This window comes from Terrabacter terrae, assembly GCF_039529575.1.
Classification (GTDB): domain Bacteria; phylum Actinomycetota; class Actinomycetes; order Actinomycetales; family Dermatophilaceae; genus Terrabacter; species Terrabacter terrae.
Window position 1 is genome coordinate 704,164 of record NZ_BAAANB010000021.1, and the last position, 41,665, is coordinate 745,828.

A 41,665-nucleotide genomic window follows, 5' to 3' on the forward strand; every position below is an offset into this window, starting at 1 on the left:
CCGCACCGGGTTGATGACCCTCCAGACGGGGCCCAGCAGCATCGAGGCGAACGCCAGGCCGACCCACAGCCACACGTAGACGACGTGTGGGACGGGGTTGCGCGCCGAGTCCGGGCCGAGGAAGAGCGCCGCGAGCGTCCACAGCGTGAGGACGCCTGCAAGGACGCGGGTGACGGTGCGCAGCCCGCGGGAGTCGAGCAGCGCCGCGAGCGGTCGGGGCAGGAGCACCCCGTCCGTGTCGCGCAGGCGCGGTTCCCGCCAGAGCGTGCCCAGTGCGACGAAGGAGATGACCAGCACGGCCACCGCGGCGACGACGAGTGCCGTGAAGGGCAGCGGGAGGTCACTGCGGCTGCCCACGCCATGGGCCGGGAGCGCCGCGGGCAGCACCGCGGGCAGGACTGCAGTCAGGGCGGCGGGCAGGAGTGCCATGGTCAGCGGACGGCGACCGTCAGCAGGGTCAACGCCGGGTCGTGGGTCTCGACCTCGTAGACTCCGGGCTCCTTGCCGGTCAGCCGCAGGGTCGTCGCCGTGCCGGCCTTGAGCTGAGCCTCGACGTCGAACCCGTGGGCGTGCAGCTCGTCGTCGTGGTCGCTGGTCACCGACAGCTCGAGCGTCGACCCGACAGGCAGGTCTACCTGGGCCGGTGCGGGCGTCACGGTCGTACCGGTGACCCGCACGGCGAGGCGCTTCACGCTGCTGGTGGCCGCGGTCCCGCCGTCTCCGACGGTCGAGGGCTGCGGGCTGCCCGAGGAGCACGCGGCCGCGCCGGCCAGCGCAAGGACGCACACGGCATACGGGACGGTACGAAACGCTCGCATGGCCCCGATCCTAGGCAGGGCCGTCTGGCAGAGTGTCACCATGTCCGACCGCCTGACCTCGCTCGACGCGTCGTTCCTCTACCTGGAGGAGTCCACCACGTCGATGCACGTCGGGTCGGTCATGGTCTTCCAGCCACCGCGCGAGGGCTTCGACTACGACCAGCTCGTGCGGATCATCGAGAGCCGCATCGGCGCGATCCCGCGCTTCCGGCAGAAGGTCCGGGACGTGCCGGGGCGGATCGCCAACCCCGTCTGGGTCGACGACGAGGCGTTCGACATGGGCTACCACGTGCGCCGCGCCGCGCTCCCTCGCCCGGGCAGCGACCGGCAGCTGCAGGACTTCGTCGCCCGCGTCCAGCCGCGCAAGCTCGACCGCACGCGCCCGCTGTGGGAGGTCTACCTCGTCGAGGGCCTCCACGACGGTCGCTTCGCCATCGTCAGCAAGACGCACCACGCGCTCATCGACGGGGTGAACGCGCTCGACATCGCGCACGTCATCGTCGACTCCGTCAAGGGCGGCGACCTCGACGAGGCGGTGCTGCCGTGGCAGCCGAGCCGGCCACCGTCCTCCGTGGAGCTCGTGGCGGGGGCCGTCGTCGACGCGGTGCGCCGGCCGACCCAGGTCGTCGACCTCGTGCGCGGGGGTCTCAACGACGCCGTCAACGTGGGGCTGCGGGCGGTGGAGTCCGCGGGTCAGGTCCTCTCGACGGTGGCGCGCACCGCGGCGCGACCGGCGCCCGACTCCCCGCTCAACGCGGCGATCGGCTCCTCCCGCCGGTGGGTGATGGTCGCGACCGACCTCGACGACTACCGGCTCGTGCGCAAGCGCCTGGCGCGCGGCGCCTACGCCGAGGACGTGACGATCAACGACGTCGTGCTCGCGACGATCGCGGGCGGGTTCCGGTCCTGGCTGCTGGGGCGCGGCGAGGCGGTCAGCCCGCACACCCGTGTCCGGGCCATGGTGCCGGTCAGCATCTACGGCGACGACCCCTCAGGGATGTACGCCAACCAGGTGATGGCCTGCGTCGTCAACCTCCCGGTGGGCGAGCCGGGCGCCTCGATGCGGCTGCACCAGATCGCCTTCGCCATGCGCCAGCAGATGGAGGGCGGCCAGGCGGTCGGGGCGACCTCGCTCGCCAACCTCGCCGGTTTCGCGCCGCCGACGCTGCACGCGCTCGGCGCACGTCTCGGTTCGGCGATGTCGCGGCGCCTCTACAACGTCATGATCACCAACGTGCCCGGGCCGCAGACGCCCCTCTACGCGGGTGAGGCGGAGATGCTGTCCACCTACCCGGTGACGCCGCTCGCCAAGGGCCAGGCCCTCTCGATCGGGATCACGTCCTACAACGGGGGCGTCTACTTCGGCCTCAACGCCGACCGGGACGCCATGCCCGACGTCGACGTGCTCGGCCAGTCCATCGTCGAGTCGCTGGCCGAGCTGACCAGCGGGAGGGAGTCCTGATGCCCGTCGTGCGCGTCTACGTGCCGCTGGGGCGTGCGGGCCTCGAGGAGCTCGCCGGCACGGGCGCGCTCGCCGCGGGTCCCGGCAGCCCACGGACCGCGTATGCCGTCACGTCCCGTCTCGAGCGGGTGGCGCCGGGTCTCGACGTCGAGGACCTCGAGTACGCCGCGTTCAGCGACGCCGTCGCCGCGGCCGCGCAGCTGCGCGGCACCCCGTCCGACCGCCGGGTCGTGGCCTCCGCCGACGCCGACGCGTCGTGGGTCGCGCCGCGCGAGGGCGCGCCCGTGTCGAAGGTGGCGCTGACCGCCCCCGTGCCGCTCGCCCGCGTCGCGTCGTTCCACGTCGACGACGAGGTGGCCGCCGGCGTCGAGGAGGAGGCGGACGAGCTGCTCTGGTACGACGTCACCGAGCTCGACGACGTGCGCTCCTTCTTCGGCTGAGGTGCGGCGCCGTGGCCGACGACGAGGAGGTCGCCCTCTACGCCCCGACGGGCGAGGTCGTCGGTGCGGCGCCCCGCTCCGTCGTCAGGGCCCGCAACCTGGGGCACGCGGCGTCCTCGGTGGTCGTCCGTGACCCGATGGGCCGGGTCTACCTGCACCGGCGCACGACGACGAAAGACGTCTACCCGGGGCTGCTCGACTTCGCCGCCGGCGGCGTCGTCCTCGCGGGGGAGGACCCCGCCGTCGGCGCGGTCCGCGAGGTCGAGGAGGAGCTCGGCGTGGCCGGCGTGCCGCTCGAGCCGCACGGGAGCACCCACTACGCCGACGAGCACACCGACTACGTGGCTGTGCAGTTCGTCACGACGTGGGACGGCCCGATCCGGTGGCAGCCGGAGGAGGTCTCCTGGGGCGAGTGGGTGACCGTCGAGGAGCTCGTGCGCCGCCTCGACGAGGAGCCTGCCACCGTGGTGCCCGACAGCTGCGCCGTCTGGTCGTCGACCGTGCGATCGTGGCACGCGGACCGGGTCCTCCTGGAGCAGGGCTGGGACAACATGACGACGCTCGTGGAGGGTCGCTGGGTCGACCGGGTGGGCAGGCGACCGGAGGCGGAGTCGGCCCTGCTCGCCGAGGTGCGCCTGCTGGCCGTTCTGGCCGACGGGCTGCCACTGGAGGTCCCGCGCCCCGTCGTGCTGGACCGGCACCCCGTGCGGGTCCGCCACACCCTCGTGGCGGGGACGGCCGTCGACCCGCCGTCGCTCACGGCCGCCGACGGCCGGCACTTCGCCCGCTTCCTGGTCGCGCTCCACGCGACGCGGCCGGCGCTCGCCGCCGAGGTCGGGTGTCCCGCTGCCGCGGACGACCACGCCCATCGCGCCGCCCGCGTGGCGCGCTTCCGGGACGTCGTCCTGCCCGCGCTGCCGGCTGCCGTGCGGCCCGCTGGGGAGTCGTTGTTGAAGCGGGTGGCCACCGTGCGCGAGCAGGCCCTGTGCCACGGCGACCTGGTGGCCGAGCACGTGCTGGGGCACGACGGGCACCTGAGCGGGGTCATCGACTGGGGCGACGCGCGCGTCACCGACCCGGCGCTCGACCTCGCGTGGGCGCTCAACGCCAGCTCCGAGCCGTTCGCGCAGGCCGTGGCCGACGGGGTCGGAGCCACCGCAAACCTGCGCGCGAGGTCCCGGGCCTGGTGGGCGCTGACGCCGTGGTTCGAGGTCGAGCACGGGCTCGAGCGCCGGCTGGAGAGACAGGGCCACGGCGACGCCGACGGACAGCAGCTCGACGGCGCCCTGCGAGTGCTCGTCGACCGGCTGCGGTGGTGGCAGGGCGGATGACCGTCGTCCCACGTGCTGGTCGGATGGGGCCGAGGCCGCACGATCCCTTGTTACCTTGCGGGAATGGACTTCACCGCCGACGAGTATGCGCGCCGCGACGCCGACCGCCTCCGCGAGATCCTCTCCGGTCCACCCGTCACCTGGGTCTTCCTCGGCGACAGCATCACCCAGGGGGTGACGCACACGCACGGGCACCGCAGCTACGTCGAGCACTTCGCCGAACGCGTACGCGGTGAGCTCGGTCGTCGTGGCGACGCCGTCGTGAACTCCGGTGTCTCCGGCGCCACCACCGAGGACCTGCTGCCCGAGTTCCACTGGCGCGCAGGCCGGTTCGCGCCTGACGTCGTCTTCGTGCTGTTCGGCACCAACGACATGGTGTCCGGTGAGGACGGATTGCGCGGCTTCCGCTACCGCCTCGACCAGATCGTCCAGCGCTCGAGGGACGTGGGCGCCACCGTGGTGCTGCAGACCCCGCCGCCGGTCCTCGACGAAGGAGAGCGAAACTCCCGACTGCTCGCGCTCTACGCGCAGGCGGTTCGGGAGGTCGCGGACGACCTCGGGGTCCTGGTCGTCGACCACGCCGCCGCTTGGGAGACCGCCGCTGCGGACCCCGCGGACGGCGGGACCGACGTCGCCCCGTCGGGCTGGCTCGACGACCCCTTCCACCCGGGCGCCCGTGGGCACCACGAGATGGCGCTCACGCTCCTGGCCACCCTCGGAGTCCTCGACCCGGCCAGCGCCGTCTGCTCGCTCGCCGTCGACGACGGCGTCGGCGCCCGCGCGTGAGCCCCGCTTGAGACACGGCCCCGTGGCACGGGTGCACTGACATCAGGGTCGGATCAGGGTCCGGTCAGGGCGCTCCCCAGCAGCGGATCGGCCGTCCGAAGCGCGAGGATGGAGGCATGACGCATCCCATCCCGAACCCGTACGGCCAGTCCCTCACCCCCACGGGCGAGGAGCGCACCTGGGCCATCCTCGGCCACCTCGCGGCGATCATCGCTGCCGTCATCTCGGCCGGCTGGCTCAGCTTCGTCGGCCCCCTCGTCATCTGGGCCATCTACAAGGACCGCAGCGCCTTCGTGCGCCGGGCGGCGGCCGGCTCCTTCAACTTCAACCTCGCCGTGTGGGCAGCCATCATCGTCGGTTGGATCATGTTCTTCACGGTGCTGCTGATCCCGCTCGCCATCATCGTCTGGATCGTCGCCGTGGTGGCGGGACTGTGGTTCCACATCCGGGCCGCGATGGCCGCCAACCGCGGAGAGTCGTTCCGCTACCCGTGGAGCATCCCGGTCCTGCACTGAACGACGGTCCCGACGGAGGCGACCGCCGCGACCCAGCCAAGGCGCGGAGGAACGGCGCTGCAGCCGGCATGGAACGATGGAGTGGTCCGCCCACGAGGCGGGCCGCCCCCGCCCCGGTCGGGCACCGACCGGGCCCGCCGACCGTGCCAACTGCAGGAGAACTTGATGGACGCCGTGACCCACGTGCCCGCACCGGCCAACGAGCCGGTGCTCGACTACGCGCCGGGCTCGCCCGAGCGAGCCGCGCTCGAGGCCGCCCTCACCGAGCTCGGCGCCTCCGCCCGCGAGCTGCCGCACACGATCGACGGCAAGCGGGTGACGGGCTCCGGCGCGGAGATCGCCGTGCGCCAGCCGCACGCGCACGCCAAGGTGCTCGGCACGCTGCGCAACGCGACCGTGGAGGAGGGCCAGGCCGCCGTCGACGCGGCGAAGGCCGCTGCGCCGATGTGGCGCGAGCTCTCCTTCGACGACCGAGCTGCCGTCCTGCTCAAGGCCGCGGAGCTGCTCTCCGGGCCGTGGCGCGCCAGGCTCAACGCTGCGACGATGCTGGGACAGTCGAAGACGGCATACCAGGCCGAGATCGACGCGGCGTGCGAGCTGATCGACTTCTGGCGCATCAACGTGCACTTCGCCCGCCAGATCCTCGAGCAGCAGCCCCCGCTCAACGCCAAGGGTGTGTGGAACCGCTCCGACTACCGCTCGCTCGAGGGCTTCGTCTACGCGATCACCCCCTTCAACTTCACCGCCATCGCCGGCAACCTGCCCACCGCGCCGGCGCTCATGGGCAACACCGTCGTGTGGAAGCCGAGCCCGACGCAGCAGCTCGCTGCGCAGCTGACGATGGAGCTGCTCGAGGAGGCCGGCATGCCGCCGGGCGTCATCAACCTCGTCACCGGCGACGGCATCGAGGTCAGCAAGGCGGCCCTCGCCGACGAGGACCTCGCCGGCATCCACTTCACCGGCTCCACCCCGACGTTCAAGCACCTGTGGCAGCAGGTCGGGGCCAACTTGGACCGCTACCGCACCTACCCGCGCCTCGTCGGCGAGACCGGCGGCAAGGACTTCATCCTCGCCCACCCGAGCGCCGACCCGGCCGTGCTGCGCACCGCCATGATCCGTGGTGCCTTCGAGTTCCAGGGCCAGAAGTGCTCGGCCGCCTCCCGCGCCTACGTCCCGGCCTCGGTGTGGAGGGAGATCAAGGACGACCTCGTCGACATCACGAACGGCCTGAGGCAGGGTGACGTCACCGACCTGTCCAACTTCATGGGCGCCGTCATCGACGAGCGGGCCTTCGCCAAGCACAAGGACGCCATCGACCGGGCGCACGCCACCGGCGGCATCGAGGTCCTCGCCGGCGGCACCTACGACGACTCGGTCGGCTGGTTCGTGCGCCCGACCGTCCTCGAGGTCAAGGACGCCGGCGACGAGTCGTTCCGCACCGAGTACTTCGGCCCGATCCTGTCGGTCCACGTCTACGAGGACGGCGACTACGACACCGTGCTCGACCAGATGGAGCGCTTCGCGCCGTACGGCCTGACCGGCTCGATCATCGCGCAGGACCGCCGGGTCATCGCCGACGCGACGAGGCGCCTGCGCTTCGCCGCCGGCAACTTCTACGTCAACGACAAGCCGACCGGCGCCGTCGTGGGGCAGCAGCCGTTCGGCGGCGGCCGCGCCTCCGGCACCAACGACAAGGCCGGCGCCGCGCAGAACCTGCTGCGCTGGACGAGCGTCCGCTCCATCAAGGAGACCTTCGTGCCGCCGACCAACCACACCTACCCGCACATGGGCTGACGCCCGCCGGCTGCAGCAGGCCGGATGCCGAACGGGCCCGACTCCTCCACGGAGTCGGGCCCGTTCGTCGCCAGGGCACCGAGTCGCCAGAGGCGCGGAGTCGACAGGGACGCGTGTCAGGCGCGGGTCAGGCGTGCTCGGCGATCCACGCCGTCCCGGTCTTGCGCTCGGCGCGGATCGCGTCGACGACGGCCGGGGCGGCCGCCTTCTCGACCTTGGCTCCGAAGAGCGGGATGGAGGCCTTGAGGTCACCCTCGACCGTGATCGAGGTGCCTCCGGAGGTCGGCGCGAGCTTGATGGTCGACCGCATGGCCACCGGGGCCCCCGCCACCTCGACCACGAGGGTGCCGGAGCGTGCGCCGTCGGCGGCAGGGGCCCCCCACTCGTACGTCTCGGTCACGGAGAGCGTCGGGCCCACGATCGACTTGGCGAAGTCGGGAAGGCCGTCGGCGGGCAGGTCACGCCTCGTCACGACACGCGCCCCGTCGCCCGCAGGGGTGACCGCCGCCTCGTGCTTCCGGGCGCCGGCCTCGACGCACTTGCGCTCCTGGAAGGTCGGGTCGGTGACCATGGCGTAGACGGTCTCGGGCGGCGCGGCATACGTCATCGTCTCGGAGATCTTCATGACGGACACGCTATTGCACCCCGCCGCCGGCTCCTGCGCGCAGGCCCGCGACGGGAGCGAGTATGCCGTCCACGGTGGCCGCGTCGCGGCCCCTCACGTGCCCGAACGCGCGCGAACGGACAGGGCGGCGAGCGTCGTGCCCGACTGCTCGAGCTCGCGGCCGAGCCGCGCCAGCTCCCGCGAGCGGGCGGCGGTCACCCGGTTGAGCAGCTCCTGGAGGCGCTCGCGCTCGGCGAGACGCTGGGCCGGTTGGACCCGGCTGGGCCCGGATCGCTCGACGACGAGGTGCCCGTCGACCACGAGGTCGACCCGGGCCAGAGCGGGCTCCAGTGCGCGCAGCCGTGCCGCAGACTCGACGGCCGTGGTGGTCCACGCCTGCAGGAGGCTGCCGACGCGATCGAGCTCGGTGGCGGCGCGGGTCAGGAGCTCCTCCTCGCGGCGGGTGGGACCTGGCGAGCCCACGCGGGCAGTTCGGTCGCCGCCCGCCGTATCCGTGGTGCCGGGGGGGCCGGCGTCGGCGCGTCCGCGACGGGCGCCGGCTCGGGAGGCGCGGCTCGCCGACGCGTCGAGGTCGAGCACGAGGTCGGCCAGGCGCCCGGCCTGGCTGAGGAGGGCGCCGCCCAGGGCTGACGTGGATGCGGGGTCGCCGGGGGATGAGAACGTCATGGCCGGCCGACCCTCCGGGCGTCGGTCTGCTGCACGCGGGTCGCGGCCGCGCCGAGCTCGAGGAGGCGCTCCTCGAGAGCCTCCGACAGCGCGGCGAGCGTGTCGGCCGCCTGCTCGACCCAGGCGTCGAGGGCGCGTTGGGTCGGCAGGTCACCCACGTCCGGCACATGGGTCAGCAGCTCCTCGGAGAGGCTGCGGGCCGTCGATCGAGCCGCCGCGAGCGCTCGGAGCGTCGCGGGATCCGTGGCGTGCGGCGCCCCGGTCCCGTCGTCCATGGCACCACTCTAGGGACTGCCGCGAGGGGTACCGGCCAGTTCTCCACCGGGGTGTCCGGCCCCGGAGCCGACGGGGATAGGCTCACATCGTGAGATGCGCGACACGACGACGTGTCGCTGCACGGGCCGCACGGTGAGGAATCCGACAACCGCATGTCAGCGTCACTCGAACAGTCTCGAATCGACGTCATCAGGGCTGCTGCCGAAGCAATGGCGCCACCGCCTCGACGGGGCAGGGGCCGGTCCTCGGCCACCGCGGCCGCCGACATGGAGGACTTCCTCCGGGCGTACTACCGCCTCGTGGCCACCGAGGACCTGCTGGCCCGGCCGGCGCGCGAGCTCGCGACGATCGCGACCGAGCACCGCGCCTTCGCCCAGGAGCGCCCGGTGGGGACCTTCAACGTGCGGGCCTTCAACCCCACGGCCGAGGACGACGGCTGGTCCACCACCCACACGGTGGTGCAGATCGTCGTCGACGACATGCCCTTCCTGGTCGACTCCGTCGTCGGTGCCCTCGGCGGCTTCGACCGCGGCGTGCACCTCATCGTCCACCCCCAGATGACGGTGTCGCGCACGATCACCGGCGAGCTCAAGTCGGTCGTCACCGACGGGTCCACCACGGTGCAGTCGAGCACCGTGGGCCTCGGGCGCGAGTCGTGGATGCACCTGGAGATCGACCGCCTGCCGGCCGACGCCCTGCCCGACGTCGAGGCGCGGCTGCGCCACGTCCTCGAGAACGTCCGGGACTCGGTCGAGGACTGGCCCAAGATGCGCGCGCACGCCCTCACGATCGCGAGCGAGCTGCGGTCCGCGACGCCGCCCGGCACCGACCCGCACCACGCCCGGGAGGCGGCGCGATTCCTCGAGTGGCTGGCGCACAACAACTTCACCTTCCTCGGCTACCGCGAGTACTCCCTGACCCGCGAGCACGGCAAGGACGTCTCTCGCCAGGTCCCCGGCACCGGTCTGGGCCTGCTGCGCTACGACCGGCCGTCCGCGGGCAAGGGGCTCGTGCTCACGCCCGCCGCCAGCCGCGCCGCCCGTGACTCGAGCATCCTCATCATCACCAAGGCCAACTCCCGCGCCACGGTGCACCGCGACGTCTACCTCGACTACATCTCCATCAAGCGGTTCGACGCCCGCGGGGAGTGCGTCGGCGAGCAGCGCTTCCTCGGCCTCTACGCGTCGGCTGCCTACAACGACACGATCCACGACATCCCGCTGCTCGACGTGCGTGCCCAGGAGGTGCTGCGGCTGACCGGCCTCAGCCCCGACAGCCACTCGGGCAAGGACATCCTGCAGATCCTCGAGACCTACCCGCGCGACGAGCTCTTCCAGACCACGTCGGCCCAGCTGGCCGAGATCGCGACGAGCGTCCTGCACCTGCAGGAGCGCCGCAAGACCAAGCTCTTCCTGCGACGTGACGAGTTCGGTCGCTTCGTGTCCTGCCTCGTCTACCTCCCGCGGGACCGCTACAACACGACGGTGCGCCTGCGCATCGAGTCGATCCTGCTCGAGGCCTTCGGCGGCGAGAACATCGACAACACGACGCGCGTCAGCGAGTCGACGCTCGCCCGGCTGCACTTCGTCGTCCGCATGCCGTCCGGCACCGACATCCCCGACATCGACGAGGTGGCCCTCGAGCAGCGCGTGATCGACGCCACCCGCACGTGGGACGAGGACCTGTCCGAGGCGCTCAGCCAGGCACGGGGGCTCGAGGGCGCCGCGAGGACGATGGCGGCATACGCCAAGGCGCTGCCCGAGGCGTACAAGGAGGACTTCGAGGTCGCGACGGCGGTCGACGACCTCGACCGCATCGACGCGCTCGGTGACGGCGATCTCACGACCGGGCTGCACCTCTACGACGACCCGGCCTCCGACGACCCACGCGAGCGCCGCTTCAAGCTCTACCGCCGCGCCGACCTGTCGCTGACGCAGGTGCTGCCGCTCTTCACCCACCTCGGCGTCGAGGTCACCGACGAGCGCCCCTACGAGGTGCGCGGGCCCGTCGGGCGCACCCTGCACATCTTCGACTTCGGGCTGCGGGCCGACGCCAAGGCGTGGGGCTCGGGCGACGCCGCGGCCACCGACGACGTGCGGGGCCGCTTCGAGGAGGCCTTCCGCGCGGTCTGGGACGGTCGCGCCGAGTCCGACGGCTTCAACGCGCTCGTCCTCGCGGCCGGCCTCACCTGGCGGCAGGTCGTCATCCTGCGCACCGTGGCCAAGTACCTCCGGCAGACGGGGTCGACGTTCTCGCAGGACTACGTCGAGTCGGCGCTCGCGGCCAACACCGGGATCGCGCGCAGCCTCGTGGAGCTCTTCGAGGCGCGCTTCGACCCCGACGCCTTCCCCGACACCGAGGCGGGCCGCGACAAGCGCGCCTCCCGCCAGAAGCACGTCGTCACGCGCATCACCGAGGCCCTCGACGACGTCGCGAGCCTCGACCACGACCGCATCGTCCGGGCGCTGCTCGGCGTCATCCAGGCCAGCCTGCGCACGAACTACTTCCAGCCCGACGCCAACGGCCACGACAAGCCCTACGTCTCGCTGAAGCTCAACCCGAAGAAGGTGCCCGACCTGCCGGCGCCCCGCCCGATGTACGAGATCTGGGTCTACAGCCCACGCGTCGAGGGGGTGCACCTGCGCTTCGGCAAGGTCGCGCGCGGTGGCCTGCGCTGGTCCGACCGGCGCGAGGACTTCCGCACCGAGATCCTCGGCCTCGTCAAGGCGCAGATGGTCAAGAACGCCGTCATCGTCCCGACCGGCAGCAAGGGTGGCTTCTACGCCAAGCAGCTGCCCGACCCGGCCGTCGACCGCGCGGCGTGGATGGACGAGGGCATCGCGTCCTACAAGCTGTTCATCTCCGGGCTGCTCGACCTCACCGACAACCTCGTGGCGGGGGAGGCCGTGCCTCCGCATCGCGTCGTGCGCCACGACGAGGACGACACCTACCTCGTCGTCGCCGCCGACAAGGGCACGGCGAAGTTCTCCGACATCGCCAACGGGCTGGCCGGTGACTACGGCTTCTGGCTCGACGACGCCTTCGCGTCCGGCGGGTCGGCGGGCTACGACCACAAGGGCATGGGCATCACGGCCCGCGGGGCGTGGGAGTCGGTCAAGCGCCACTTCCGCGAGCTCGGCCTGGACACGCAGTCGCAGGAGTTCACCGTGGTGGGCGTCGGCGACATGAGCGGTGACGTCTTCGGCAACGGCATGCTGCTGTCGGAGCACATCCGCCTCGTGGCGGCCTTCGACCACCGGCACATCTTCGTCGATCCCACGCCCGACGCCGCGACCTCGTATGCCGAGCGCCGCCGCATGTTCGACCTGCCCGGCTCGTCGTGGGCCGACTACGACGAGAAGCTCATCAGCAAGGGTGGCGGCATCTTCCCGCGGTCGGCCAAGTCGGTGCCCGTGAGCCCGCAGATGGTCACCGCCCTTGGCCTGCGCCACGGCACCAAGAGCATGACCCCCGCCGACCTGATGAAGGCGATCCTGCTCGCGCCCGTCGACCTGCTGTGGAACGGCGGCATCGGCACCTACGTCAAGGCGACCGCCGAGACCAACTCCGAGATCGGCGACCGCGCCAACGACGCCATCCGCGTCAACGGCAGCGACCTGCGCTGCAAGGTCGTCGGCGAGGGCGGCAACCTCGGCGCCAGCCAGCTCGGGCGCATCGAGGCGGCGCTCGCGGGCGTGCGGATCAACACCGACGCCATCGACAACAGCGCCGGGGTCGACACCTCCGACCACGAGGTCAACATCAAGATCCTGCTCACCGAGCTGACCCGCTCGGGGCAGCTGACGACCAAGCGCCGCAACACGCTGCTGGCCTCCATGACCGACGAGGTCGCCGACCAGGTGCTGCGCGACAACTACGAGCAGAACGTCCTGCTCGGCAACGCCCGCGCCCAGCAGCACGAGATGCTCGGCGTCCACGAGCGGCTCATCCAGTTCCTCGAGTCCGGCGGCGACCTCGACCGCGCCCTCGAGTTCCTGCCGAGCGACTCGGAGATCGCCCGCCGCCAGAAGGCAGGCCTCGGGCTGTCCTCGCCGGAGTTCTCGGTCCTCGTCGCCTACGCGAAGCTCTACCTCAAGAGCCAGCTCATCAGCAGCTCGCTGCCCGACGACCCGTGGTTCGAGACGACCCTCGCCGAGTACTTCCCCAAGCCGCTGCGCGGCAAGTACGCCGCCGAGATCGCCGCCCACCCGCTGCGCCGGGAGATCATCACCAACGCGGTGGCCAACTCGATGGTCAACCGTGGCGGCATCACGTTCGCCTACCGTGCCGGCGAGGAGACGGGGGCGACGCCCGAGCAGGTCGCCCGCGCCTACGTCGTCTGCCGCGAGGTGTTCGACCTCGCCGGGTTCGTGCGCCGCGTCGAGGCCACCGACAACGTCGTCAGCACCACGGCGCAGACGGCCCTCTACCTCGAGTTCCGCCGGCTCGTCGACCGCTCGGTGCGCTGGTTCCTCTCCTCCCGTCCGGCCTCGCTCGACATCGCAGCCGAGGTGGCGCGGTTCCGGCCGGGGGTCCGGGCCTTCGCCGACCGGGTCCCGGAGCTGCTGCAGGGCAGCGAGCGCACCCGCCTGGAACGGCGGATCCACGACCTGGAGGGCAAGGGCGTGCCGGAGGAGCTCGCCACGGTGGCCGCCTCGCTGCTCGACCAGTACTCGCTCCTCGACTGCATCGAGATCGCCGAGGACACCGGGGAGAAGCTCGAGGACGTCGTCCGCGTCTACTTCCTGACGTCCGAGACGTTCTCGATCGACGCGATGCTGGGGCGGGTCACCATGCTGCCGCGTGACGACCGCTGGGACGCGATGGCCCGCGGCGCGCTGCGCGACGATCTCTACGCCGTCCTCGAGACCCTGACCCGCTCGGTCCTCGAGGTCAGCAACCGGCGACACGACGCCGCAGCGCGCCTCCGGGAGTGGTCCGACCTCAACGCCGACGCTCTCGGTCGCGCCCGCGGCGCACTGGGCGGCATCGAGCGGATGAGCCACGCCGGGATCGCGGCGCTCTCCGTCGCCCTGCGCACGCTGCGCACCGTGACGAAGCCGGCGTCGTCCGGTCAGCCCGCCCCGGTGGAGCTCGAGGCGGGGGCCAACGGCGCGGTCTCGTCCACGACGCGGCCACGTACCGAGGCCACGGCGGCCACGGCGGCCAAGGAGCCCTCGGGCTCACCGGCGCGGAACACCAAGGCCGCGAAGAAGGCGGGCTCGGGCAGGGGTTCGGCGAAGACTGCGGCCAAGACTGCGGCCAAGACTGCGGCCAAGACTCCGGCCAAGACTGCGGCCAAGACTCCGGCCAAGACTGCGGCCAAGGGTGCGCCCAAGAGCGCCCCGCCGAAGAGGGCCGAGTCGTCCGCCATCGAGCTGCCGGGCAAGGGACCGCGCGAGGTGCCGGCCGTCGCCGGCGACGGGGCGGACGCGGAGGAGACCGCCACCAAGACGGCTGCACGCCAGGCTGCCGCCCGGATCGCCGCCGAGTCACGGACCTGACAAGGGCCACCCGAGTGAGTGGCTGACACCACAGGAACGGGTCGCTCCGTCACCTCCGCCCCGGGCGGACGTGACGGAGCGACGTCCGACCGGACGGGGCGCTCGTCCGAGGGGGAGCGAGGCCTCACTAGGCTCGGGGCGTGGCTACCCTGAGCGAGCTCCTGCGGGGCGGGACGACGATGCCCGACCACGACATCGAGTGGCTGCAGCTGCTCGTCGGTGACTGGCAGCTCATCGCCGACCTCTCGTTCGCCGACCTCGTGCTGTGGGTCCGGTCGACCAGCGAGCGCTGGGAGGCCGTGGCCCACGTGCGCCCCACCACCGGGCAGCTCGTCTTCGTCGAGGACCAGGTGGGTCGGGTGGCCGAGCTGGGCCGCACGCGGGACCTGCTCGACGAGGCGGCCGACGAGCAGCGGATCCTGCGCGTGCGCCAGGTCGTCGTCACGCACGAGCACGGGCCGGACCAGTCGGTGCGGGAGGAGTACATCCCCGTCGTCCGCGGTGGCCACGTCGTGGGCGTCATGACGCGCCACACCAACCTGTGGACCACGCGCACCCCGAGCCGTCTCGAGCTGACCTATCTCGCGACGGCGGATGCGCTGTGCCGGATGGTGACGGGCGGGGAGTTCCCGCACAGCGGGGCGCCGACCGGGCTCCGACGCGGCGCGCCCCGCGTGGGTGACGGCGTCATGCGCCTGGACGTCGACGGCATCGTGACCTACGCCAGCCCCAACGCCGTCTCCGCCCTGCACCGCCTCGGGCACCTCGGCGAGGTCGTCGGCGCGAGCCTGGCCCAGATCGTCACCGAGAACGTACGCGAGTCCCACCTCGTCGACGAAGGGCTGCCCCTCGTGGTCACGGGGCGCCAGCCGTGGCGCACGGAGGTGGTCGCAGGGGGGACGACGGTGTCGATGCGGGCCATCCCGCTGACCGAGGCCGGCCAGCGGTTCGGCGCCATCGTGCTCATGCGCGATGTCGGCGAGCTGCGCAGGCGCGAGCGCGAGCTCATGACGAAGGACGCGACGATCCGCGAGATCCACCACCGCGTCAAGAACAACCTCCAGTCGGTCGCCGCCCTGCTACGGCTGCAGGCTCGGCGCCTGCCCGAGGGAGAGGCGCGCGCAGCCCTCGCCGAGGCGGAGCGCAGGGTGGGGACCATCGCCATGGTCCACGACCAGCTGAGCCAGGGCTTCGACGAGACCGTCGACTTCGACCCGATCGCCCAGCGGGGACTCGGGGCCGTCGTGGAGGTCTCGTCCAACGGCGCGCCCGTCCACACCGTCACGCACGGCTCGTTCGGGCGGCTTCGGGCGGAGGACGCGACCTCCCTGGCGATGATCCTCAGCGAGCTGGTGCAGAACGCGATCGAGCACGGGCTCGGTGACGCCGGGGGAGAGGTGCGCATCGACATCGAGCGGATGTCCGACGACCGCGGCCAGCAGATGATCGCGGTGTCGGTCGAGGACGACGGCAAGGGCATCGACCCGGCACGCCGGCCCGGCTCGGGGCTCGGCACCCAGATCGTGCAGTCGCTCGTCGCCGACCTGCAGGGCCGCATCAGTTGGGAGGCGGTCGTGCCGCACGGCACGCGAGCCCGCTTCACCGCGAGCCTGCGCCCGATCACCTGACGAGCCGGACGGCACACGCAGGACGGGCACACGCGGGCAGGGCAGCCAAAAGCCCGGCGACCGAGGGGTCACCGGGCTCGCGGACGTGGGTCGTGCAGAGGTGCTGCAGCCTGTCTGGCGGCTGCCTCAGCAGGGCTCAGCCAGCGCGACGGGCCCGCGCGTTGCGACGCTTCAGGGCTCGACGCTCGTCCTCTGAGAGGCCGCCCCACACGCCGGCGTCCTGGCCGGTCTCCAGGGCCCACTTGAGGCAGGTGTCGATGACGGGACAGGTCCGGCACACGGCCTTCGCCTCCTCGATCTGCAGGATGGCCGGACCGGTGTTCCCGATGGGGAAGAACAGCTCCGGGTCGGCCTCCAAGCAGGCAGCGCGGTCGCGCCAATCCATGTGGATCGTGCTCCTTCATGTATCTCGTGTTCGGCACCGACGCCCGGGTGTCGGTCGTGGTGCATGGGATGGGCGCCAGCGTCGTTGTCGGAGCCTGTCATGGGTGTCGTCGTGCGGGGATCCCCCCTGACCAACGGAAACGCGCACGAAGATGTTCCGTACGCGTCGTGGTCCATGACCCGGTGCGCGCAGTGCCCATCTCCCTGTTCAACGCGTGGGCGCCGATCACACCAAGGACTTACTCTATCGGCGAACGGCCGCCAGTTCCAGAGTCCGGGGCCCGTCGGCGGGCCTGGGAGCCCGCCGATCGTCTCGCTCCGAGCCCGGCTCGCTAGGCTGGGCGGGTGACCGAAGCGACGCCCGCCCCTCGAGTGGTTCGCGGATCCCACCGTGTGGCAGGGCTGCTCACACTGCTGGAGGCGCTCGTCGTCCTCGGCTTCGCCGTCTTCTACGCCTACGAGATGGTGACCGGCGCCACAGACGACCTGACCCGTGCGGCGACCTCCGGTGTGCTCATCCTCATCTTCGGACTCGGCCTGCTCGTGCTGGCGCGGGGCTGGAGCCGGGCGGCGGACTGGCCGCGCACCCCGACGCTGCTCTGGAACGCCCTGCTGCTGCCCGTCGCCTGGTCGCTCCACGAGTCGGGTCGCACCCCCGTCGCGCTGGCCGTGGGTGCCGTCGCCGTGGCCAGCATCGTGGCCGCCCTGGCCGCTCCGGGGCGTCGCGACCCGCGCCCGGACCGAGCTGTGGACGGGGGCGACGGCTCCCAGGCCGGGATGGGCGCCGACGGCGCCCGGCGGGACGACGGGCTCAGCTGAGCGAGAGCCAGTCGTTCCAGCCGTTGTGCAGCACCAGCCAGGCGATGAGGCCGTAGCCCGCCTGGCCCGGGTGGGACCGGTCCGGGCTCGCCGCGAGGTCTGCCATCCACTGGTCGTGGGTCGCGAGGGGGCGGTAGCAGTCGACGTAGGTGATGCCGCGGCGTGAGCACACGTCGGCCTGGGCCTCGGCGAGCGCCTCGATCTTGCGGTTCAGCTCGTCGTCGAGGGTGGGCGTGAGGCCCACGACGAAGACTCCGATGCCCGCGTTGGTCGCCTCGTCGAGGACGTTGGCGAGGTTGAGCCGGGAGCGCGCCATCGTCATGCCGGAGATGACGTCGTTGGTGCCCACGTTGAGCACGAGACGGCGTTCGGTGCGGCCCTTCCAGCGGGGGTGGCACTCGGCGCCCCACCGAGCTACGACGTCGCCCGACGTGTTGCCGCGAACCCCGAGGTTGTAGGCGGTCAGGTCGAGGTCGGGGTGCTGGGTCCTGGCGACGACGCGCCCGACCCACCCGAGGCCCTTGGGGTCGCCGTAGCCGGCGGTCAGTGAAGCCCCCAGGAAGATCATGCCGACGTCGCGCACCCCGTCGGTGACGGTGACCTCGGCGCTCGGGGCGTAGTAGGGCTCCTCCGTGGGCGTCGAGCCGGAGGCAGCGTCGGCTGGGGCGTCGGGCGAGCCGGTGTCGGCAGCCGGCGCTGCGGCATACCGCCCCGGGGCGTCGCTGGTGAACTGCGTGTGGGACGAGGGGTAGGCGGGGCCGACGCCGTAGGACTCCCTCGGGGCCTCGGCCGGGATCCCGCCGGTGTCGTTGCGGTCGGTGCGGTCGCTCACGTGCTCAGTCCTCGTCGTCGTCCAGCCGGGCCAGCCACGTCGCGAGTCGCTCGACGGGCACCTCGAACTCGGGGTTGAGGTCGACGAACGTGCGCAGCTGCTCGGCGAGCCACTCGAAGGTGACCTCCTCCTCGCCGCGCCGAGCCGCCAGCTCCTCGATGCCCCTGTCGGTGAAGTACACGATGGGAGGTTATCGCGTGCCGGTGCGGGTGCGTAGGAGGCCAGCCGAGGAGGGCGCCTCGCCTACGGCGGGAAGAGGCAGCGTATGCCGTCACCTCCGGTGTGCCGCGAGGGACCCCGCCACGGTGGCGGGGTCCCTCGCGCTCGTCACTGCAGGGCGGGTCAGCGGCCGAACGCGCGCTCCATCAGCTCGGCCTGCTCGACCGCGTGCTTCTTGGACGAGCCGGTCGCGGGCGAGGCCGAGGCCTTGCGGGCCACGACCCGCCACGGGCGGTTCTCGCCGAGGCCGCACAGGTCCTCGTGCAGCCACTGGGCCATGAGGGGCCAGGCGCCCTGGTTGCGGGGCTCGTCCTGGACCCAGACCAGCTCGGCGCCGGGGTAGCGGGCCGCAGCGTCGACGATCTCCTGCTCGGGGATCGGGTAGAGCTGCTCGACGCGGACGATCGCCGTGGAGGTGTCGCCGCGCTTGGCGCGCTCGGCGTCGAGCTCGTGCACGACCTTGCCGCTCGCGAACAGCACCCGGGTGACGTCCTGGGTGGCGCCCTCGTGGTCGGCGAGCACCGGCTGGAAGCCGCCCTGCGTGAAGGCCTCGACCGAGCTGGCTGCGGCCTTGCTGCGCAGCATCGACTTCGGGGTGAAGACGACGAGCGGCGTGCGCGGTCGGGCGTAGGCCTGGCGGCGCAGCAGGTGGAAGTAGCTCGCCGCCGTGGACGGGTAGGCGACCGTCATGTTGTTCTCGGCGCACAGCTGCAGGTAGCGCTCGATGCGCGCGGAGCTGTGGTCGGGACCCTGGCCCTCGTAGCCGTGGGGGAGCAGCAGCACGACCGAGCTGCGCTGTCCCCACTTCTGCTCGGAGCTGGAGATGAACTCGTCGACGATCGTCTGGGCGCCGTTGGCGAAGTCGCCGAACTGGGCCTCCCAGACGACCAGCGCGTCCGGGCGCTCGACGGAGTAGCCGTACTCGAAGCCCATCGCGGCGTACTCGGACAGCAGGGAGTCGTAGACCCAGAAGCGGGCCTGTCCCTCGCCGAGGTAGAGCAGCGGCGTCCACTCCTCCGCGTTGTTCTTGTCGATGAGCACGGCGTGGCGCTGGACGAAGGTGCCGCGTCGGCTGTCCTGCCCGGCCAGGCGCACCGGGGTGCCCTCCTTGAGCAGGGTGCCGAAGGCGAGCAGCTCGGCCATCGGCCAGTCGATGCCACCGTCGTGCACCATCGCAGCGCGCTTGTCCATCAGCTGCTTCAGCTTCGGGTGGATCGTGAAGCCCTCGGGCGGGTTGGCGAAGGTCTCGCCGATGTGCACGATCTCGCTTTCCGGGACGCCTGTCTCGGTGGCCGAACGCACCGGCGCGACGTCGTCCTGGACCTGCGCGGTGGGGCGCTCGAGGCCGGCGTTGTCGGGAGCGTCGGACTCGCGGTCGGTGGCCCCGGCCGGTGCCGCGCTCTGCGCCTTCTTCGCCTCGCGCGTCTCGACGAACACCCGCTCGAGCTGCTGCTGGTAGTCGCGCAGCGCGGCCTCGGCGTCCTCGACGCTGATGTCGCCGCGGCCGATGAGCGACTCGGTGTAGAGCTTGCGCACCGAGCGCTTGGCCTCGATGAGGTTGTACATCAGCGGCTGCGTCATCGACGGGTCGTCGCCCTCGTTGTGACCGCGGCGGCGGTAGCACACCATGTCGATGACGACGTCCTTGTTGAACTCCTGGCGGAACTCGTAGGCCAGCTCCGCCACGCGGACGCAGGCCTCGGGGTCGTCGCCGTTGACGTGGAAGATCGGCGCCTGGATCATCCGCGCGACGTCGGTCGAGTAGACCGAGGACCGCGAGCTGCTCGGCGAGGTGGTGAACCCGACCTGGTTGTTGATGACGACGTGGATCGTGCCGCCGGTGCGGTAGCCGCGCAGCTGCGAGAGGTTGAGCGTCTCGGCGACGACACCCTGGCCGGCGAACGCGGCGTCACCGTGCATCAGCACGGGCAGGACGGGGAAGCTCTCGCCTGCGAGGTTGAGGCGGTCCTGCTTGGCGCGCACGATGCCCTCGAGCACCGGGTTGACGGCCTCGAGGTGCGAGGGGTTGGCGGCGAGGTAGACCTTGGTCCTGCTGCCGTCCTCGGTGACGAACTCGCCCTCGGTGCCGAGGTGGTACTTCACGTCGCCCGAGCCCTGGACCGACTTGGGGTCCTGGGTGCCCTCGAACTCGCGGAAGATCTGGCCGTAGGACTTGCCGGCGATGTTGGCGAGCACGTTGAGCCGGCCACGGTGCGGCATGCCGATGCACACCTCGTCGAGCTTCTCGGCCGCGGCACGGCACAGGATGCGGTCGAGGAGCGCGATCACGGACTCGCCGCCCTCGAGCGAGAAGCGCTTCTGCCCGACGAACTTCGTCTGCAGGAACGTCTCGAAGGCCTCGGCGGCGTTGAGACGGCGCATGATGCGCATCTGCTCGTCGCGGTTGGCCTTCTCGTAGGGCCGCTCGACCTTGTTCTGGATCCACTTGCGCTGCTCGGGGTCCTGGATGTGCATGTACTCGATGCCGACGGTGCGGCAGTACGAGTCACGCAGGATGCCGAGGATCTTGCGCAGCTTGAGGAAGGGATAGCCGCCGAACCCGCCGGTGGCGAAGGTGCGGTCGAGGTCCCACAGGGTCAGGCCGTGCGTCGTCACGTCGAGGTCGTGGTGGCGGCGCTGCTTGTACTCGAGCGGGTCGGTGTCGGCCATGAGGTGGCCGCGGACGCGATAGGCATGGATGAGCTCCTGGACGCGAGCGACCTTGTTGATGTCGTCGTCGTGGGAGGAGTCGATGTCCTGGATCCAGCGGACCGGCTCGTAGGGGATGCGCAGCGACTCGAAGATCTCGTCGTAGAAGTGGTTCTGGCCGAGGAGCAGCTGGTGGATGATCCGCAGGAAGTCGCCGCTCTGGGCGCCCTGGATGATGCGGTGGTCGTACGTCGAGGTGAGCGTCAGGATCTTGCTCACGGCGTTCTTGTTGAGCGTCTCGTTGCTCGCGCCCTGCCACTCGGCGGGGTAGTCGAGGGCGCCGACGCCGATGATGGCGCCCTGGCCCTTCATCAGGCGCGGGACGGAGTGGACCGTGCCGATGCCACCGGGGTTGGTCAGCGAGATGGTGGTGCCCTGGAAGTCCTCGACGGTCAGCTTGTTGGCGCGCGCCTTGCGGACGATGTCCTCGTAGGCGGTCCAGAAGTGGACGAAGTCCATCTCCTCGGCCGACTTGATCGAGGGCACGACGAGCGTGCGGCTGCCGTCGTCCTTCTGCAGGTCGATGGCCAGGCCGAAGTTGACGTGGGCCGGGCGCACGAGCGCGGGCTTGCCGTTCACCTCGGTGAAGCCGTTGTTCATCTCGGGCATGAGCGCCAGGGCCTTGACCATGGCGTAGCCGATGAGGTGGGTGAAGCTCACCTTGCCGCCGCGTGAGCGGGCGAGGTGGTTGTTGATGACGACGCGGTTGTCGATGAGCAGCTTGGCGGGGACGGCACGCACGCTCGTCGCCGTCGGCACGGTGAGGGAGACCTCCATGTTGCTGACGACGCGGGAGGAGGCTCCACGCAGCGGGACGACCTGGTCCTCGCTGACCGGCCCGGTGCCCTTGACCGCGGGGATGTCGCGCGGCTTCGGGGATGCGGCGGCCGGCTCGGTCTTCGGCTCGGTCTTCGGCTCGGTCTTCGGCTGGGCCTTGGGCTCTGCCTTCGCCTCGGGAGCCTTCTTCTCGGGGGCCTTCGTCTCGGCTGCCGTGGCCTGCGCCTGCGCCGGTGTCTTGGCTGCGGCCTTGGCAGGCGCGGTCCTGACGGAGGCGCCGTTGGCGGACCCGTTGGAGCCGCCCGTGGCGCCCTCGCCGGCCGGCGCGCTCGTGGTCTGCGGCTTGCTCGCGGTCGCCGTGGCCGTGCGGCGGGACGCCGCGCTCGTGTCGGCCTCACCCGGCCGGTAGTCCTCGAAGAACCCCCACCATGCCTTGTCGACCGACGTCTTGTCGGTCAGGAACTGCTGGTAGAGCTCGTCGACGAGCCATTCGTTCGGCCCGAATGCTGCAATCGGGTCACCGGACGTGGACTGATCGGACACGGCGAATGCGCCTCTTTCGTTGGCTTGGGTGCGTCTGCTGCCTATACAAGGGTCAAGCCTAGACCCGAACGTCGCGATACCCGCTCGCGGCTCGGATGTCGAGCGGAGGGCTCGAGGAGGCGTTGGTCACCTCTGTCGGACGACGCGCCAGGACCCTCCGACGGCGGCCCCCGAGGGCCAGCCGCGGGCGTGACCGGAGCCCGCGGCAGGGCCCGCGGCGGCGCCCCGCGCCAGCGCCCGCGGTATGCGTCAGCTGATGTCCGAGCGCAGCGTCCGCCAGGTGCCCAGCCCGGCCATCACGGCGGCATACGCCATCAGCACGAGGGCGCCGGCCCACCAGCTGAGCTCGTGGAGCGGCTGGTTGTCGAAGCCGCCGCTCGTGGACTCGAGCATCGCGCTCGTGGCGCGGCTGGGCAGGTAGGGGGAGACGTTCTTGCCCCAGTCGGTCAGGGCGAGGACGAGCCCCAGCACGGGCTCGACGATCCAGGCCACGGCAACCGAGATCAGCAGGGCGGCGACCTGGTTGGGGATGAGGATGCCGGCGCCGAGGCCGATGAGGGCCCACAGCCCGAGCACGAGCAGGGACAGGGCCAGGGTGCGCCAGATCGAGGGGTCAGCGAAGGGCGCGACGCCCTTGGAGGTCAGCACGAGCGTGCCGGCCCCGACCGCGCCGGCGAGCGAGAGCAGCCCGTAGAGGACGCCGATGGCCAGCAGCGAGATCACCTTGGCGGCCATGACGCGCCCCCGTCGCGGAATCGCGAGGAACGTCGCCGTGATGGTCTGGTGGCGGTACTCCGAGCCGATGGTCAGCACGCCGATCGACAGGGTGAGCAGGTAGCCGACCTGCAGGCCGCTGGTGAAGACCGCCTTGGCGAGCGCCGCGTCGGTCTGGGGTGCGGCCGCAGCCCCGGGCCCGCGCACCGCGTCGCTGGTGAAGACGAACGCGAAGAGCACGGCGAAGGCCGCCCCGGCGACGAACACGGCGATGGCCATGCCCCACCAGAGCCGAGTGGTGAAGAGCTTGCGCAGCTCGGCGTGCACGGCGGCCCTCATCGCGCCCCTCCGTCGCTGTCGGTGCCCGGCCGGCGTGACTCCGGGTCGGCGAGCAGTGCGGGGTCGATGGGCGGCCCGCTGGGGGGCGGCAGGTCGACGGGTGCACCGGTGGGCGCGGGCCCTGGCACGTCGCCGAGGTTGCGGTTGCGGTTCTCGTCGCTCTCGGTGAGGTTGAAGAAGAGCTCCTCGAGGTGGGTCTGCTCGCTGCGCAGCTCGTGGATGGCGACGTCGCTCGCGTGGGCCGCGTCACCGACCACGGCGAGGTCCTCGGTCGTCACGCGCAGGCCGCTCCCGCTCGGCACCACGGCCAGCCCGCGTCGGCGCAGCGCGTCGGCGAGCCGGTCGGGGTCGGACGTGCGGACGAATGCCGTGGGCTCGCCGCGCAGCTCGGCGACGGTGCCCTGCGCGACGCGCTTGCCGTTGGCGATGATGACGACGTCGTCGACCGTCTGCTCCACCTCCGAGAGCATGTGGCTGGAGATGAGCAGGGTGCGTCCCTCGTCGGCGAGGTGGCGCAGGAAACCGCGCAGCCAGCGGATGCCCTCGGGGTCGAGGCCGTTGGCCGGCTCGTCGAGGATGATGACGCGTGGGTCGCCGAGGAGGGCACCGGCGAGGCCGAGCCGCTGGCGCATGCCCATGGAGTAGCCACCGGCGCGCTTGCGGGCGGCGGCCGGGATGCCGACGAGCTCGAGCAGCTCGTCGACCCGCGAGTCCGGCACGCCGGCGACGGCGGCCTGCACGCGCAGGTGGTTGCGGCCCGTGCGACCCGGGTGGAAGTTGGTCGCCTCCAGGGCGGAGCCGACGACCCGGAGCGGGTTGGGGATGTCGGCGTAGCGGCGGCCGTCGATCGTGGCCGACCCGGCGGTGGCGCGGACCAGCCCGAGGAGCATGCGCAGGGTCGTCGTCTTGCCGCTGCCGTTGGGGCCGAGGAACCCGGTGACCCGGCCGGGCTCCACGTCGAAGTCGAGGTGGTCGACGGCCGTGAGGGAGCCGAACCGCTTGGTCAGGCCGCGCACCTCGATGCGTCCTTCGACCCGCTCACCGGTCAGTGCGCCGCCGCGGTCGCGGGTGCCCGCGGGGGAGTGACCGGGAGTGTGCCCGGTCAGCTCGGGTCGTGCTGCCGCCACCGTGATCGCCTCCGTATGCTCCCTCGCCCCCGCTGCGCAGGGCCCGCGCGTGACGCGCCAACTCAACCACACGGCATACCCAGCGCACACGCAGGTGGGGGTGGGGCGGCGGCACCGCCTGGTGCGGCCGGCTCCCTATAGTTGGGCAGACCATGACCTCCCTTCGCGACCAGGGCCCGGCCCGCTGCGGCCGCCCCCGCCCCACCGGACCGGAGGTCCGTCGGTGACCGAGTGGCTGCTCGTCCTCGGCGCCGTGCTGCTCACCGCCGGCACCGCCCTCTTCGTCGCGGCCGAGTTCTCGCTCGTGGCGATCGACCGACCCACCGTGCAGCGAGCCATCGACGAGGGCGACTCGCGGGCCCGCGTGGTGCTGCAGTCGATCAAGCAGCTCTCCACGCAGCTGTCCGCCGCCCAGGTGGGCATCACGATCACGACGCTCGTGGTCGGCTACCTCGCGCAGCCGTCGATCGGCGCGCTGCTCTCCGGACCGCTCGCCGCGGTGGGCCTCGGCGCGGGCGCGGTGGAGGCCATCTCGAGCACCCTCGCGCTGGTGATCGCCACCGTCTTCTCGATGGTCTTCGGTGAGCTGCTGCCACAGTTCCTCGGCATCTCGGCGCCACTCGCGACCGCCAAGGTCGTCGCCGTGCCGGTCCGGTTCTTCGCCGTCGTGGCCAAGCCCCTCATCGTCCTGCTCAACGGCTCGGCCAACCGTTTCCTCCGCTCACTCGGCATCGAACCGCAGGAGGAGCTGTCGGGAGCGCGGACCCCGCAGGAGCTGGCCAGCCTCGTGCAGCGCTCCGCCGAGGCCGGCACGCTCGACGTCACGACCGCCCGGATGCTCACCCGCTCGCTCGGCTTCGGCGAACGCACCGCCGACGACGTCATGACCCCGCGGGTCCGGTGCACCGGCATCCACCGCGACGAGTCGGCCGACGACGTGCTGCGCCTCTCCCGGCGCACCGGGCACTCCCGCTTCCCGGTCCTCGGTGACGACTGGGACGACATCGACGGCGTGGTCCACGTCAAGAGGGCCATGGCGGTGCCGCACGAGCGCCGGAAGGACGTGCCGGTCTCGGCCCTGATGTCCGACCGTCTCGTGGTCCCCGAGACGATCAGGCTCGACCCGCTGCTGCGGCAGCTGCGCGAGGGCGGGTTCCAGATGGCCGTCGTCGTCGACGAGTACGGCGGCACGTCGGGCATCGTCACGCTCGAGGACGTCGTCGAGGAGATCGTCGGCGAGGTGTCCGACGAGCACGACCGGAGCCGCCAGGGCGGCCGTGAGCTCGTCGACGGCTCCTGGACGGTGCCCGGCCTGTGGCGTCCCGACGAGGTGCGCGACGCCTTCGACGCCGAGGTGCCCGACGGCTCGACGTACGAGACGATGGGCGGCTTCGTCATGACGAGCCTCGGCCGGGTCCCGGTCGTCGGCGACGTGGTCCACGTGCCGGGCTGGCAGATCCACGTCGTGGGCATGGAGGGCCGCCGGGTCGACCGGCTGCGCTTCGTGCCGGACCCGGACTCGCTGCCTACCGACGGGAGCGGAACGGGGCGCGACGACGACGGGCCGGGCCTCACGCGTACGCCCTCTTCCCCCCAGCCGGGGGAGCGGTCGTGAGCGGGCCCTGGGTCTACGTCGTCTCCGTGCTGCTCCTGCTCGGGAACGCCTTCTTCGTCGGGGCGGAGTTCGCCGCGATGGCCGTGCGGCGCTCGACCCTCGAGCCCCTCGCGGAGGCCGGCAGCAAGCGGGCGCAGTCGTCCCTGCTCGCGCTCGAGCGGCTCGGTTCGATGCTCGCCACCGCCCAGCTGGGCATCACCGTGTGCTCGGTCGGCCTCGGTGCGCTCGCCGAGGCGGCGCTGCACCACCTCTTCGAGCCGGTCTTCGCGGCGTGGTCCCTCCCCGACGCGTGGGCGAGCGGGGTGGCCCTGGCGCTCGCGCTGCTCATCGTGTCGTACCTGCACGTCGTCGTGGGCGAGATGATCCCCAAGAACCTCGCCATCGCCGGTCCTGACCGGGCCGCCCTGCTCCTCGTGCCGCCGCTGTTCTTCCTGGCGCGGGCCCTGCGGCCGATCGTGCACGCCATGGAGGCCCTGGCGAAGTCGCTGGTGCGCCTCTTCCGGGTGGAGCCCAAGGACGAGCTCACGTCGGCCTTCACGGTCGAGGAGGTGGCGCACATCGTCGGGGAGTCCCGCCGCGAGGGGCTCATCGAGGAGGAGCGCCACGGGCTCGTGGCCAAGACGCTCGAGTTCTCGGACAAGCGGGCCCGCGACGTCGCGGTCGACCTCGCGTCCCTGACGACCGTCACCCTCGGCGCCACGCCGGCCGAGATCGAGCGGCTCGTCGCCAAGCACGGCTTCTCCCGCTACCCCGTGGTCGACGCGGCCGGCGAGATCGGCGGCTACCTCCACCTGAAAGACATCCTCTACGCCGACGACGAGCGCCACGAGCAGCCCGTCCCGCCGAAGCGTGTCCGCCGTCTGGCCACCGTCGGCGCCGACGACGAGGTCGAGGACGTGCTCGCCACCATGCAGCTGACCGGCGCGCACCTGGCTCGGGTCGTCGACGGGGCTGCCGGGGTGAGCGGCGTCGTCTTCCTCGAGGACGTCCTCGAGGAGCTCGTCGGCGAGGTCACCGACACGACGCAGCGCTGAGCGGCGTCAGCCGGGACGGCTCTCGAGCCAGTGCAGGTATGCGGTTCCGCGCGGTGACAGCTCGTAGCCGACGTCGTGGCTGATGGTCAGGCCGAGGGCCTTGAGCTTGCGGATGTCCGCCTTCATCGGCAGCAGCTCGACCCCGCGCAGCGCGGCGAGCTCCTTGGACACCACGCGCGGGTTGTCCCGGATCCACTCGAGGATCTCGCGGGTCCACGGTCCGGCGGGCCGGGCATCGAGGCGCCGCAGGCGAGCGCCGATCTCGGCCAGCGCGGCGTCGTCGGGGATGGCGTCGCGCAGCGCGACGCGCGGGTCCTCGCCGGCCCAGCTGAGGCTGATGCGGAAGACCGTTTCCCCGCCGCGGCCACCCCTGCCGCCACTGGCCGACGGCCCGGCGGTCCTCGGCGCGAGCGAGCGCTGCAGGGCGGCGAGGTCCTTGGCACCGGCTGCGCGGGCATCCCGCTCGGTGAGCCGATCCGGGTCCCGCACCGGGCTGACGGCGTCGAACCGGACGAGGCCGGACGAGGTCAGCTGCAGGCCACCGACCTTGACGCGCGGCACGTCCCAGCGCCGGAAGGCCTGCGTGACCGTGCCGGCCCGGATGCCCTCGGCGACCGGCTTGGAGATGAGCACGTCCTCACCCTCCCAGATCGAGTGGCGTGGTCTGCGCGAGACGCGCTCGAGCCCTCGCAGGACGACGAAGGGCCGACCGTCGCGGCGCTTCGGCGCCATCAGGTCGACCCCTGGTCCGTCGGTGCCCCCGGCAGGATTCGAACCTGCGCTCCCGCCTCCGGAGGGCGGTGCTCTATCCCCTGAGCTACGGGGGCGGCACGCACTTTCGTGCGCTCGGTGAGATTAGCAGCAGTGCGCGACGAACGCTCAATCAGCCTGCCGTCATGCGGATCGGTGGAGATCGGTGGAGACTTTCGGGCACCGGGTCGTCGGAGGATCTCCACGAACCGGTCGCAAGGCCGGCTCGTAGACTCGCCGCATGACCCCGGAGCAGCTGCGCGCCCTCCTCGAGCAGGTGGTGGCGCAGGCAGCCGCAGCCGGTGAGCTGCCCGGTGCGGCGCAGGCGGGCCCGCCTCGCGGACCGATCTTCCGCCCCACCGACCCACGGGTGGCCGGTGTCGTCGCGGACTGGGTCACTCCGGTCGCCCAGCGGTGGTCTCCCCAGCTCGGCCTGGAGCCCCGGGACCTCGCCCGGGTGCTCGCACAGGGCCTCACCCTCCAGAAGCCGGTCGCGGCGGTCGAGGTCGCGCCCAACGGCCTCATCGCCCTGACCCTGGAGGACGAGGCGCGCTCCGACATCGTCCCCCTCGTGCTGGAGGAGCAGGACCACTACGCGTTCCCGCCGGGTGAGAGGTACCGCGAGCTCGTCGAGGCCCCCGGCAGTCGCGGCCCCGAGGACCCGCTCCGCGGCGCACAGCTGGCCCACGCGCGCCTGTGCCGGATCGTGCGCAACGCCGAGGCGGTCGGTGTCGAGCGCCGCGCCTCCGCCCGTCTCGCCGAGCTCGGCCACGTCACCGAGCGCCAGCTCCTCGTCGCCGTCGCAGACCTCCCGCAGCGGCTCGAGACCCACGCCGGCGATCCCGTCCAGCAGCAGCGGGGGGTCAGCGACCTCGGCGCGCTCGCGGACGCCTGGGACCACCCCGTCCGGCCGGAGCTGGTCGGCTCCCGGCCGCAGCCCGTGCACGGTGCGCGCCTCCTGCTCGCCGACGCCGTTCGCCTCGTCTTGCGCAATGGACTGTCGCGTCTGGGCGCTGCGGCGCCGGAGAGGATGTAGCCATGCGCGCACACGAAGCCGGGGCCCTGCACGCCGAGGGCTACCGCGGCCCAGCGTGGCTCCAGACGCCCGTGGACGTCAACGCCCTCGTCCCCTCCCTCTGGGCCTCCTCGGTGGAGCGGGAGCCCGATGGCGTCCTCAGCGTCGGAGGGGTGAGCGTCACGGAGCTCGCCCGCGAGTTCGGCACACCGGCATACGTGCTCGACGAGGACGACTTCCGCTCCCGCGCCAGGGCGTTCAGGCAGACGTATGCCGAGGTGTTCGGCGGTCTCTCGGGCGGCGCCGACGTGTACTACGCCGGCAAGGCCTTCCTCTGCACCGAGGTCGCCCGGTGGGTTCGCGACGAAGGGCTGCACCTCGACGTGTGCACCGGTGGCGAGCTCGCGGTCGCCAAGCGGGCAGCCGTGCCGGGGGAGCGGATCGGCTTCCACGGCAACAACAAGTCCGTCGCCGAGATCCGCGACGCGCTCGACTACGGAGTGGGCCGGATCGTCGTCGACTCGCTCGAGGAGATCGACCGGGTTGCCGCCGTCGCTGCCGAGCTCGGGGTCGTCGCGCCCGTCCTCGTCCGGGTGACCGTGGGGGTCGAGGCGCACACGCACGAGTTCATCGCGACGGCGCACGAGGACCAGAAGTTCGGCCTCTCGCTCTCCGGCGGGCACGCCTTCGAGGCGGCGCGGCGCATCCTCGACCAGCCCGACACGCTGCGCCTGCTCGGGCTGCACAGCCACATCGGCTCCCAGATCTTCGACACCGCCGGCTTCGAGGTGTCGGCGCGGCGCATCATCGGGCTGCACACGCGGATCGCCCGCGAGCTCGGCGTCGAGCTGCCCGAGCTCGACCTCGGCGGCGGATTCGGCATCGCCTACACGACCGAGCACGATCCGTTGCCCCCGAGGACCCTCGCGGCGGGCATGGCCGAGATCATCGAGCGGGAGTGCCGCGCCGACCAGGTCGCCGTGCCGCGGATCTCCATCGAGCCGGGGCGCGCCATCGCGGGTCCGACGACCTTCACGCTCTACGAGGTCGGCACCGTCAAGCCGGTCGACCTCGACGGCGGAGCCCAGCGCGTCTACGTCTCGGTGGACGGCGGCATGAGCGACAACGTGCGCACCGCGCTCTACGACGCCAACTACTCCTGCACGCTCGCGAACCGGGCCTCGGAGGCGGCGCCAGCGCTGGCCCGCGTCGTGGGCCGGCACTGCGAGAGCGGGGACATCGTCGTCAAGGACGAGTTCCTCCCGGCCGACATCGGGCCGGGCGACCTGCTGGCCGTCCCGGGCACCGGTGCCTACTGCCGCTCGCTGTCGAGCCAGTACAACCACACGCCCCGGCCTCCCGTCGTCGCCGTCCGTGACGGCGTCGCGAGGGTCATCGTGCGGCGCGAGACCATCGACGACCTGCTCGCCCTCGACGTCTGATGCGCGCTGCAGATCCTGCTGCGCCGATGTCCGGATCGCGAAACAACGGCGTCCAGCACTCGGACAGACGGCAGGATTCGCAGCGTGGACAGCGCCGTGAGTGAAGCCAAGCCGTTGCGCGTCGCCCTGCTCGGTGCCGGTGTCGTGGGTGGGGCCGTGGCCCGCCTGCTGACCGAGCACGCGGACGACATGGCTGCCCGGGTGGGTGCGCCGCTCGAGATCGTCGGCATCGCCGTGCGGCGCCGTGGTCGGGACCGTGCCGCCCTCGGAGTCGACCCGTCCCTGTTCACGACGGACGCCGAGGAGCTCGTGACACGCGCGGACGTCGTGGTCGAGGTCATCGGCGGCATCGAGCCGGCCCGCTCGCTGATCCTGCGTGCCATGGAGCACGGCGCCTCCGTCGTCACCGCCAACAAGGCGCTGCTCGCGGAGGATGGCCCCGCCCTCTACGCGGCGGCCGCGCAGCACGGCGTCGACCTCTACTTCGAGGCCGCCGTCGCCGGTGCCATCCCGCTGCTGCGCCCGCTGCGCGAGTCGCTCGCCGGGGACGAGGTGCGGCGGGTGCTCGGTATCGTCAACGGGACCACCAACTACGTCCTCGACAAGATGGACACGACCGGCGCCGGGTTCGACGACGCCGTCGAGCAGGCCCAGGCCCTCGGCTACGCGGAGGCCGACCCCACGGCCGACGTGGAGGGCTTCGACGCTGCGGCCAAGGCGGCGATCCTCGCCTCGCTGGCGTTCCACACGCGGGTCTCGGGGGCCGACGTCTACCGCGAGGGCATCACCGACGTCTCCGCCGCCGACGTCTCCGCCGCCCGCGAGATGGACTGCGTCGTCAAGCTGCTCGCCATCTGCGAACGCGGTGACAAGGGCGTCAGTGTCCGCGTGCACCCGGCGATGATCCCGCGCACCCACCCGCTGGCGGGCGTGCGCGAGGCCTTCAATGCCGTCTTCGTGGAGGCGGACGCCGCCGGCGAGCTGATGTTCTACGGCAAGGGCGCCGGGGGCGACCCCACCGCCTCCGCCGTGCTGGGCGACCTGGTCGCGGTGGCCCGCCACCGCGTCGGCGGCGGTCTGGGACCCGGGGAGTCGAGCTACGCCGACCTGCCGGTCCTCCCGATGGGCGACGCCCCGACGAGGTACCACATCAGTCTCGACGTGGAGGACCGCTCGGGCGTGCTGGCCCAGGTGGCCGCCGTCTTCGCCGACCACGACGTGTCCATCGAGACGGTGCGCCAGCAACTGGTCCCGGCCGGCGACGGCCGGTCCGCTCGTGCCAACCTCATCATCGTCACGCACACCGCGAGCGACGCCGCCCTGTCGTCCACCGTCGAGCGCCTGCGCACGCTCGACGTCGTGCGGGGCGTCAACTCCGTCATGCGCGTGGAAAGTTCGTGATGGCCCACCAGTGGCGCGGAGTGATCCGCGAGTACGCCGACCGCCTGCCGATGCTCGAGGGCGCGCCCGTCGTCACCCTGCACGAGGGCGGCACGCCGCTCATCCACGCCGAGAAGCTGTCCGCGCGCGTCGGCGCCGAGGTGCACCTCAAGTACGAAGGGCTCAACCCCACCGGGTCCTTCAAGGACCGCGGCATGACGACGGCCATCAGCGTGGCCGCGCGCAAGGGCGCGAAGGCGGTCATCTGCGCGAGCACGGGCAACACGAGCGCGTCCGCGGCGGCCTACGCCACGAAGGCCGGCATGACGTGCGGGGTGCTGGTGCCCGACGGCAAGATCGCCATGGGCAAGCTCAGCCAGGCGATCGCCCACGGGGCCACCCTCCTGCAGGTCGAGGGCAACTTCGACGACTGCCTCACGCTCGCGCGCAAGCTCGCGGAGGCGTACCCCGTCGAGCTCGTCAACTCTGTCAACCCGGCGCGCATCGAGGGGCAGAAGACGGCCAGCTTCGAGGTCGTCGACGCGCTCGGCGACGCGCCGGAGATCCACTGCCTCCCCGTGGGCAACGCCGGCAACATCACGGCGTACTGGCGCGGCTACCGTGAGTACCTCGCCAACCCGGTCACCGACGCCGTGGCCGGGCCCGCCACCCACCTCCCGCAGATGTGGGGGTTCCAGGCGGCCGGCGCGGCCCCGATCGTGCTCGGTCACCCGGTCGACCACCCCGAGACCATCGCCACCGCGATCCGCATCGGCAACCCCGCCTCGTGGGAGCAGGCCGTGGCCGCTCGCGACGAGTCCGGCGGGCGCATCGAGGCCGTCACCGACGAGCAGATCCTCGAGGCCCACCGCTATCTCTCGTCGCAGGAGGGCGTGTTCGTCGAGCCGGGGTCCGCAGCGTCGGTGGCGGGCCTGCTCGCGAGCCACGAGGCCGGCCTCGTGCCGCCGGGGGCCCGGATCGTCTGCACCGTCACCGGTCACGGACTGAAGGACCCCCAGTGGGCCCTGCGCACCGCTGACGGGGGCGAGGTCGTCCCCACCCGGGTGTCGGTCGACGCCTTCTCGGCAGCCTCGGCGCTCGGGCTCGAGGGCTGACCGCGTGAACCGGGTGCCCCCGGGCCGGTCCGTCGAGGTCCGGGTGCCGGCGAGCAGCGCCAACCTGGGACCGGGGTTCGACTCCATCGGCCTGGCCCTCGGGCTGTGGGACCGCTACGTCGTGACGACCTCGGCCGCCGAGGGGCTGTCCATCGCGGTCACCGGTGAGGGGGCGGGCGACGTCCCCACCGACGAGCGTCACCTCGTCCACGCGACCATGCGGCACACCTGGGGCGTCCTGGGTGTCGAGCCGCCGGTCGGGCTGCGCATCGACGCCGCCAACGGGGTGCCGCACAGCCGCGGCCTGGGCTCCTCCGCCACGGCGATCGTCGCGGGCGTCGTTGCCGCGCAGGCTCTTTCGCTCGGTGTCGGCGCCGGGGGCGACGAGCAGGCGTATGCCGTCTGGCCGGCCCCCGGGCAGCCCGTGCCCTTCGACGAAGGGCTGGCGGTGCACCTGTCGAGCCGGTTGGAGGGTCACCCCGACAACGCGTCGGCGAGCGTCGTCGGTGCACTGACGGTCAGCTGGATGCCGGACGGAACCGGGCTCGACCGCGGCGACCGGACCGTGACGGCCCGCATCGAGCTGCACCCGGGCGTGGACGTGGTGCTCTTCGTCCCTGACGCGCAGCTCGCCACCCGCACGGCCCGTGCCGTCCTGCCCGCGACCGTGCCCCTCGCGGCTGCCGCTGCTGACGCGGGCCGCGCCGCCCTGCTCGTCCACGCGCTGACGTCGGATCCCTGCCACCTGCACGCCGCCACCCGCGACTGGCTGCACCAGGAGCCCCGGCGCTCCTCCTACCCCGGCACGATGGAGCTGGTCGACCTCCTGCGCTCCCAGGGACACGCCGCCGTCGTCTCGGGGGCGGGCCCGAGCGTGCTGGTCCTGGCGACGCGCGATTCCGCACCTGCCGTGCAGGCCGGACGGCTCGCCGGAGAGTGGGAGCGGCTGACCCCCGGGGTGCCCACGACCGGCGCCACCGTACGGGCCCGCTGATCCGAGCCGCTGGTCGGAGCCGCTGAAGCAACCCGCCGACCCGAGCGCTGAGCCGGGGCTCGGCGCGGCGGCCCCGGACGCCTGTCACGACTTGCGGGCGTCGTTCGGCACGACCGACAGCACCCGGGTGTTATTCTGGCGAAGCACCCACGCCGCTCCATCGCAGGCATGGTGCGCCACCCCCACACTGAGGCGACTTCACCTGCCTCTGGGCGCGTTCTGCGCCGAAGTGGACTCTCAGACGGCCAGGTCACCTGGTCCAGGTCCGGCCCGCTGGAATCTCCCGGGTCGCAAACGAGGGGGAAGGATCCTTCGTGTCAGAAACAACCACCCGTCCGCTCTCTGGTCTCTCGGCCATGAAGCTGGACGAGCTCAAGGGCGTCGCGTCGTCGATGGGGATCACCGGGACGGCCAAGATGCGCAAGAGCGACCTCGTCGAGGCGATCAAGGCCCGTCAGTCGGGTGGCTCGTCCGCCCCCGCGACTGCCCCGGCGACCTCCGCGACGACGTCCGCCACTGCCTCCGGGGCGGCACCGGCGTCGGCGCCGGCCGGCTCCGCCCCCGCCGACACGGCGACGAGCACAGCCGCCCCGGACGCTACGCCCGCCCGGGCGCGCGCGTCGCGCCGGGTCAGCCGTCCCGCGGGCTCCGCCGCGGTGGCCGAGTCGCCAGCTGGAGCTGCTGCGGCGCCGACCGCCGCCGACCCGTCGAGCGAGTCGGCCTCGGAGGGCACGGCCGACGGCTCCGGCGCAGCCCCGTCGCGTGAGCGCGCCACCCGGTCCGACCGCCGGGATCGCAGCGAGCGCGGTGACCGTGGCGAGGGCAACGACTACAACGACCGCGGTAACCGCAGCGACCGGGCCGAGCGAGCCGAACGAGCCGTGCGCGAGAGCCTCGAGCCGCGTGAGGACCGCCAGCAGAACGACCGGCAGCAGGACCGCGGCGACCGCCAGCAGAACGACCGCGGCGACCGCCAGCAGGGCGACCGGCAGCAGGACCGCGGCGACCGCCAGCAGGACCGCGGCGACCGTCAGCAGGGCGACCGGCAGCAGGGCGACCGCCAGCAGGACCGCGGCGACCGTCAGCAGGGCGACCGGCAGCAGGACCGCGGCGACCGCCAGCAGGGCGGGCGAGCGGACCGGCAGGGCGACCGCGACGACCGTTCCTCGCGTCAGGACCGTCACCAGAGCGACCCCAACGACCGCCAGCGGGGCGACCGCCAGCAGGACGAGGCGCACGACCACAACCGCGGCCAGCAGTCGGGCTACGACGACGACGACCGCGGTGGCAGCCGTAGAAGTCGCAACCGCCAGCGCAGCCGCGACCGCAAGCGCGGCCGCGGCCGCGAGGGTGGCCAGGACTGGGCCGACACGGACCTGCAGGTCGGCGACGACGACGTGCTCGTGCCCGTGGGCGGCATCCTGGACGTCCTCGACAACTACGCGTTCGTGCGCACCTCCGGCTACCTGGCCGGCTCGAGCGACGTCTACGTGCCGCTGGGCATGGTCAAGAAGCACGGGCTGCGCAAGGGCGACGCGGTGACCGGCGCCGTCAAGGCCCTGCGTGAGGGCGAGCAGCCCTCCGGCAGCGTCGGGCGGCAGAAGTTCAACGCGCTGGTCCGCCTCGACACGGTCAACGGCCAGACGCCCGAGGAGGCGGCCAAGCGGGTCGAGTTCGGCAAGCTGACGCCGCTCTACCCGCAGCAGCGCCTGCGGCTCGAGACCGAGCCGCACGTCCTCACGACGCGGATCATCGACCTCGTGGCTCCGATCGGCAAGGGCCAGCGCGGCCTCATCGTCGCCCCGGCGAAGGCCGGCAAGACGATGATCATGCAGACGCTCGCCAACGCCATCACCACGAACAACCCCGAGTGCCACCTCATGGTCGTCCTGGTCGACGAGCGTCCGGAGGAGGTCACCGACATGCAGCGCGCCGTCAAGGGCGAGGTCATCTCCTCGACCTTCGACCGGCCGGCCGAGGACCACACGACGGTCGCCGAGCTCGCCATCGAGCGGGCCAAGCGTCTCGTCGAGCTCGGCCACGACGTCGTCGTGCTGCTCGACTCCATCACCAAACTCGGGCGCGCCTACAACCTCGCCGCGCCGGCGAGCGGCCGCATCCTCTCCGGTGGTGTCGACTCCGCTGCGCTCTACCCGCCGAAGAAGTTCTTCGGCGCGGCGCGCAACATCGAGAACGGCGGCTCCCTCACCATCCTCGCGACGGCGCTCGTCGAGACCGGCTCGAAGATGGACGAGGTGATCTTCGAGGAGTTCAAGGGCACCGGCAACATGGAGCTGCGCCTCAACCGGGAGCTGGCCAACCGGCGCATCTTCCCGGCGGTCGACATCAACGCCTCCGGCACGCGCCGCGAGGAGATCCTCCTGGCCAGCGAGGAGCTGAAGATCATGTGGAAGCTGCGCCGGGTGCTTGCCGCACTCGACCCGCAGCAGGCCATCGAACTGCTCATCGACCGGCTCAAGAAGACGCGGACGAACTACGAGTTCCTCACGCAGGTGCAGCAGACCAGCGGCTCCAGGCTCGGCGACGAGTCCTGACGCCGGTCAACGGATTCGGACCGGAAGCTCGAACGGGAAGGGGGACGGCGCCGCTGGCGTCGTCCCCCTTTCCGTGTCTGCGGCACCAAACACCCCAATTGCCATAAAATGGCTGTTCCCACCACCCTTCACCCTGGAGAGTCATGTCTGCGCTTGCCGGCGACCACGCTGCCAGTCCCGTTCGTGTCCTCGTGGCCGACGACGACGCAGACATCCGAGACCTCGTCGAGTTCAAGCTGACCCAGGCGGGGTATGCCGTCGAGGCCGTCGCCGACGGCATCGGCGCCTGGGAGGCCTTCGCCGCCAACCCCCCGCAGCTGGCCGTCCTCGACGTGATGATGCCCGGCCTGTCCGGCATCGACGTGCTGCGGAAGATCCGTGAGAGCGAGTTCGCCTCCGTGCCGGTGCTGCTGCTCAGCGCGAAGTCGCGTGACTCCGACGTCGACACCGGCTTCGAGGTGGGCGCTGACGACTACGTCATCAAGCCGTTCAGTCCTCGGGAGCTGCTGCACCGCGTCAACAGCATGCTTGCCCGGGCCCGCTGAGCGGCCGGCCGTGGTGGTCATCGGGGGAGCGCTGGTCGTCGGCGCGACCGTCGCGGTCCTGGGCGCCTGCGTCCTGCTCGTCGTGCTCGTCGTGGCCGTGCGCGCACGTCGTCAGCGGCGCCAGCGTCGTGACGAGATGCTGTTGTCACCGCTGCGCCCACCACTCATCACCGTCGCTGCGGGCGAGGACGACGACGGCACGGCCGTGCACACGTTGAGGCGGGCTGCGGGCGACTCTCGCACGGTGCTCGACCGCAACATCGTCGGGCTGCTGACCAAGATTCGCGGCGTCCCCGCCGAGCAGCTCGTGGGGGTGCTGGAGAAGCACGGCGCGGTCCACGCGGCGGCCAGGGAGCTGACGAGCCGATCCACGGTGCGAAGGGCCAGGGCAGCGCAGGTGCTGGGCCTTGCTCGCGCCGCCGACACGGTGCCCCTGCTGGTGCGAGCGCTGGACGACGAAGCGGTCGAGGTGCGCAACAGTGCGGCCTACGCCCTGGGCCTGATCGGTGACGCCGCCGCTGCCGGGCCGGTTCTCTCGGCGATCGGCCACCCGGAGCGTGGGCTTCCGGCGGCGACCGCAGCGGAGACCCTGCAGTCCATGGGCGTCGGCATCTCAGAAATGCTTCGGGCCGGACTGCACGACGATCACCCGCGCACGCGGATGGTCGCGGCACACCTCAGCGGCGAGCGCAGCTTCACCCGCTGCCTGCCGGACCTGCGCCACCTACTCGACCACGACGCCGACGTCACGGTGCGTGAGACCTGCGCCGCGGCCATCGGTCGCCTCGGCCGCGTCGAGGACGTGGAGGTGCTGGCCAGGCACACGGGGCAGGACGAGCCGCTCTCACTCCGCCGCGCGTGCGCCACCGCGCTGGGCGAGCTCGGCGACCCGGCGGCGGTGCCCGCCCTTGCCGGCCTGCTCCTCGACCCGGATCCCCGCCTGGCCGAGCTGGCCGCCACCGCCCTGCTCAACCTCGGACCCCGTGGCCGCGAGGCCCTCGTCGCCCACGAGGACGGCCCGGCCGTCCGCTCCGCCCGCCTCATGGCGAGCCTGCAGAGGGCGTCGGCATGAGCTGGGAGGGCTTCGTCTCGGGGCTGCGTTCGGCCGTCGTGTGGGTCATGGACGCCGCGAGCGTGCCGGTCCTCGTCTACTTCGTCCTCATCAACACCTCGCTGCTGGTTCTCGTCGTGCTCGCCTACCTCGAGTTCCGGGCGCAGGAGCGCCGTCGCGCCACCGCGCTCTCGTGGCAGGGAGCGGGGCTCGCTCCCGGGGTCTCCCTCCTCGTGCCGGCCTACAACGAGGAAGCGGGCATCGTCACGGCGGTCAAGTCGTTCCTGACGCTGCGCTACCCGAGGCACGAGGTGGTCGTGATCGACGACGGCAGCACCGACCAGACCTTCGCGCGGCTCGAGGAGGCGTTCGACCTCGTCCCCCTGCCGCGGGAGCTGCCGCGGGAGATCCCGGTCCGGGCTCGCGTCCTGGGCGTCTTCGTGCCCCGCGACGGCCGCACCCGCCTGCTCGTAGTGCGCAAGGAGAACTCGGGCAAGACCGAGGCGCTCAACCTCGGCGTGAACGCGGCGAACGAGCCGCTCGTGGCCATGCTCGACGGTGACTCCATCCTCGAGCCCGATGGGCTCCTCCACGTCACACGTCCCTTCGCCGACGACCCGACGCGAATGGTGGCCACCGGGGGAGCAATCCGTCCGGTCAACGGCAGCCGCGTCGTCTCGGGTCGCATCGTGCGCGTCGAGATGCCCCAGACCTGGCTCCCGCGCATCCAGCTCGTCGAGTACCTCCGGGCGTTCCTGCTCGGTCGCACCGGGTGGTCCAGGCTGGGCGGCCTCATCCTCATCAGCGGCGCGTTCGGCCTCTTCCGGCGCGATGTCGTCGTCGAGGTGGGGGGTCTCGAGCCGGGGACCATCGGCGAGGACTTCGAGCTGGTCATGCGCATCCACAAGCGCCTGCGCGACGAGGGGCGCGACTACCGCATCGAGTTCGTCCCCGAGCCCGTCTCGTGGACGGAGGTGCCGGTCACCGCCAAGGTGCTGCGCAACCAGCGGCGTCGCTGGCACCGAGGCCTGTGGGAGACGCTCTGGGCCTACCGCTCGATGCTCTTCAGACCGAGGTACGGCCGCATCGGCTGGCTGGCCCTGCCCTACTACTGGCTCTTCGAGCTCGCCGCGCCGCTGCTCGAGCTCTTCGGCATCCTGATCGTCCCGCTCGCGCTGCTGCTCGGAGTCGTCAACGTGTCTTTCGCCGTCCTCTTCCTCGTGCTCGCCTACGGGTATGCCGTGCTCGTCACGCTCTCGGCGATGGTGGTCGACGAGTGGGCCTTCCACAAGCACGACCGCTGGCGCGCGATCTCCCAGACGATCGTCGCATCGGTCCTCGAGAACATCGGCTACCGGCAGGCCACCGTGTGGTGGCGTCTCGAGGGTTGGTGGGCCAGCCTGCGGGGCAGGCGGCACGTGTGGGGCGTCATGACCCGCACGGGCTTCGACGAGGACCCGGCATGACGCCCGGGCTGCCGTCCCTGTCGAGGCGCTCGGTCGGGAGCCAGATCCGCCTGCTCATCGGCATCCTGCTCGTCCTCGTCCCCGTGGGCGCCATCGTCTCCGTGGCCACGATCCACGCCCAGGGCTCCTCGGTGCGCGCCCTGACGCTCGCGCTCGGCCCCGCGCGCGAGGCGAACAGCGCGGTCCTGCTCGACATGACCCGCTCCGAGGCCGCCTGGAGCCAGGCAGCCTCGGGCGCCCGTCCCGAGATCGACCCGCTGGGCCTCCAGTCGTCCGTCGAGGCGCAGCTCGATGCCCTCACCCGGGGCGTCGACAGCCCCGAGCTGCCCGCCGGCGAACGGGCGCGCTACCAGGAGCTGGTCACGCAGCAGCGTGCGGTGGTGGACCGGTGGTTCATGGCGGCACGGCAGTCGCTGCAGGGCCTGTCACCGGGCACGCCGGTGACGGCGCCGGCTCGCGCGAGCGCGGCGACGGCATACGCCGCCTTCCGCACGGTCAACTCGGCGCTCGGCTCGGCCATCCAGGCCCAGCGCGACGTCGCCCGGGTCGAGTCCCGGGAGGCCACGGCCGTGACCTCGGGCGTCATCGCCGCCGTCGCCGTCGCCGTGGTGCTCGTGCTCGTCGCGGCGGGTTTCGGGATGCACCGGGCCGTCGGGCGCCCCCTGGCCCGGCTGCGCGAGGTCGTGCGCCTGCAGGTCGAGGAGGACGTCATCGCCATGGCCAACCAGGAGGAGGGCGCCCTGGAGGTGCGGATGCTGGCCCGCGACTTCAACGACCTCACCCGCGCCAACGCCCGGCTCGTCGACCAGCAGGCTGCCGTGCTCGAGATGCAGGAGCTGGTCCTCGACGTCGGCCGCGGCGTGCGTTCGGCCGGCGACGTCCCGGAGGCGCTCCGGTTGGTCACCACCAAGCTGGGGGCGGGTCTCGGGGCCGACCGGGTGCTGCTCTACACACTCGCCGACGACGGCGAGACCATCGAGGACCGCCTCCAGTGGCACACCGACGACCTGCCCGACCTCCCGCCGCTGCCGCGGTCGCTCGCGCAGCAGGTGGGCGTGGTCAACGACGAGCTGCGGCGCGACCTCGGCTTCTTCCACATGCCCGACCTGCTGGCCTGCGACGTCTACGACGACGAGCGCGTGCGCGCCTTCCACCGGGCCACCGGCACGCGGTCCCTGCTCATGCTCCCGGTGGGGACCGGTGGGCGCGGCCTCGGCATCCTGTCGGTGATGATGGTCGGCGCCCCGCGTCGCTGGCACCGGCACGAGATCCAGGCGGCGCTGCAGTGCTCGGCGATCGCGGCCCAGGCCATCGTGGCGCTGCGGCTCTCGCAGATGCAGGACGAGCAGGTGCGCCGGCTCACCGAGCTGGACCGGCAGAAGACGGACTTCATGGCCACGGTGAGCCACGAGCTGCGCACCCCGCTGACCTCCATCAGCGGCTACCTCGAGCTGCTCGTCGACGGTGACTTCGGTGAGGTCACGGACGGCCAGCACGTCGCCCTCGACATCATCGGCCGCAACGCCACCCGCCTCCGCGGCCTCATCGAGGACCTCCTCGTCCTCAACAAGATCGAGAACAGCGGCCTGCAGGCGGTCTCGGAGGAGGTCGCCGTGAGCGACCTGCTGCACGCCGTGACCGAGACCATGGGCCCGGTCGCCGCGAACAGCGGGGTGCAGCTCGTCTGCACGGACGTGCCCGACGACCTCCGGGTGCGGGTGGACCGCGGCCAGCTCGAGCGCGCCCTGATCAACCTCGGCTCCAACGCCGTGAAGTTCACCCCCGAGGGCGGGCGCGTGCTGCTGTCGGCCGAGCGGTCGGGTGACTCGACCATCATCTCCGTGCATGACACGGGCATCGGCATCCCCGCCGGCGACCTGGCCCGCCTGTCCGAGCGCTTCTTCCGTGCCGGCAACGCGACCGCCGCCGCGATCCCCGGGACCGGCCTGGGCCTCGCCATCGTGCGTGCCATCGTCGAGGGTCACGGCGGCGAGCTCGTCATCGCCTCGGTCGAGGGGGAGGGCACCACCATGCAGGTCGTCCTCCCGGTCGCCCGACGCGCCCCCGTCGGCGTGCTCACCGGCGCCTGACGGCTGCTGCGTCAGAAGCAGCCGCCCTGCGGGGTGCGTTCCAGTCGCTGGGTGACGGTCCAGCCCGACGCCGGGTCGTGCACCGTGGCGGAGATCTCGTCGGGGATGTGCTGGGGGAGGGTGGCCGTTGGTGACCCGAGCAGGCGACCGGTCCGGGCGTCGAGGCGCCATTCCGAGTAGTCGATCCCCTCACCGCCCGTCACCGCCGTCGCATCCGTGGTGCGGAACCCGGTGACGACCGAGACGGCCGACCCGTCGAGCTCGACGTGCTGGGAGGTCGGGACGTCGAGCCGTGGCGCCAGGGT

At 72.1% G+C, this 41,665-nt stretch carries 34 protein-coding genes and 1 tRNA gene (1 of these 35 cut by a window edge); 21 read left to right on the plus strand and 14 right to left on the minus strand.

From position 1 onward, the window contains the following. Nucleotides 1–429 carry the beginning of a hypothetical protein gene (locus ABD194_RS13400; RefSeq protein WP_343992127.1) on the minus strand. The gene continues 939 nt to the left of window position 1, outside the view, so the window shows 429 of its 1,368 coding nt (coding positions 1–429); the start codon lies at nt 427–429; its stop codon lies off the left edge, out of view. A gap of 2 nt (nt 430–431) precedes the next feature. Continuing rightward, complete coding sequence (locus ABD194_RS13405; protein ID WP_343992129.1) at nt 432–818, minus strand: hypothetical protein; 387 nt, start codon at nt 816–818, stop codon at nt 432–434. Between the two features lie 40 nt (nt 819–858). On the opposite strand from ABD194_RS13405, the gene ABD194_RS13410 reads away from it, so the two are divergent. The 6 genes from ABD194_RS13410 to pruA all read left to right on the plus strand — a co-directional run bounded on the left by ABD194_RS13410 (nt 859) and on the right by pruA (nt 7,146). Further along, nucleotides 859–2,280 (plus strand): WS/DGAT/MGAT family O-acyltransferase, encoded by a 1,422-nt coding sequence (locus ABD194_RS13410; RefSeq protein WP_343992131.1) that lies wholly within the window; start codon nt 859–861, stop codon nt 2,278–2,280. Then, nucleotides 2,280–2,720: a DUF6912 family protein gene (locus ABD194_RS13415; RefSeq protein ID WP_343992133.1), complete on the plus strand. Its 441-nt coding sequence runs from the start codon at nt 2,280–2,282 to the stop codon at nt 2,718–2,720. The genes ABD194_RS13410 and ABD194_RS13415 overlap by 1 nt, the downstream gene beginning before the upstream one ends. An 11-nt stretch (nt 2,721–2,731) precedes the next feature. Further along, the gene (locus ABD194_RS13420) at nt 2,732–4,051 is read left to right on the plus strand and encodes a phosphotransferase (RefSeq protein WP_343992135.1); all 1,320 of its coding nucleotides are present in this window, start codon (nt 2,732–2,734) and stop codon (nt 4,049–4,051) included. Between the two features lie 63 nt (nt 4,052–4,114). Then, entirely contained in the window at nt 4,115–4,837 is a 723-nt protein-coding gene (locus tag ABD194_RS13425; RefSeq protein WP_343992137.1) for an SGNH/GDSL hydrolase family protein, read from the plus strand. Between the two features lie 116 nt (nt 4,838–4,953). Beyond that, entirely contained in the window at nt 4,954–5,352 is a 399-nt protein-coding gene (locus ABD194_RS13430; protein WP_343992139.1) for a DUF4870 domain-containing protein, read from the plus strand. A 165-nt stretch (nt 5,353–5,517) separates the two neighbouring features. Next, nucleotides 5,518–7,146 carry an L-glutamate gamma-semialdehyde dehydrogenase gene (pruA, locus tag ABD194_RS13435; RefSeq protein ID WP_343992141.1) on the plus strand — a complete coding sequence of 543 codons (1,629 nt, stop codon included), beginning with the start codon at nt 5,518–5,520 and terminating at the stop codon, nt 7,144–7,146. A 127-nt stretch (nt 7,147–7,273) separates the two neighbouring features. On the opposite strand, the gene ABD194_RS13440 is transcribed toward pruA, so the two are convergent. The 3 genes from ABD194_RS13440 to ABD194_RS13450 form a co-directional block, all read right to left on the minus strand. After that, complete coding sequence (locus ABD194_RS13440; protein ID WP_343992143.1) at nt 7,274–7,771, minus strand: DUF2505 domain-containing protein; 498 nt, start codon at nt 7,769–7,771, stop codon at nt 7,274–7,276. Between the two features lie 93 nt (nt 7,772–7,864). After that, nucleotides 7,865–8,437: a hypothetical protein gene (locus ABD194_RS13445; protein WP_343992145.1), complete on the minus strand. Its 573-nt coding sequence runs from the start codon at nt 8,435–8,437 to the stop codon at nt 7,865–7,867. Next, nucleotides 8,434–8,712: a hypothetical protein gene (locus tag ABD194_RS13450; protein ID WP_343992147.1), complete on the minus strand. Its 279-nt coding sequence runs from the start codon at nt 8,710–8,712 to the stop codon at nt 8,434–8,436. The genes ABD194_RS13445 and ABD194_RS13450 overlap by 4 nt, the downstream gene beginning before the upstream one ends. A 153-nt stretch (nt 8,713–8,865) precedes the next feature. On the opposite strand from ABD194_RS13450, the gene ABD194_RS13455 reads away from it, so the two are divergent. Then, nucleotides 8,866–14,217 (plus strand): NAD-glutamate dehydrogenase, encoded by a 5,352-nt coding sequence (locus tag ABD194_RS13455; RefSeq protein ID WP_343992149.1) that lies wholly within the window; start codon nt 8,866–8,868, stop codon nt 14,215–14,217. A gap of 140 nt (nt 14,218–14,357) precedes the next feature. Then, complete coding sequence (locus ABD194_RS13460) at nt 14,358–15,845, plus strand: sensor histidine kinase (protein ID WP_343992151.1); 1,488 nt, start codon at nt 14,358–14,360, stop codon at nt 15,843–15,845. Nucleotides 15,846–15,981: 136 nt separating this feature from the next. Here the strand turns inward: ABD194_RS13460 and ABD194_RS13465 are convergent, their stop codons facing one another. Beyond that, nucleotides 15,982–16,230, minus strand: a complete 249-nt coding sequence (locus ABD194_RS13465; protein WP_030194844.1) for a WhiB family transcriptional regulator — start codon at nt 16,228–16,230, stop codon at nt 15,982–15,984. 392 nt (nt 16,231–16,622) lie between these two features. Between ABD194_RS13465 and ABD194_RS13470 the strand changes: the two genes are divergently transcribed. After that, entirely contained in the window at nt 16,623–17,048 is a 426-nt protein-coding gene (locus ABD194_RS13470) for a hypothetical protein (protein ID WP_343992154.1), read from the plus strand. Here ABD194_RS13470 and ABD194_RS13475 read toward each other — a convergent pair. From ABD194_RS13475 to ABD194_RS13495, 5 genes are all read right to left on the minus strand, one after another. After that, nucleotides 17,041–17,880 carry a GDSL-type esterase/lipase family protein gene (locus tag ABD194_RS13475; protein WP_343992156.1) on the minus strand — a complete coding sequence of 280 codons (840 nt, stop codon included), beginning with the start codon at nt 17,878–17,880 and terminating at the stop codon, nt 17,041–17,043. The two genes, ABD194_RS13470 and ABD194_RS13475, sit on opposite strands and share 8 nt — an antisense overlap. A gap of 4 nt (nt 17,881–17,884) precedes the next feature. Further along, the gene (locus ABD194_RS13480; RefSeq protein WP_142184561.1) at nt 17,885–18,061 is read right to left on the minus strand and encodes a DUF6104 family protein; all 177 of its coding nucleotides are present in this window, start codon (nt 18,059–18,061) and stop codon (nt 17,885–17,887) included. 161 nt (nt 18,062–18,222) lie between these two features. Beyond that, nucleotides 18,223–22,128, minus strand: coding sequence for a multifunctional oxoglutarate decarboxylase/oxoglutarate dehydrogenase thiamine pyrophosphate-binding subunit/dihydrolipoyllysine-residue succinyltransferase subunit (locus tag ABD194_RS13485; RefSeq protein WP_343992160.1), 3,906 nt, complete (start codon nt 22,126–22,128; stop codon nt 18,223–18,225). 249 nt (nt 22,129–22,377) lie between these two features. Next, nucleotides 22,378–23,181 (minus strand): ABC transporter permease subunit, encoded by an 804-nt coding sequence (locus ABD194_RS13490; protein ID WP_343992162.1) that lies wholly within the window; start codon nt 23,179–23,181, stop codon nt 22,378–22,380. After that, nucleotides 23,178–24,230 carry an ABC transporter ATP-binding protein gene (locus tag ABD194_RS13495; protein WP_343994147.1) on the minus strand — a complete coding sequence of 351 codons (1,053 nt, stop codon included), beginning with the start codon at nt 24,228–24,230 and terminating at the stop codon, nt 23,178–23,180. Before ABD194_RS13495 ends, ABD194_RS13490 begins: the two co-directional genes overlap by 4 nt. Before the next feature lie 301 nt (nt 24,231–24,531). Between ABD194_RS13495 and ABD194_RS13500 the strand changes: the two genes are divergently transcribed. Both ABD194_RS13500 and ABD194_RS13505 read left to right on the plus strand, forming a co-directional pair. Further along, on the plus strand, nt 24,532–25,923 hold the full coding sequence (locus ABD194_RS13500) for a hemolysin family protein (RefSeq protein ID WP_343992164.1): 1,392 nt from the start codon (nt 24,532–24,534) through the stop codon (nt 25,921–25,923). Then, a complete protein-coding gene (locus tag ABD194_RS13505; protein WP_343992166.1) occupies nt 25,920–26,957 on the plus strand; it encodes a hemolysin family protein in 1,038 nt (345 codons plus the stop codon). Before ABD194_RS13500 ends, ABD194_RS13505 begins: the two co-directional genes overlap by 4 nt. Nucleotides 26,958–26,963: 6 nt before the next feature. On the opposite strand, the gene ABD194_RS13510 is transcribed toward ABD194_RS13505, so the two are convergent. Further along, nucleotides 26,964–27,689 carry an ASCH domain-containing protein gene (locus ABD194_RS13510; RefSeq protein ID WP_343992168.1) on the minus strand — a complete coding sequence of 242 codons (726 nt, stop codon included), beginning with the start codon at nt 27,687–27,689 and terminating at the stop codon, nt 26,964–26,966. A gap of 23 nt (nt 27,690–27,712) precedes the next feature. After that, nucleotides 27,713–27,784 (minus strand) — tRNA-Arg (locus ABD194_RS13515). 164 nt (nt 27,785–27,948) lie between these two features. Between ABD194_RS13515 and ABD194_RS13520 the strand changes: the two genes are divergently transcribed. From ABD194_RS13520 to ABD194_RS13565, 10 genes are all read left to right on the plus strand, one after another. Beyond that, nucleotides 27,949–28,743: a DALR anticodon-binding domain-containing protein gene (locus tag ABD194_RS13520; RefSeq protein ID WP_343992170.1), complete on the plus strand. Its 795-nt coding sequence runs from the start codon at nt 27,949–27,951 to the stop codon at nt 28,741–28,743. Nucleotides 28,744–28,745: 2 nt separating this feature from the next. Further along, entirely contained in the window at nt 28,746–30,164 is a 1,419-nt protein-coding gene (gene lysA / locus ABD194_RS13525) for a diaminopimelate decarboxylase (RefSeq protein ID WP_343992172.1), read from the plus strand. Between the two features lie 84 nt (nt 30,165–30,248). Further along, nucleotides 30,249–31,565 (plus strand): homoserine dehydrogenase, encoded by a 1,317-nt coding sequence (locus ABD194_RS13530; protein WP_343992174.1) that lies wholly within the window; start codon nt 30,249–30,251, stop codon nt 31,563–31,565. Beyond that, entirely contained in the window at nt 31,565–32,659 is a 1,095-nt protein-coding gene (gene thrC / locus ABD194_RS13535) for a threonine synthase (RefSeq protein ID WP_343994149.1), read from the plus strand. Before ABD194_RS13530 ends, thrC begins: the two co-directional genes overlap by 1 nt. Before the next feature lie 4 nt (nt 32,660–32,663). Continuing rightward, nucleotides 32,664–33,653 carry a homoserine kinase gene (locus ABD194_RS13540; protein ID WP_343992176.1) on the plus strand — a complete coding sequence of 330 codons (990 nt, stop codon included), beginning with the start codon at nt 32,664–32,666 and terminating at the stop codon, nt 33,651–33,653. Nucleotides 33,654–34,009: 356 nt separating this feature from the next. Further along, nucleotides 34,010–36,208: a transcription termination factor Rho gene (rho, locus tag ABD194_RS13545; protein WP_425580014.1), complete on the plus strand. Its 2,199-nt coding sequence runs from the start codon at nt 34,010–34,012 to the stop codon at nt 36,206–36,208. Nucleotides 36,209–36,351: 143 nt separating this feature from the next. Continuing rightward, nucleotides 36,352–36,753 carry a response regulator transcription factor gene (locus tag ABD194_RS13550; RefSeq protein ID WP_343992180.1) on the plus strand — a complete coding sequence of 134 codons (402 nt, stop codon included), beginning with the start codon at nt 36,352–36,354 and terminating at the stop codon, nt 36,751–36,753. Nucleotides 36,754–36,763: 10 nt separating this feature from the next. Further along, complete coding sequence (locus ABD194_RS13555; RefSeq protein WP_343992182.1) at nt 36,764–37,825, plus strand: HEAT repeat domain-containing protein; 1,062 nt, start codon at nt 36,764–36,766, stop codon at nt 37,823–37,825. Further along, entirely contained in the window at nt 37,822–39,270 is a 1,449-nt protein-coding gene (locus ABD194_RS13560) for a glycosyltransferase family 2 protein (protein ID WP_343992184.1), read from the plus strand. Before ABD194_RS13555 ends, ABD194_RS13560 begins: the two co-directional genes overlap by 4 nt. Further along, nucleotides 39,267–41,360, plus strand: coding sequence for a sensor histidine kinase (locus ABD194_RS13565; protein ID WP_343992187.1), 2,094 nt, complete (start codon nt 39,267–39,269; stop codon nt 41,358–41,360). The genes ABD194_RS13560 and ABD194_RS13565 overlap by 4 nt, the downstream gene beginning before the upstream one ends. Nucleotides 41,361–41,371: 11 nt before the next feature. On the opposite strand, the gene ABD194_RS13570 is transcribed toward ABD194_RS13565, so the two are convergent. Continuing rightward, nucleotides 41,372–41,665, minus strand: a 294-nt coding sequence (locus tag ABD194_RS13570) for a hypothetical protein (protein WP_343992190.1), incomplete at its 5' end; no start/stop codon positions are given.

Bases quoted from the DNA above. Each gene is read 5' to 3' on its own strand.
- ABD194_RS13405 (WP_343992129.1), bottom strand. From the start codon at position 818: ATGCGAGCGTTTCGTACCGTCCCGTATGCCGTGTGCGTCCTTGCGCTG.
- ABD194_RS13410 (WP_343992131.1), top strand. From the start codon at position 859: ATGTCCGACCGCCTGACCTCGCTCGACGCGTCGTTCCTCTACCTGGAG.
- ABD194_RS13415 (WP_343992133.1), top strand. From the start codon at position 2,280: ATGCCCGTCGTGCGCGTCTACGTGCCGCTGGGGCGTGCGGGCCTCGAG.
- ABD194_RS13425 (WP_343992137.1), top strand. From the start codon at position 4,115: ATGGACTTCACCGCCGACGAGTATGCGCGCCGCGACGCCGACCGCCTC.
- ABD194_RS13430 (WP_343992139.1), top strand. From the start codon at position 4,954: ATGACGCATCCCATCCCGAACCCGTACGGCCAGTCCCTCACCCCCACG.
- pruA (WP_343992141.1), top strand. From the start codon at position 5,518: ATGGACGCCGTGACCCACGTGCCCGCACCGGCCAACGAGCCGGTGCTC.
- ABD194_RS13440 (WP_343992143.1), bottom strand. From the start codon at position 7,771: ATGAAGATCTCCGAGACGATGACGTATGCCGCGCCGCCCGAGACCGTC.
- ABD194_RS13445 (WP_343992145.1), bottom strand. From the start codon at position 8,437: ATGACGTTCTCATCCCCCGGCGACCCCGCATCCACGTCAGCCCTGGGC.
- ABD194_RS13450 (WP_343992147.1), bottom strand. From the start codon at position 8,712: ATGGACGACGGGACCGGGGCGCCGCACGCCACGGATCCCGCGACGCTC.
- ABD194_RS13455 (WP_343992149.1), top strand. From the start codon at position 8,866: ATGTCAGCGTCACTCGAACAGTCTCGAATCGACGTCATCAGGGCTGCT.
- ABD194_RS13465 (WP_030194844.1), bottom strand. From the start codon at position 16,230: ATGGATTGGCGCGACCGCGCTGCCTGCTTGGAGGCCGACCCGGAGCTG.
- ABD194_RS13490 (WP_343992162.1), bottom strand. From the start codon at position 23,181: ATGAGGGCCGCCGTGCACGCCGAGCTGCGCAAGCTCTTCACCACTCGG.
- ABD194_RS13510 (WP_343992168.1), bottom strand. From the start codon at position 27,689: ATGGCGCCGAAGCGCCGCGACGGTCGGCCCTTCGTCGTCCTGCGAGGG.
- ABD194_RS13520 (WP_343992170.1), top strand. From the start codon at position 27,949: ATGACCCCGGAGCAGCTGCGCGCCCTCCTCGAGCAGGTGGTGGCGCAG.
- lysA (WP_343992172.1), top strand. From the start codon at position 28,746: ATGCGCGCACACGAAGCCGGGGCCCTGCACGCCGAGGGCTACCGCGGC.
- thrC (WP_343994149.1), top strand. From the start codon at position 31,565: ATGGCCCACCAGTGGCGCGGAGTGATCCGCGAGTACGCCGACCGCCTG.
- rho (WP_425580014.1), top strand. From the start codon at position 34,010: ATGAAGCTGGACGAGCTCAAGGGCGTCGCGTCGTCGATGGGGATCACC.
- ABD194_RS13550 (WP_343992180.1), top strand. From the start codon at position 36,352: ATGTCTGCGCTTGCCGGCGACCACGCTGCCAGTCCCGTTCGTGTCCTC.
- ABD194_RS13560 (WP_343992184.1), top strand. From the start codon at position 37,822: ATGAGCTGGGAGGGCTTCGTCTCGGGGCTGCGTTCGGCCGTCGTGTGG.
- ABD194_RS13565 (WP_343992187.1), top strand. From the start codon at position 39,267: ATGACGCCCGGGCTGCCGTCCCTGTCGAGGCGCTCGGTCGGGAGCCAG.